A 57671-nucleotide genomic window follows, 5' to 3' on the forward strand; every position below is an offset into this window, starting at 1 on the left:
ACAACCCGAACGCGCAGGGCAGCTGCGCGTGCGGCGACAGCTTCCACTGATCGCCAGCTGATCCGACACGCGAGCGGGGAGCGACCGAACGGTCGCTCCCCGCTCGCGTTCTCGTGCGGATCGAGGCCAGAACCGTGTCGCGTGTGCGCGAGCGGTACCGGGCTGCGAGTAAGCTAGGAGTGTTCCAATCAAGCTGGGAGCCAGCATTGAGTCGCCTTCGTGTGGCTCGCCGTCGGACTCGACGGGCTGACCTCCCGAAGCTCAGGTCTTTTGCGAGAGGTAACAGTGCGTTCGAATCGCCGTATACGTTGGGCGGCCGTCCCGGTGGCCGTCGGTCTGGTCATCGCACTGGCTGGCTGCACGCAGCAGCAGATGAACGGATGGCTCCCCGGCACGGAGGAGACGAAGGACGTCACGAACCACACGAGCCGCATCGTCGGCCTGTGGACCACCAGCTGGGTCGTGCTCCTCGCCGTCGGTCTCATCGTCTGGGGCCTCGTCATCTGGGCGGCTATCGTCTACCGCCGCCGGAAGGGCCAGACCGGCCTGCCCGTGCAGATGCGGTACAACATGCCGCTCGAGATCTTCTACACGATCGTGCCGCTGATCCTCGTGCTCGGCTTCTTCGCCTTCACCGCGAAGGACCAGGCCGCGATCGAGAAGCCCTTCGCCGACCCCGACGCCACCGTGCACGTCTACGGCAAGCGCTGGGCGTGGGACTTCAACTACATCAACAAGGACAACCCCGAAGAGAGCGTCTACTACCAGGGCATCCAGGCCCAGGAAGAAGAGAACGCCAACGGGGCGATCGACGAGTCGCAGCTGCCGACCCTCTACCTGCCGCAGGGCAAGAAGGTCGCGATCGAGCTCTCCTCGCGTGACGTCGACCACTCCTTCTGGGTCATCGACTTCCTCTACAAGAAGGACATGCTCCCGGGCAAGACCAACTGGGAGTACTTCATCCCGGAGAAGCTCGGCACGTACCAGGGCAAGTGTGCGGAGCTCTGCGGTGAGTACCACTCGCTGATGCTCTTCCAGGTGAAGGTCGTCACGCCGGCCGAGTACGAGAAGTACCTCGGCACCCTGAAGGACCAGGGCAAGGTCGGCCTGCTCGGTGACGAGTACAACACCAACACCAACGAACCGAACAACAAGGCGCCGGTCGAGGCGTCCAGCGAGAACAAGTAGGGGCTCGTCAGATGACAACGTCACTCGTCGGCCAACCGACCCAGACCTCGTCGCCGGACTTCCAGGCGTCGAAGGTGGGCCGGAAGGGCAACATCGTCGTCCGGTGGATCACCTCCACCGACCACAAGACCATCGGGTACATGTACCTGATCGCGTCGTTCATCTTCTTCCTGCTCGCAGGTGTGATGGCGCTCGTGATCCGTGCCCAGCTCTTCGAACCCGGCCTGCACGTGGTCGCGACGAAGGAGCAGTACAACCAGCTGTTCACGATGCACGGCACGATCATGCTGCTGATGTTCGCGACGCCGCTGTTCTCCGGCTTCGCGAACGCGATCATGCCGCTCCAGATCGGTGCGCCGGACGTCGCCTTCCCGCGACTCAACGGCTTCGCGTTCTGGCTCTACCTGTTCGGCTCGCTCATCGCGGTCGGCGGCTTCCTCACCCCGCAGGGCGCGGCCTCGTTCGGGTGGTTCGCCTACGCGCCACTGAGTGACACGACGTTCACACCAGGGCTCGGCGGCACACTCTGGGTCTTCGGTCTCGGCATGACCGGCTTCTCGACGATCCTCGGTGCGGTGAACTTCATCACCACGATCATCACGATGCGTGCCCCGGGTCTGACCATGTTCCGCATGTCGATCTTCACGTGGAACACCCTCGTGACGGCGCTCCTCGTCCTGATGGCCTTCCCGGTCCTCGCGACGGCGCTCTTCGGCCTCGGGCTCGACCGCGTGTTCGACGCGCAGATCTTCAACCCGGCCAACGGCGGGGCCCTGCTCTGGCAGCACCTGTTCTGGTTCTTCGGGCACCCCGAGGTCTACATCATCGCGCTGCCGTTCTTCGGCATCGTCTCCGAGGTCTTCCCGGTCTTCAGCCGCAAGCCGATCTTCGGGTACAAGACCCTCGTGTACGCGACGATCTCGATCGCGGCCCTGTCGATCACGGTGTGGGCACACCACATGTACGTCACCGGTGGCGTCCTGCTTCCGTGGTTCTCGCTCATGACGATGCTCATCGCGGTCCCGACCGGCGTGAAGATCTTCAACTGGGTCGGCACGATGTGGCGCGGTTCGGTCACGTTCGAGACCCCGCTGCTCTGGGCCCTCGGCTTCCTCATCACGTTCACCTTCGGTGGTCTCACCGGCGTGATCCTGGCGTCGCCGCCGCTCGACTTCCACGTGTCCGACTCGTACTTCGTCGTGGCCCACTTCCACTACGTGGTCTTCGGCACCGTCGTGTTCGCGATGTTCTCCGGGTTCTACTTCTGGTGGCCGAAGTGGACCGGCAAGATGCTCAACGAGCGTCTGGGCAAGATCCACTTCTGGCTCCTGTTCATCGGGTTCCACACCACGTTCCTCATCCAGCACTGGCTGGGCGTCATCGGCATGCCGCGTCGCTACGCGACCTACCTGCCGAACGACGGCTTCACCTGGATGAACCAGCTGTCGACGATCGGCTCGATGATCCTCGCGATCTCGTTCCTGCCGTTCATCTTCAACGTCTACGTGACCGCCCGGAACGCACCGAAGGTCGCCGTGAACGACCCGTGGGGCTACGGCCGCTCGCTCGAGTGGGCGACCTCCTGCCCGCCGCCGCGCCACAACTTCACGTCGATCCCGCGGATCCGTTCGGAGTCCCCGGCCTTCGACCTGAACCACCCCGAGGCCGGTGTGCCGATCGGTGTCGGTCCCGCGAAGGACGCCCCCGATGCCCCGACCTACGACGCCGCGAAGGGCGAGGTGAAGTAAGGCCATGCGCGCCAACACCAACTTGTTCTGGATCCTCTTCGGGTTCTTCATCGTGGCGGACGCCGCGTACACCATCTGGGCGCTGATCTACTACGGCCAGCCCGAGTGGGTGGGCACGGTAGCCATCGGCCTGACCGGCCTGATGTCCGCGTTCATCGCCTTCTACCTCGGCAAGGTGATGTCGTCCCAGGGCGGCGTCCTCCCCGAGGACCGCCCCGACGCCAACATCGAGGACGGCGACGCCGAGCTCGGGCACTTCAGTCCGTGGTCGTGGTGGCCCATCCTGCTGGCCGCCGCGGTCGGCGTCTGCTTCCTCGGCGTCGCCGCCGGCCTGTGGATCGTCCCGATCGGACTCGTCCTCGTGGCGATCACCCTGGTCGGCTGGGTCTACGAGTACTACCGCGGCAACTTCGGGCACTGACCCGGCGCTGCAGCGCACCTGACACTTCGGGCGGCACCACAACGGTGCCGCCCGAAGTGCGTCCGGGGAACGATCTCCCGGTTCGGATCCGGAACAAACGGGCCCGCCCGCGACTTGACTGGAGCGGACCTCCCACCACAGCGAAAGGAGTCACCTCAGGTGACCGACAAGCGCACCCTCATCATCTTCGGCGCGACGGGCGACCTCGCCTCCCGCCTGCTCCTGCCGGGCCTCGGCACGTTCCTGCAGAGCGGCCGTGCCGTCCCCGTGCAGCTGATCGGCACGGGCCGCAGCGAGCGCAGTCCCGAGAAGTGGAAGGACATCGTCACGCAGTCCTTCGCGTCGCAGGACGTCAAGGGGCCAGAGGTCGACACGACCATCGAGTCGACGCAGTTCATCCAGGGCGACCCGACCGACCCGAAGCACCTCGAGGCGCTCCTGGCCGCGGCCGACTCCGAGCCGATCCTGTACTTCGCGCTCCCGCCGCAGATCGCCTCCGACATCTGCGAGGCGCTCCAGCAGGTCGAGCTCCCCGAGGGCACCACGTTGGCGTTCGAGAAGCCCTTCGGCACCGACGTCGCCAGCGCCCAGGCCCTCAACGAGACGGTGCTCAAGCTCGTCCCCGAGGACCGCGTGCACCGCACCGACCACTTCCTCGGCCGCACCACGGTGCTCAACATCATCGGTCTGCGCTTCGCGAACCGCCTGTTCGAGCCGATCTGGAACGCCGAGAACATCGAGAAGGTCGACATCTTCTACGACGAGACCCTCGGTCTCGAGAACCGCGCCCAGTACTACGACGAGGCCGGCGCGATGGTCGACATGATCCAGTCGCACCTGCTGCAGATCCTCGGCCTGGTCACGATGGACGCCCCGGCCGCGATCGACGCGGTCGAGTTCCGCTCGTCGCTCGCCCGGGTCCTGCGTTCCACCCGCCTCAAGGGCGACGACGCGAAGATCGCCTCGCGCCGTGCGGTCTACACCGCCGGCGCCATCGACGGCAAGGAGCTGCCGTCGTACCAGGAAGAGGACGGCGTCGATCCGTCGCGCCAGACGGAGACCCTCGCCGAGATCTCGGTCGAGGTCGACACCGCCCGCTGGGCCGGCGTCCCCTTCACCCTGCGCTCCGGCAAGGCCCTCGGTGCCAGCCGCAAGGAGGTGCTGATCACCTTCAAGCCGGTCACGCGCCTGCCCTCCGGTCTGACCGGTCGCCCGAAGACCGACACGCTCCGCATCGTCCTGAACCCGGACGAGATCGAGCTGTCGGTGTCGGCCAACGGCGGCGGCAACCCGTTCGAGATGGGGCAGGTCACCCTGTCGTCCTCGTTCAGCGACGGTGAGCTCACCCCGTACGGCGAGGTCCTGAACGGCATCTTCCACGACGACCCGCTGCTCTCGATCCGCGGCGACGTGGCCGAGCGCTGCTGGGAGATCGTGGAGCCGGTCGTCGCCGCGTGGAAGGCCGACGAGGTCCCGCTCGAGGAGTACCGCGCCGGCTCGCGCGGCCCGGCGGACTGGGAGTCGTCGTCCTGACGGACGCGCCCTGACGTCGTGAACGCGACGCCCTGACGGACGGGAGGCCCGGTGCCAGCTGGCACCGGGCCTCCCGTCCGTCGTGGTGTCGGCTTCGGGGCATCGCACGACGCCGTCGTGTCGTTGCGACGCCGCCAGATCCGGCGGCGTCTCGACGGCTTCGAGGTGTCTCGCGAAGACGACGGCGTCTGCACGGGGTGGAGCCAGGCGTCAGGCGGGGGAGCCGGCGCGGCCGCCCTCACCGGTCCACGACCTGGTGCCGCCGTCGTGCAGGGGCAGCCGTGTGCGGTGCCCGATCCGCCGACCGTGTGCGCGCTCGATCGCGTCGGCCGCGGACACGAGCGTCAGGTGCGACAGCACCTGCGGGGTGTTGCCGATGTGGTGGCCGGTGGCGACGTCGATCTCCTCGGACAGCATGCCGACGTCGTTCGCGTACCCGACGAGCACGTCCATCAGATGCTCGGCGTCTGCGACGCGGCCCGAGGCGGCGTACTGCTCCACCAGCCAGAACGAGCACGCGAGGAACGGGTGCTCGGCACCGGAGAGTCCGTCGAAGCCCGCGGTGGTGCGGTAGCGGAGCACGAGGCCGTCGTCCCCGACCCGGAGGTCCTCCTCGATCGCGCGCACCGTTCCCGTCATCCGGGGGTCGTCCGCACGGCAGAACCCGACCTGTGGCAGGACGAGCAGGCTCGCGTCGACCTCGTCGGTGTCGTAGTGCTGGCGGAAGGATCCGCGGCCGGCGTTCCAGCCGTGTTCCTCGATCTCGGCGCGGACGGTGTCGCGGAGTGTGCGCCAGCGTTCGACCGGCCCCTCGAGGCCGAACTCCTCGACGGCGGCGACCCCGCGGTCGAAGGCCGCCCAGATCATCACCCGGGAGTGCGTGAAGCTGCGCCGTGGGCCGCGCATCTCCCAGATGCCGTTGTCCGGCTCCTGCCAGTGCTCCTCGACGTAGCCGAGCAGGGCACGCTGCAGTGCCCAGGAGTCGGCGTTCTCCTCGACCCCGAGCTCGCGCGCGTCGTGCAGTGCCGCGAGCACCTCGCCGAAGACGTCGCCCTGGTACTGGGTGGAGGCACCGTTGCCGATCCGCACCGGGGTGGACCCGAGGTAGCCCGGGAGCTCGGGCAGCTCCCGTTCGGGCAGCTCGCGTTCCCCGGCGATTCCGTACATGATCTGGACGTCCGCGGGGTCGCCGGCGATCGCACGGAGCAGCCAGCCGCGCCAGTGCGTGGCCTCGTCCCGGTAGCCGTGGGCGATGAGCGAGGCGAGCGCGAGGGAGGCGTCGCGGAGCCAGACGTAGCGGTAGTCCCAGTTGCGTTCGCCGCCGGGGTCCTCGGGCAAGCCCGTGGTCGCGGCGGCGACGACGCCACCGGTCTCGCCGTGGGTCATCGCGCGGAGGAACACCAGCGACCGTCGTGCGGCGTCGGCGTACCGGCCGCTGGTCTGCGCTGGGGCGGTCCACGCCGTCCACCACTGCACCGTGTGGGCGAGGGCCGCGTCGACGTCGAGCGGCTCCGGCGGCTCGCGGTGCGACGGGTACCAGGTGAGCACCGTGTCGAGCACGTCGCCGTCGTGGATCGTCGTGACGGCGGTGTGTCGGTGGTCGTCGGCGCGGAACTGCGGGCCCCGGACGATCACCGATCCCGGACCGGCTGTCGCGAGCAGCGCCGGTTCGTCGTCGTCCCCGATCTGCCGGATCCACGGCAGTGCGCGCGCGTAGTCGAACCGGATCCGGAGCGTCTGCCGGAGCTCGACGGTGCCGCGGAGCCCACGCACCCGCCGCACGATCGAGGGGCGGTGCGCTCCGACGGGCATGAACTCGGTGACCTCGACCACGCCGTCACGGGTCGTCCAGACGGTCGAGAGCACCAGGGTGTCGCCGTCGTACTTCCGCTCGGCGGTCGCGTCGCCGTCGACGGGCCGCAGGCTCCAGTGTCCGTGGTCCTCGGTGCCGAGCAGCGAGGCGAACGTGGACGAGCTGTCGAAGCGCGGCAGGCACGCCCAGTCGATCGTCCCGTCACGGCCGACCAGGGCCGCCGTGCCGGTGTCGCCGATCAGGGCGTGGTCCTCGATGCGGTTCGGCGGTGTGTGCGGTGCGGCTGTGGGCGGTGCGGCCGGCTCGGTGCTCATGGACCGATCGAACACCCGCGGCCCGGGCGTCGCGCTCGGTGGAGCCTGTCCCGGACCGTGCCCGGGATGAGGGGTCGCTCAGGCCGGGTCGGAGGCGTCGGACTCGATGATGCCGACCCGCGCGAGCTCGCTCCACAGCCCGGCACCGTCCGGGGCGTAGACCCAGGGGGCCGAGGAGTCACGCGAGCGCTCCTGCGCCCGCGAGCGGCCACCGGCCAGGACGGCCTCGCTCGTGGACAGCTGCCGGATGGCGACGCCCGCGACGTTGTCCGGGTGTTCACGCGAGAAGTCTCCGTAGAGGGTCTCGTCGTGCTGGCCGTCGTCGCCGACGAGCAGCCAGCGGATGTCCGGGAAGTCCTTCGCGAGCCGCCGGAGGTTCTCCTGCTTGTGCAGCTGCCCGCTGCGGAAGAACCGGTCGTGCGTGGGCCCCCAGTCGGTGAGCAGCAGGGTGCCGGACGGGTACATGTTGCGCGACAGGAAGCGCTGCAGCGTCGGGGCGACGTTCCACGCGCCGGTCGACAGGTACACGGTGGGCGAACCGGGGTGCTGCGCGAGGATCCGTTCGTACAGCACGGACATGCCGGGCACGGGGCGACGGGCGTGCTCGGTCAGGACGAACGAGTTCCAGGCTGCCAGCATCGGGCGGGGGAGCGAGGTCACCATCACGGTGTCGTCGATGTCGGACAGCAGCCCGAAGCGGGTGTCCGGGTGCACGACGAAGACGTCCGCCTCGACGTCACGCCCGCCACCAGCTGACAGCCGTACGGTGCGCCAGCCCGGCTCGAGGTCGATCGGGACGATGGTGTCGACGACGCCTCCGCGGTCGGTCTCGACCACGTGGGAGACGCCTCCGGCGGTGACGGTGACCTCGGCGTGGTCGACGGCGACGCTCGTGAAGCTCTTCCAGCCGCGGACGCCGGCGTACGAGACGTCGGAGGCGAGACCGCGGCGCGTCAGCAGGACCCGGCAGAGGATGCGCACCCAACCGGGTGCGCCGTAGCCGGTGTAGGGGACCACCGTGGGGACGAGGCCGCGACGACGTGCGCGCTGCTCGCGGAACTCCTGGACGGCGTCCTCGATGCGGGCCGCGCGGTGCAGGAGCGGCTCGGCCAACGACGGCTCGTGGGGCGTCGGGTCGGGCATGGCGCCATCATCCCATGTGCGGCTGTCGAAACCACGCGCCGAGCGGGAACTGGTGAGTCGCAGCCACGTTCCAGGCGGCTTCTGCGAAAGTTGTCCCCGTCACACCAACGAACCGCGCTGGAGCGCAAGAGGAGAACACGTGCTCGTCACCGAGGTAACGAACGCTCTGCCGGGGGGATCATCACTGCTCAGGAACGAGCCGGTCCAAGCCCGCAGTTCGGCGCGCCTCGCCGGCCTCCTCGACGCCGCTGCCGCGGTGATCGACGAGATCGGGTTCGAGCGGCTCACGACCGCCATGGTCGCCGAGCGGGCGGGGGCGTCCATCGGCACCGTCTACCGGTACTTCCCGGATCGCATCGCCGTCGTCGAGGCGCTGGCCATCCGCTGCACCCAGCGGCTCGCGTCCCGCTTCGTGGAGGCGCTCGACGCCAGCGCCGCGGAGACCTGGCAGGACGCCAACGACGCGCTCATCGACGTGACCGCCGAGATGTACCGCACGGAGCCGGGCTTCCGGGCCATCCGGTTCGGCGACCCCGCCGACACCGGCACCGGTGACGCCGAGGACCGGATGGGCGCACTCGGTGCCACCGTCGGTCAGATCATGCGCGACCGCTTCGGTCTGCCGGACGACGAGCACATCGCACGCGCCTGGGTCGTGCTCGCCGAGTCCGGCCACGCGGTGCTGGCGCGGGCGCACCGCGACCGCGAGCACCCCGACACGGAGCTGATCGAGGAGTACCGCCGGATGAACCGCGCCCACCTGGAATCGGTGATCGCCGCGTCCTGACCACCGCGCCACGCCGCGCGACCGATCCGATCCCGCCCGCGTCTCCGAACAGGAGGCGCGGGCGGCGTCGTCCCGCCCCGTCGCGTCGTGCGCGGCGCACCTCCACCGCCGTCCGCCCCCAATGGATGGGTCATGCATCGTCACAACGAACCGATGTCGGTCCTCCCGGGTACTCTCATCCGAAGTCGGGCTACCTCCGAACAGAAGGGCACCCCATGATCGAGTTCCGCTCGGTGCGCAAGACCTACCCGGACGGCACGACTGCGGTCGAGCACTTCGATCTGGTCATCCCGTCCCGCACCACCACCGTCTTCGTCGGATCCAGCGGTTGTGGCAAGACCACGCTGCTCCGCATGATCAACCGCATGGTCGACCCCACCTCGGGGACGGTCGAGATCGACGGATCGGACGTCGCCGGGATCAACCCGGTCGAGCTCCGTCGTCACATCGGCTACGTCATGCAGAACTCCGGACTCCTGCCGCACCGCAAGGTCGTCGACAACATCGCGACGGTCCCGCTGCTGACCGGCGTCTCCAAGGCCGACGCGCGCACGCGCGCCCTCGAACTGATGGACACCGTCGGGCTCGACCGCGCGTTCGCCGACCGCTACCCGTCCCAGCTCTCCGGCGGCCAGCAGCAGCGCGTCGGTGTCGCCCGCGGGCTCGCCGTCGACCCGAACATCCTCCTCATGGACGAGCCGTTCGGTGCCGTCGACCCCCTGGTGCGCAACGACCTGCAGGACGAGCTCATCCGCCTGCAGCGCGAACTCGGCAAGACCGTCGTCTTCGTGACGCACGACATCGACGAGGCGTTCAAGCTCGGCGACCAGGTCGTCATCCTCAAGAAGGGCGGCGAGATCGCCCAGCAGGGGACGCCCGCCGAGATCCTCGCCGCACCGGCCGACGACTTCGTCGCCACCTTCATCGGCGCGGGCCGCGGTCGACGCGCGCTCCGGGTCGAGCAGACCCCGACCGGCCCGATCGTCGTCGACGGTGAAGGTCGTGCCGCCGGCGTGCTGACGGGCCCCGTCGGGGTCGTCGACGCCGCCGAGGCCGTGCCGCAGTCCGACTCCCGAGCAGCAGAGGCCGGAGCGTCGCACGACGCACCGGGTGCTCCGGCGCAGGGTGGGGGCACCCGGTGAAGTGGGTGCTGGCGAACCTCGACACGATCTGGGACAACACGCTCTCCCACCTCGCGATCGCGATCCCGCCGATCATCATCGCGTTCCTGCTGTCGATCCCGATCGGCTGGCTCGTGGTCCGGTTGCAGCAACCCGGGGGATCGCGCCTCGCATCCGGGGTCGGCGGCAGCATCGTGACCCTCGCCGGTCTGCTGTACGCGATCCCGTCGCTCGCCCTGTTCGTCGCGCTGCCGGGGATCATCGGCACCGACCTGCAGAGCCCGGTCAACGTCGTCATCGGCCTGACCCTGTACGGCCTCGCACTGATGGTCCGGTCCACGGTGGACGGCCTGACCTCGGTCGACGCGGAGACCAAGTCCGCCTCGACCGCGATGGGCTACTCGTCGGCGCAGCGGTTCTTCCGGGTGGAGCTCCCGCTCGCCGGTCCGGTGCTGCTCGCCGGGCTCCGGGTGGTCGCGGTGTCCACGATCTCGCTCACCACGGTCGGCGCGGTCCTCGGCATCCCGAGTCTCGGCCTGCTGTTCACCGACGGCCTGGGGCGCGGGATCTACGAGGAGATCCTCTCCGGCATCGTCATGGTGCTCGTGCTCGCGTTCGCCCTCGACGGGCTCCTCGTGCTGCTCGGGCGCCTGGTGATGCCGTGGACCCGGACGGACTCGGTGTCGCGCCGACAGGCCCGCCGCGTCCTGCAAGCAGCGGAGGTCTCCTCGTGATCATCGGTCAGGCCTTCGCGTGGGTGCTCGACCCCACGAACTACGGCGGGTACAACGGCATCCCCCAGCGCCTCTGGGAGCACGTCTGGATCACGCTGCTCGCGGTCCTCATCGCCGCGGTCATCGCCGTTCCGGTCGGCTACGCGATCGGCCACACCCGTCGTGCCCGTGGCTTCTCGATCGCGGTGTCCGGCGGGGTGCGGGCACTCCCGACGCTCGGCGTGCTCTCGCTGTTCGGTCTGCTGCTCGGCATCGGGCTGCAGGCTCCCTTGCTCGCCCTCGTCATCCTGGCGATCCCCTCCGTGCTCGCCGGTGCGTACTCCGGCATCGAGTCCGTCGACCCGGTCGTCGTCGACGCCGCGAAGGCGCAGGGCATGACCGGGTGGCAGATCCTCTGGAAGGTCGAGATCCCGCTCGGGCTCCCGCTGCTGATCGGTGGGATCCGCGCCGCCGTGCTGCAGGTCGTCGCGACGGCCACGCTCGCCGCGTACGTCGGGGCCGGGGGCCTCGGCGGGTACTTCTTCCTCGGGCTGAAGACCCAGGACTACGCCGAGATGCTCGGCGCCTCCATCCTCGTGATCGCGCTCGCGATCGCGTTCGAGATCGTGTTCGCCGTGCTGCAGCGGGCGGCGGTGCCGAAGGGCACCGCGGACCCGTCGGCCCGACAGCGTCAGGGGTCGCGTGAGCGAGCCCGCAATCCACTCCCGGAAGGAAATCCCTCGTGATCACAGCACCCAAGATCCGCGCCGGCGTCGCCGCCGCGATGGCGGTGGGCGTCGTCGCCGCCCTCGCCGGCTGCGCGTCGAGCGACCCGCTCGACAGCGGTTCCAGCGGCTCGTCCGACTCGAAGACCATCGTCGTCGGCTCGCAGCAGTACTACTCGAACGAGATCATCGCCGAGCTCTACGCCCAGGTCCTCGAGAAGGACGGCTTCGACGTGAAGCGCAACTTCAACATCGGACAGCGCGAGGTCTACATCCCGCAGCTCGAGAAGGGCGCCATCGACGTCATGCCGGAGTACAGCGGCAACCTGCTGCAGTACTTCGACAAGGAGTCCGATGCGAAGACCGCCGACCAGATCGACGACGGGCTCGACGAGGCCCTGCCGAAGGGCCTCCGCGTCCTCGACGAGGCCGCCGCGACCGACCAGGACAGCTACACCGTCACGAAGAAGTTCTCCGAGGACAACGACGTCACGAGCCTGGCCGACCTGAAGAACGTCGACGAGAAGCTCACCGTCGGGGCGAACTCCGAGAACCAGACCCGTCCGTACGGGCCGGAGGGACTCAAGTCGGTCTACGGCGTCGACGTCGACTTCAAGGCGATCGAGGACGGCGGCGGTGCCCTGACCGTCAAGGCGCTCAAGGACGGCACCGTCCAGCTGGCCGACATCTACACGGCCGACCCGAGCATCAAGGCGAACGGCTTCGTCACGCTGGAGGACCCGGAGAACCTGATCCTCCCGCAGAACGTCGTCCCCGTGGTGTCGGACAAGGTCGACGAGAAGGCCGCAGACGCGATCGACTCGGTCAACGAGAAGCTCTCGACCGAGGCCCTGATCGCGCTCAACACCAAGAGCACGGCCGACAAGGAGAAGGCGTCCACCATCGCCGAGGACTGGCTCAAGGCCGAGGGCCTGCTGTAAGCACAGCACCACATCTGCACCACGAACAAAGCGACAGGCGTCGGGTATCTACCCGGCGCCTGTCGTCGTTCGCGCAAGGGGCAACGCGAACATCCGTGCCGCACGGTTGTGCCGTGCAGACGCTTTGCACGTTTGTGCACAGCGAGGTTCTACAAGTTGTCGAATCGGGGTGCCCCGCGATAGCGTTGGGGTGTCCCAAGGGCTGTGACACCTGATGTATCCGTTCCACAGGAAGCAACTGACGTGCACGAACAGCGCGCGGCCACCCGTCTCGGAATCGCCGCATGAACGACCTCCTCGATCCGCTCCTCCTGTCGCGGTGGCAGTTCGGTCTGACGACCATCTACCACTTCCTCTTCGTCCCGCTGACGATCGGCATGGCAGCCGTCGTGGCCGTGTTCCAGACCGCCTGGTACCGGACCGGCCGCGCGCACTACCTGCAGCTGACGCGGTTCTTCGGACGGATCTTCCTGATCAACTTCGCCATGGGTGTCGTGACGGGCATCGTGCAGGAGTTCCAGTTCGGCATGAACTGGTCGAACTACTCGCGCTTCGTCGGTGACGTCTTCGGTGCACCGCTCGCGCTCGAGGGCATCCTGGCGTTCTTCTTCGAGGCGGCGTTCATCGGCATCTGGATCTTCGGCTGGGACCGCCTGCCGAAGGGGCTCCACCTGGCGAGCATCTGGTGCGTGAGCGCGGGCACGATCATGTCGGCCTACTTCATCATCGCGGCGAACGCCTTCATGCAGCACCCGGTCGGCTTCGCGATGAACGAGGCCAAGGGCCGTGCGGAGCTCACCGACATCTGGGCGGTGCTCGGCAACAAGGTGGCGCTGGCGGCGTTCCCGCACACGCTCTTCGCGTGCTTCATGGTCGCCGCTGCGGTCATCATCGCGGTGGCGGCGTACCACCTGGCCCGCAACCAGAACCTCGAGACGATGATGCCGGCGCTGAAGTTCGGCATGTGGACCATGGTCGCTGCCGGCGCCCTGACCGTCCTGACCGGCGACCAGCTCGGTCTGACCATGGTCGACACCCAGCCGATGAAGATGGCGGCTGCCGAGGCGCTGTACAACACGGCGACCGGCAAGGACGCCTCGTTCTCGATCTTCACGCTCGGCACACCGGACGGCGTCCACGAGCTGTTCTCGATCCGGGTGCCGTACCTGCTGTCGTTCCTGTCGACACACACGTTCAACGGCACGGTCGAGGGCATCAACGACCTGCAGGCGCAGTACACCGAGGTGTACGGCCCGGGGGACTACAAGCCGATCATCTGGGTCACCTACTGGTCGTTCCGATGGATGATCGCCCTCGGTGTCGGCGCGGTGCTGGTCTCGCTGGCCGGCCTGTGGCTGACCCGCAAGGGACGGTTCCCGACGCAGCGCTGGATCTGGCGCATCGCCACCTGGACCGTGCCGCTGCCGATGGCCGCGATGATCGTCGGCTGGATCTTCACCGAGATGGGGCGCCAGCCGTGGCTCGTGTTCGGGCTGCTCCAGACGAAGGACGGCGTGTCCCCGAACGTGACCGGGCTCGAGGTCCTGATCTCGCTGCTGGTCTTCACCCTGATCTACGGCTCACTGGCCGTCGTCGAGTTCAAGCTCATCAAGAAGGTCGCGCAAGAGGGGCCCGCCGACCCGGCCGAGGTCGACGAGGAGACCGGCGAGGTCAAGCACGAAGTGACGGTCTACTAGAAATGGACGCTGCCTGATGGATCTCCCTGTTCTCTGGTTCGCGATCGTCGGCGTCTTCTTCGTCGGCTACTTCGTCCTCGACGGGTTCGACTTCGGTGTCGGCATGTCCCTGCCGTTCCTCGGCAAGGACGACACCGACCGTCGCGTCCTGATCAACACCATCGGCCCGGTCTGGGACCTCAACGAGACCTGGGTCATCGTGGCCGGGGCGTGCCTGTTCGCGGCGTTCCCCGAGTGGTACGCCACGATGTTCTCCGGCTTCTACCTGGCGCTGCTGCTCATCCTCGCCGCGCTCATCGCCCGCGGGGTGTCGTTCGAGTACCGGCACCAGAACAAGCACCTCGAGTGGAAGCGCCGCTTCGACCTGATGATCATCGTCGGCAGTGCCGTGCCGTCGTTCCTGTGGGGCGTCGCCTTCGGCAACGTCGTCCGCGGCATCCCGATGGACGCCGGGCACAACTACACGGGCACGATCTTCGACCTGCTCAACCCGTTCGCGCTGCTGACCGGTGTCGCGACGCTGCTGGTGTTCTTCACCCACGGGGTCGTCTTCGTCGCGCTGAAGACCGAGGGCGAGATCCGTGAGCGCGCCAAGCGCCTGGCGACCCGGGCCGGCGTCCTCACGATCGTGGTCGGCGCCGCGTTCCTGGTGTCGATGGCGTTCGTCCGTGCCACCCCGGCGTCACTGGTGCTCTCCGTGGTCGCCGCCCTGGCGCTCGTGCTGGCGGTGCTCTGCAACGCCTGGGGCAAGGAGGGGCGTGCGTTCACCCTCATGGCGATCACCATCGCGGCGATCGTGCTCGCGATGTTCACGGCGATCTTCCCCGACGTGATGCCCGCGTCGAACGACGTCGCGAACAGCCTGAACGTGTACAACGCCTCGTCCGGGTCCTACACCCTGACGGTGATGAGCTGGGTCGCGCTGATCTTCGTGCCCCTGGTCTTCGCGTACCAGGCGTGGACCTACTGGGTGTTCCGCAAGCGCGTCTCCCGCGCTCAGATCACCGCGGCCGCGCACTAGGCGGACGCCGATGAAGCCCCTCGACCCCCGACTCCTGCGGCTGTCCCGGACGGCGCGCGGCTTCATCGTCGCCGCCGCCGGCACCGGGGTCCTCCGCACGGTCGCGACCATCGCGATCGCGTGGGGGATCGCCGCGGCGGTCACCCTCGGGGTCGACGCCGTCGGTGACGGCGCGGTCCCGGCGGCGTTCGGGCAGGCGCTCGCACTGCTCGGCGGGGCGTTCGCACTCCGCGCCCTGGCCGCATGGGCCACCGACGACCTGGCGGCCCGTGCGGCGGCGAGGGTGAAGAGCGAGATGCGCACGACGGTGCTCGCCCGCGCCGCGGAGCGCGGTCCGTCGTGGCTCGCCGGGCGCTCGAGCGCGGGGTTCGCCACGACGCTCGGCCCCGGACTCGACGCGCTCGACGCCTACTTCGGCCGGTACCTGCCGCAGCTCGCGCTCACGGCGATCGCGACGCCCGTGCTCCTGGTCGCGATCGGCCTGGCCGACCTGACCAGCGGGCTGATCATCCTGTTCGCCCTGCCGGTGATCCCGGTCTTCATGATCCTGATCGGTCTGGCGACGCAGGCGCTGCAGCGGAAGCAGTCGGACGCGCTCTCCCGGCTCGGCGGCGCCTTCACCGAGGCGGTCGAGGGGCTCGCCACGCTCAAGGTCTTCGGCCGGGCCCGTCGCCAGGTCGGTCGCATCGGCGCGGTCACCGACGAGTACCGTCGTGGCACGATCGGGGTGCTCCGGTTGTCCTTCGTCAGCGGGTTCGCGCTCGAGCTCGCGGCGAGCCTGTCCGTCGCGCTCGTCGCCGTCTCGATCGGCATCCGGCTGGTCGACGGCTCGCTCGGTCTGGGGGCCGCGATGTTCGTGCTCGTCCTCGCACCGGAGGCCTTCGCCCCGATCCGCCAGGTCGGAGCCGACTTCCACGCCGCCCAGGACGGCGTCGAGGCCTCGGCCGCGGTACTCGACGTCCTGGCCGACGACGAGATCGCATCCCCGTCCGCGACCGGCAGCAGCAGCGGCAGTGGGACCGACAACGGGACCCACGCAGACCCCGCCGCGGCCGCACCCGCACCCGCCACCGCCCTCGACGTCCGCGGGCTCATCGTCCGCCGCCCGGAGGCCGAGATCGGTCCGTTCGACCTGCACGCCGAGGCCGGCGCCGTCGTCGTGCTCGCCGGACCGAGCGGGTCCGGCAAGTCGAGCATCATCGCCGCACTCCGCGGCGTCCTGCCGCACGACGGCACCGTGGCGGTGCCCGGCGCCCCGGGTGCGACCGTCGCCGAGCGCACCACCTGGGCCGACCAGCGTCCCCGTCTCGTGCGCGGGACCATCGCCGAGAACGTCGCGCTCAGCGCGACCCCCGACGACGCCGACGTGCGTGCCGCGCTGCGGGACGCGGGGCTGGGACTCGACCCGGGCCTCCCGGTCGGCGCCGGCGGCAGCGGCCTGTCCGGCGGCCAGGCGCAGCGCGTCGCGGTCGCACGCGCGCTGTACCGGGCGCGGCGCGCCGGCACGCCCCTGGTCCTGCTCGACGAGCCGACGTCCGCGCTGGACGCCGAGGCCGAGGCGTGCGTCATCGGGGCCGTGCGCGGCATCGCGGCCGACGGCGCGGTCGTCGTCGTCGCCAGCCACCGGCCGGCGGTCGTCGCCGCTGCCGACGTCCGCGTGGACGTCGGCGCCGACGGATCCGTGACGGTCCGCAGGGGGGTGCGCGCATGAGCCGGGAGGCCCGTGGGCAGTCCGTCCTGCGGCTCGCCATGCCGCACGGGCCGGGTTGGGCGAAGGCGGTGGCCGCCGGGTCCCTCAGCGCCGTCTGCGCCGTCGCGCTCCTCGCCGCGAGCGGCTACCTCATCACCCGTGCCGCCGAGCACCCGCCGATCCTCTACCTGACGCTCGTGATGGTCGGGGTGCGGGCCTTCGCCCTCGGGCGGGCCGTGCTGCGGTACGTCGACCGGCTCGCCGGGCACGACGCCTCGTTCCGGCAGCTCGCCGTCGTGCGGACCGAGATGTACCGGCGGCTCGCGTCCGTCGCGCCCGCCGGCCTCGGTCGGACCGGTCGAGGCGACCTGATGACGCGCCTCGTCACCGACACCGACCGGCTGCAGGACCTGCCGATCCGCGTGGTCGGGCCGCTCGTGTCCGCCGGCGTCGTCGCCCTGCTGTCGGTCGTCGCGGTGGCGCTCGTGTCGGTGCCAGCGGCGGTCGTGCTGGTCCTCGCGCTGGCGGTCGCGGCCCTGGTCGGCACCATCGTCACCCGCGCGATCGCCGACCGCTCGGACCGCGAGACCGCCGCCGACCGGGGCCGCGTCGCCGACCTCGTGCTCGACACGGTCCGCACGCTCGACGTCTTCGCCGCGTACGGCACCCTCGACGAGCGGCTCGCGCACATCGCCCGGCTCGACGCCGGCGTGACCCGGGCCGTCCGGCGCCGTGGCACGGTCGAGTCGCTCGTCGGGGCACTCGTGGGCCTGGTCGGCGGCGGTGCCGTCATCGGGATCCTCGCCGTCGGGGCCCCGGCCGTGGTCTCCGGCGCACTGGACGGCCCGCTCTGGGCGCTGACGGTCTTCGTGCCGCTGGCGCTGTTCGAGGTCGTCGGGACCGTCCCGCTCGCCGTCCTGACACTCCGACGCGTGCGTGCTGCTGCCGAACGCGTCGAGCAGGTCGTACCGGCCGAGGTGCCAGCGGGCATCGTCCCCGAGCCCGACGACGACGCCGATGCGGCGTCGCTCGCGGTCGAGGGCCCGGTCACGCTCGCCGTGCAGGACCTCACGGTCCGCTGGCCCGGGGCGGCCGAGCCCGCGGTCGACGGGGTCTCGTTCACGCTCGCCCCCGGCGAGGTCGTCGTGCTCGAGGGGCCGAGCGGCGCGGGCAAGTCGACCCTGGTCGACGCGCTCGTGCGGTTCGTGGAGCACGAGGGCTCCTACACGCTCGACGGCGTCGAGGCGAAGGCGATGCACCCGGACGCGGTCCGGGCCCGGGTCGGGCTGATCGAGCAGGACCCGTTCGTGTTCGACCAGTCGGTGCGGCAGAACCTGCTCTTCGCCCGCGACACCGCGACCGACGAGGAACTGCTCGCCGTGCTCGACCGGGTCGGGCTGGGTGACTGGGTCGTCCGGCGCGGCGGGCTCGACGCCTCGGTGGGGGAGCGCGGCGTGCTCGTGTCCGGCGGGCAGGCGCACCGCCTCGCGCTGGCCCGGGCGCTGCTGCACGCGTTCCCGGTGCTGGTGCTCGACGAACCGACCGCCGACGTCGACCCCGACCTCGGCGACACCGTGCTCCGCGACCTCGTCACCACGGCCCGCGCAGCGGGCCGGACGGTCGCGATCGTGTCGCACGTGCCGGTGGCGCCGGACCTGGTCGACCGCACCCTGCGGATGCGGGACGGACGCCTGCTCGTGCCGTGAGCCGACGGGCGGACGCGGGACGGGCCTCCCGGCTTGTATCGTTGACGACCGTGACCACCGAGCAGCACGCCGAGGACCCGAACGCCTACGACTTCCGTCGTATCCAGGAGAAGTGGCAGCCCCGCTGGGAAGAGCTCGGGCTCTTCACCACCGACCTCGACGACACGCGTCCGCGCAAGTACATCCTCGAGATGTTCCCGTACCCGTCCGGCGACCTGCACATGGGGCACGCCGAGAACTGGGCGCTCGGGGACTTCGTCGCGCGCTACTGGCGCCAGCAGGGCTTCAACGTGCTGCACCCGATCGGCTGGGACTCCTTCGGACTGCCGGCCGAGAACGCTGCCATCAAGCGCGGGGTGGACCCGAAGGACTGGACGTACGCGAACATCGAGCAGCAGAAGGCGTCCTTCAAGCGCTACGCGCCGTCGTTCGACTGGACCACCGAGATCCACACCTCGGATCCCGAGTACTACAAGTGGAACCAGTGGCTGTTCCTGAAGATGTACGAGAAGGGCCTGGCGTACCGCAAGGACAGCTGGGTCAACTGGGACCCGGTGGACCAGACCGTGCTCGCGAACGAGCAGGTCCTGCCCGACGGCACCTCGGACCGCTCCGGCGCCGTCGTCGTGAAGAAGAAGCTCACGCAGTGGTACTTCAAGATCACCGAGTACGCCGACCGGCTGCTCGACGACCTGAACCAGCTCGAGGGGCGGTGGCCGGCGAAGGTCATCGCGCAGCAGCGCAACTGGATCGGCCGCTCGGTCGGCGCCGACGTCGACTTCGTGATCGAGGGCCGCGACGAGCCCGTCACGGTGTTCACCACGCGCCCGGACACGATCCACGGGGCGACGTTCCTGGTGGTGGCACCGGACTCCGACCTGGCGGCATCGCTGGTTTCGTCGGCTCCGGACGACGTCCGTGCTGCGTTCGATTCGTACCTGGTCGCCACCCAGAAGACCTCCGAGATCGACCGGCAGAACGCCGACCGGCCGAAGACCGGTGTGCCGCTCGGCCGCTCCGCGATCCACCCGCTGACGGGGGAGCGCCTGCCCATCTGGGCCGCCGACTACGTCCTCGCCGACTACGGCCACGGCGCCGTGATGGCCGTGCCGGCGCACGACCAGCGCGACCTCGACTTCGCGCGGGCGTTCGACCTGCCCGTCAAGGTCGTCGTCGACACGAACGCCGCCGTCACCGGGTCGATCCCGGTGATCCCCGAGGGCGCCACGATCGAGGACTTCGACGTGCCGACCCTCGACCCGGTCGCCACGGGCGAGGCGCTGACCGGCCAGGGCCGGATGATCAACTCCGGGCCGCTCGACGGCATGTCGAAGCAGCACGCCATCACCGCGGCGATCGCGCTGCTCGAGGAGCGCGGGACCGGCCGTGCCGCCAAGACCTACCGCCTGCGCGACTGGCTCATCTCGCGCCAGCGCTTCTGGGGCACCCCGATCCCGATCATCCACGGCGCCGACGGCACCGAGCACCCGGTGCCCGAGGACCAGCTGCCGATCGTGCTGCCGGACACCGAGGGCCTCGACCTCAAGCCGAAGGGCACGTCGCCGCTCGGTGGCGCGACCGACTGGGTGAACGTCCCGAACCCCGTCGACGGCACCCCGGCGCTCCGCGACACCGACACGATGGACACCTTCGTCGACTCGTCGTGGTACTTCCTGCGGTTCCTGTCGGCGAACGACGACACCCAGGCCTTCGACCCCGCAGCCGCCCGCCGTTGGGCCCCGGTCGACCAGTACATCGGCGGCATCGAGCACGCGATCCTGCACCTGCTCTACGCCCGCTTCGTCACCAAGGTCCTGTTCGACCTCGGCTACCTCGACTTCACCGAGCCGTTCTCGGCGCTGCTCAACCAGGGCATGGTGCTGTCCGGCGGCTCGAAGATGTCGAAGTCGAAGGGCGGCGTCTCGCTCGGTGACGAGCTCGACGCGAACGGCGTCGACGCCATCCGCCTGGTGATGGGGTTCGCCGGCCCGCCGGAGGACGACATCAACTGGGAGGACGTCTCACCGTCCGCCTCGGCTCGGTTCCTGGCGCGCGCGTACCGCCTGTCGCTCGACGTCACGTCGTCGCGCGACGCCATGTGGGCCGACGGCGACCGGGCACTCCGCCAGGTCACGCACCGGTTCCTCGCCGACGCCCCAGGGATGATGGAGTCGTTCAAGTTCAACGTCGTGATCGCGCGACTGATGGACCTGGTCAACGTCACCCGCAAGGCGATCGACAGCGGCCCCGGCGCCGGTGACCCCGCCGTCCGTGAGGCCGTCGAGACCATCGCGCTCGGCCTGAGCGTCTTCGCGCCGTACACCGGCGAGGAGATGTGGGAGAAGCTGGGCTACGACGCGACCGTCGCCACGTACGGCTGGCGGAAGGCCGACCCGACGCTGCTCGTGCAGGAGACCCTGACGGCCGTGGTGCAGGTCAACGGCAAGGTGCGTGACTCGTTCGAGGTGTCGAAGTCGATCGAGGCGGACGAGCTCGAACAGCTCGCTCGCTCCTCGGCGAACGTGCAGCGGTACATCGGTGACCGCGAGATCGTGAAGGTGATCGTCCGGGCCCCGAAGCTCGTGAACATCGCCATCAAGGGGTAGCGCCCGCCGTCCCTGTCGTCGTCCCTCCACAGCAGGGGCGTGCGCGGCGCCCGTCCACGGGTGTGCCCTCCGGAGCCCGGCCGATCGGCCGGGCTCCGTAGCGTTCGGGGCATGTCATCGCCGTCGTCTCCCGGGCCGTGGTGTTCCCGCCTGGTGCTGTCACCGCGGGCCGCCGTGGTCCTGGCGGCGGTCGTGGTGGTGGTCGCCGTCGTCGTGGTCCTCGTCGGGGCACTGGCACCGCGTGGGGACGAAGGGACCCTGGGATCCGGCGGGGCTGTCGTGCGTGGGGCGCCGACAGCCGAGGCGGGTGGGGTGTCGGGCGCTCCGTCGTCGCCGCCCTCAGGGGGCGCTGCCGGTGCCGATGCGGGTCCTGCCGCGTCGTCCGCCCCCGATGCCGGTCGTGTCCTCGTGCACGTGCTCGGGGCCGTGCGGCGCGACGGTGTGGTCGAGCTGCCGGCGACGAGTCGCGTCGGGGACGCGATCGACCGAGCCGGTGGGGCGACCGACGATGCCGACCTCGATCGGATGAACCTGGCCCGAGTGCTGACGGACGGTGAACGTCTGTACGTGCCGCGGGTCGGGCAACAGGAGGTGCCCGACCCGCTCGGGCCGGTGACCGGCGGTGACACCACGGGGTCGCCGGCGAACGGTGCTGGTGCCGGGGGTGCCGCGAGCGGGGCCGATGCTGCCGTCGTCGACCTGAACACCGCCGACCTGACGGCGCTCGAGACCCTGCCCGGTATCGGCCCGGGGCTGGCCGGACGGATCATCGCCTGGCGTGACGAGCACGGCCGCTTCACCTCGATCGAGGACCTGCTCGACGTCAGCGGCATCGGAGACCTCCGGTTCGCCGAACTCCGCGATCGCGTGCGGGTCTGAGAGCCGCGCGTGCAGCTCGCTCCGAGTGCGATCGACCTGCGGGTCGCGGTGCCGGTGGCCGCCGCCTGGATCCTGACCGCCCTGCTCGTCGGAGCGCCGGACGTGGCACTCGTGGTCGGTGGGGTCGCGGCGCTCCTGACCAGCGTGAGCGGCACCGTGCTCCGGTGGCGACAGGGCGCCGGGGTCGTGCCGGTCGTCGCCGGGCTGGTGCTCGTCGCCGGGGCGCTGACCACGCTGCTCGCGGTGTCGGCCACCGTGGGGGAGTCCCGACGGGCTCCGGAGCCGCTGCGCGCCCTCGTCGACGGCCCGGGTGCCGGGCGGGTCGACATCGAGGCGGTGTTGTCCCGCGACCTCGTGCCGGGGGACAGCTCCGTCCCCGCGACGCTCGTGCGTGCCGACGGACTCGACGGTCTCCGTGCGCCCGTCCGGCTCGTCCCCGACCTGCACGGTGACGCGCCCGACGACGTGCTGGCGGCAGGGGCTCGGGTCACCGGGACCGCCGCCGTGCAGCCGGACGAACCCGGATCGGCGACCGCGTTCGTGGCGTTCCTGCGGGGAACGCCGTCGTCGGAGCCTCCCGACGGGCTGCTCGCCGCCACCGACACCGCGCGACAGGCGTTCGTCCGGGCCACGGCCGACCTGCCGCAGCCCGGCGCGGCACTGCTGCGGGGGTTGGCGATCGGCGACCGCTCCGGCCTCGACCCGGGGACCGAGGCGGCGATGGAGACCGCGGCGCTGACACACCTGACGGCGGTCTCCGGGGCGAACTGCGCGGTGGTGGTGGGGCTGGTGGTCGTCCTCGGCCGCGCCTGCGGTCTGCCGCGGGGGCTCCGGGCCGCGGTGGCCGTCGTGGTGCTCCTGGTGTTCGTCGTCCTGGTGCGGCCCGACCCCTCGATCGTCCGCGCGGCGGTGATGGCGATCGTGGTGCTCGTCGTGCACCTCGCCGGTCGACCGGTCCGTGGCGTCCCGCTCATCGCCCTCGCGGCGATCGGCATGCTCGTGGTGGACCCCTGGTTCTCGCGGTCGTTCGCGTTCGCCCTCTCCGTGCTCGCCACCAGCGGGATCGTGGTGCTCGGCCCACCGCTCACCGAGTTGCTGGCCCGCCGACTGTGGACGCCGGTGGCCGCTGCGCTGGCGATCCCCGTCGCGGCACAGGTGGCGTGCTGGCCCGTGACGATCCCGTTGTCGGCGGCGCTCCCGACCTACGCGGTGCCGGCGAACCTGCTCGCGGAACCGTTCGCACCGGTCGTCACCGTGATCGGGCTCGCGGCGTGCGTCCTCGCGCCGCTGTGGCCAGCGGGCGCGCAGGTGCTCGCTGCCGTCGCGTGGGTACCCGCCGCTGCCGTCGGGGGCATCGCCCACGCGGCGGCGGCCCTGCCGTACGCCTCGGCATCTTGGCCGGCCGGGGCGCCGGGTGTCGCGGCCGCCGCGCTGGTGTGCGGCTGCATCGCGACGGCGGTGCTGGTCCGGGGGCGGATCGGCTCCCGGTTGCTGCTCGCCGCCGGGGTGAGCGTCGTGGTCGGCGTCGCGGCGGTGACCGTGCCGGTGCTCGTGGTCCGGGGGTCGGTCCCGGGCGACTGGTCGATCGCGGCGTGCGACGTCGGCCAGGGGGACGCCGTGCTGCTCCGGGGCGGCGACGCCGTGGCGCTCGTGGACACCGGCGACGACGAGGGACGACTCCGCGCGTGCCTGGACCTGCTCGGGATCACCCGGATCGACGTGCTCGTCCTCACGCACTTCGACCGCGACCACGTCGGGGCGGCGGGGGCGGTGTCCGGCATGGTCGAGACCGCCCTGGTCGGTCCCGTCGGCCGGGCATCGGACGGCCGGGTCGTCGACGACCTGCGGGGTGCCGGTGTCGACGTCCGTGCGGCGGACGACCGGGTCTCCGGCAGCCTCGGGCCGCTCGGGTGGCGCGTGGTGTGGCCCCGGGCCGGCGACCGCGACTCCGGCAACGACGCGAGCATCGTGCTGGTCACGGGGCCAGCGGACGGGGAGCCCTGCGCCACGTGCCTGACCGGGGTCTTCCTCGGTGACCTGGGGGAGTCGTCGCAGCGCCGGCTGCGGATCTCCGGCGCGCTGCCGGCGGGGCCGATCGACGTCGTGAAGGTGGCGCACCACGGCTCGGCGGACCAGGACCCCGAGCTCTACCGGGGGCTCACCGCGCGAGTCGGGCTCATCGGGGTCGGCGCGGACAACACCTACGGGCACCCGACCGCGTCCGCGCTCGGCATGCTCGAGGCCGCGGGCACGGTTCCGCTCCGCACCGACGAACGCGGCACGGTGGTGCTCGCCCGCTCCGGTACCGATGCGGTGCGGGTGTGGACGGAGCACCCGCCGTCGGCGGCCGCCCGTAGGATCGTCGGTGCACCACTCGACCCGGCACCGTCCGGGCCGGCACCACCGGAAGGACCAAATGGCCGCCAAGAAGCCCGCGCGCGCCGCAGCGAAGATCGACCAGGTGCCCTGGTCGGGGATCCGTCCGGCGCCCGTCGTGCTCATCACCGGGCCCGAAGCGTTCCTCGCCGACCGCGCCCGCGGTGTGCTGAAGGACCTGCTGCAGGGCGAGGACCCCGCGCTCGAGGTGCACGACCTCGAAGCCGACCAGTACGCCCCCGGCCTGCTCTCCACCCTCGCCAGCCCGTCGCTGTTCGGCGAACCGCGGCTCGTGCAGGTCACGAACGTCGAGAAGTGCACCGACGCCTTCATCACGGAGACGATCTCGTACCTGCAGGCACCTGCCGACGACGTCACCCTGGTGCTCCGGCACGGCGGCGGCGTGCGCGGCAAGAAGCTGCTCGACACGATCCGCAGCGGTGTCGGCGGCGGGGTCGAGGTGCTGTGCGACGAGCTCAAGCGCGAGACCGACCGCATCGACTTCGTGAACGCCGAGTTCCGCGCCGCACGACGCCGCATCGCGCCGTCGGCCGTGCGCACGCTGGTCACGGCCTTCGCCGACGACCTCGCCGAGCTCGCAGCCGCGTGCCGGCAGCTCCTGGCGGACGAGGCCGACGAGATCACCGACAAGGTCGTCGACAAGTACTACGGCGGGCGGGTCGAGACGAACGCGTTCAAGGTCGCCGACATCGCCCTCGCGGGCCGGTCCGCACCGGCGATCGTGGAGCTCCGGCACGCCCTGGCCACCGGCGAGGCACCCGTGCCGATCGTCGCCGCGTTCGCGAGCAAGATCCGCACGATGGCGAAGGTCAGTGCCTTCCGGGGCCCGAGCGGTCAGGCGGCCTCGGCTCTCGGCATGGCGCCCTGGCAGGTGCAGCGCGCGCAGCGTGACGTCGCCGGGTGGAGCGAGTCCGGGTTGGCCAACGCGATCATCAGCATCGCCGAGGCGGACACCGCGGTGAAGGGTGGCTCGCGCGACGCGCACTACGCGCTCGAGGTCATGGTCCGCACCATCGCCCGACGCGGCGAGCCCCGCTGAGGCGAGTCGGGCCTCCCGGCCGTCCCGCGCCTGTCGGCCGGCACTTCGTGAGCAGAAACGGTCGGGTGCGCCCTCGCGACCCGACCGTTCCTGCTCACGAAACGAACCCAACGCGCGAACCCAACGCGCGCACGCACCCCCGCGCACACCACCACGCGCGCAGCGCCCCGCGCACGACGAAGGCCCCGCACCAACGGTGCGGGGCCTTCGGACCAGAAGGGTCAGGACGTCAGAGCGACGAGACCTTCTTCGCGATGGCCGACTTGCGGTTCGCGGCCTGGTTCTTGTGGATGACACCCTTGCTCACGGCCTTGTCGAGCTTCTTCGACGCGAGGGCCAGGGCGGCAACGGCCTTGTCCTTGTCACCGGCGGCGACGGCGTCGTTGGCACGACGGATGTGCGTCTTGAGCTCCGACTTGTAGGCCTTGTTGCGCTCGGTTGCCTTGAGGTTGGTCTTGATGCGCTTGATCTGCGACTTGATGTTCGCCATGAATTGCTCCTGCTCGTCTCGTACGGGTGGGCGCGACCGCAGGGTAGAGGGGCCCTTGGTCGCATCGCGTTCCACCCGTGGGCGGGGAACGCGGAAGCCAGCCACCAACACTACCAGGCAAGCGGGCTGCCACCAAAGCACGAAACACCGCCGGATCGGCGGAAGCCCGCGGTCGACCGCGGCGAAACCCCGCGGCAACACGCACCGGATACCGTGACGGACATGCCATCCCTCGCACCGCGCATCGACACCGTGCCCGCCTCCGGCATCCGGAGGGTCTTCGAGCAAGCGGCGCTGCTGCACGCGAGCGGCACCGACGTCACGATGCTCGTGATCGGCGAGCCGGACGTCCCGGTGGCGCCGCACATCGGCGAGGCGGCACGTCGTGCCTGGACCGAGGACCGCACCGGGTACACCCCGAACGGCGGCATCGGGCCCCTCCGGGAGGCCGTCCGCGACAAGCTCCGCCGCGAGAACCGGATCGAGGCCGACCTCGAGCAGATCTGGATGACGATCGGCGCGACACAGGCGCTGTTCCAGGCGATGACGCTGACGCTGAGCCCGGGCGACGAGGTGCTCGTGCCGGACCCCGGCTACACGACCTTCACGATGAACGCCCACATCATCGGCGCCACCCCGGTGCCGTACCGGCTGGAGCCGCAGCACGGGTTCGAGCCCGACCTGGAAGCCCTCGAGGCGAGCGTCACCGAACGCACCCGGGTGCTGATCGTCAACTCGCCGTCGAACCCGCTCGGCTCGGTCTTCGGCGAGGAGACCCTGCGCGCCCTCCTGGCCTTCGCGAAGCGGCACGACCTCTGGGTGATCAGCGACGAGGTCTACGAGTACTTCACCTACGGCACCCGGCACGTGAGCCTGGCGGCGCTCGACGAGGACGACCGCGTGTTCTCGGCGTTCTCACTGAGCAAGACGTACGCCATGACCGGCGTCCGGGTCGGCTACCTCGTCACCCCGAAGGGGCTCGGCGCGACGATGCGGACCACGCAGGAGGCGATGATCAGCTGCGTCGCGGAACCCGACCAGTACGCGGCCCTCGCGGCGATCGTGGGGGACCACTCCGCGGTGCGTGACGCCCGGGAGCACTACCGCGCGAACCTCGAGGTCGCGAGGGAGGCGCTCGACGCCGCCGGCATCCGGTACCTCGACCCACGAGGGGCGTTCTACCTGTGGATCGACATGTCGCACGCCTCCGACGGGGACATCGCCGAGTGGGCGCTCGGGTTCCTGCAGCGCGAGCGGGTCGCCGTCGCGCCGGGCAGCGCCTTCGGACGCACCGGCGAGGGGTGGATCCGCGTCTGCCTCGCAGCCACCCCGGACGACCTCCGGCGCGGCCTCGGCGCCCTGCCGGCTCCGGCGCACGCGACCGTCTGACGCGCGATCGGCACGGCCAGGAGGCCCGGTGCTGGTCCGCAAGACAGCGCACGGTGCGCAGTCCTCCACCTGGTGCGAGGATGCTCGCCCCGTGCCGCGCTGCATCCGGGCACCGGGCGGTCAACTGCGCACGGACCCGCCGACCTCGCACCGTGCGGGGTCGACGCGAGCCGTGCCGCCAGGGCGGGTGAAGCGTGGGAGACTGTTGCGACCGTCCGACCCACCTGAGGAACCGTGAGCCCACAAGCATCCGCTCCGCTGGAGCCCGCAGCGACCCCGGCCGACGCGATCCGCAACTTCTGCATCATCGCGCACATCGACCACGGCAAGTCGACGCTGGCCGACCGCATGCTGTCGATCACCGGCATCGTCGAGGACCGCGCGATGCGTGCGCAGTACCTCGACCGCATGGACATCGAGCGCGAGCGCGGCATCACGATCAAGTCGCAGGCCGTGCGCATGCCGTGGGAACTCGACGGCGAGACCTTCGCGCTGAACATGATCGACACTCCCGGGCACGTCGACTTCTCGTACGAGGTCTCGCGTTCCCTGGCCGCGTGCGAGGGAGCGATCCTGCTCGTCGACGCCGCCCAGGGCATCGAGGCGCAGACGCTCGCGAACCTGTACCTGGCGCTCGAGAACGACCTCGAGATCATCCCGGTCCTCAACAAGATCGACCTCCCGGCGGCGGATCCGGACAAGTACGCCGCCGAGCTCGCACAGCTGATCGGCGGCAAGCCCGAGGACGTCCTCCGGGTCTCCGGCAAGACCGGCGTCGGCGTGCCCGAGCTCCTCGACCTGGTCGTCCGTCGTGTGCCCGCACCCGTCGGCGACGCCGAGGCAGCGCCCCGCGCGATGATCTTCGACTCGGTCTACGACAGCTACCGCGGCGTCGTCACCTACGTCCGCATGATCGACGGCACCATCTCGCCCCGCGAGAAGGTGCAGATGATGTCGACCAAGTCGACGCACGAGATCCTCGAGATCGGTGTCTCGAGCCCGGAGCCCAAGCCCACGAGGGGTCTGTCGGTCGGTGAGGTCGGTTACCTGATCACCGGCGTGAAGGACGTCCGCCAGTCCAAGGTCGGCGACACCGTCACGAGCGCGCAGAAGCCAGCGACCCAGGCGCTGCCCGGCTACACCGACCCGAAGCCGATGGTGTTCTCGGGCCTCTACCCGATCGACGGCAGCGACTACCCGGTGCTCCGCGAAGCGCTCGACAAGCTCAAGCTCTCCGACGCCGCGCTGGTCTACGAGCCGGAGACCTCGGTCGCGCTCGGCTTCGGGTTCCGCTGCGGGTTCCTCGGGCTGCTGCACCTCGAGATCATCACCGAGCGGCTGTCCCGCGAGTTCGGCCTCGACCTCATCACCACGGCCCCGAGCGTGATCTACGAGGTCACGACCGAGGACAACTCCGTGACTGAGGTCACGAACCCCTCGGAGTTCCCGACCGGGCGCATCGTCGAGGTCCGCGAGCCGATGGTCCGCGCCGCGATCCTGGCCCCGAAGGACTACGTCGGCGCGATCATGGAGCTCTGCCAGCAGCGCCGCGGCTCCCTGCTCGGCATGGAGTACCTCGGCGAGGACCGCGTCGAGATCCGCTACGAGATGCCCCTCGGCGAGATCGTCTTCGACTTCTTCGACCAGCTGAAGAGCAAGACCCAGGGCTACGCGTCGCTCGACTACGAGCCCACCGGCGACCAGGCCGCCGACCTCGTGAAGGTCGACATCCTGCTGCAGGGCGACCAGGTCGACGCCTTCAGCGCGATCGTGCACCGCGACAAGGCGTACGCCTACGGCACGCTCATGACCGAGCGCCTGCGCAAGCTCATCCCGCGTCAGCAGTTCGAGGTGCCGATCCAAGCCGCCATCGGTGCCCGCATCATCGCTCGCGAGAGCATCCGCGCGATGCGCAAGGACGTCCTGGCGAAGTGCTACGGCGGTGACATCACCCGCAAGCGCAAGCTCCTCGAGAAGCAGAAGGAGGGCAAGAAGCGCATGAAGACCATCGGACGGGTCGAGGTCCCGCAGGAAGCCTTCATCGCGGCGCTCTCCGGCGACGTCGAAGAGAAGAAGAAGTAGCGCCGGGCGCTCAGCGCGACGCCCGGCGCGTTTCGCGCTGAGCGACAGCCCACGCGCTGTGGCCGCCGTGACGTGTCGGTGAGCGCGAAAGCCCGGTGCGCGGTCAGCCGGTGCGGCGGGCGCGAGCCCGCAGGGCGGCCAGGCAGAGGGCCGGGAGGCTCGCCGCGGCCAGTCCCGCCAGTGCGGTCCGCAGGATGGCCCAGTGCGCGGCCGCGTCGAAGTCGGTCTGCTCGCCCGAAGCCACGCCGGAGACCACGGCGCCCACCACCATCGCGAGGGTCACGACCGCGAGGGCGAGCGGCAGCCGACGGCCACGGTTCCGACGAACCGCGGACACCAGGGCTGCGCCGAACAGCAGCACCCCGGCGCCGGCGCAGCTCGCCCCGACGGCGGCGATGACGTTCGCGGTGTCGAAGCCGTTCCACGCCTCCGGGGCGAGCGCGACGGCGGCGTACCGAGCGGGTGACGCCGCGGCCGAGGTCGTCACGTCCACCAGCACCCGGGCGGTCGCCGCCACGCCGAACGCGACGAGCGTGAGCACGGCGAGGGCGGCGGTCCGGCGGTCGACGGACCGCGGGCGGGCGGGGGTGGGGGAGAGCACCTGCTGACGATAGCCGCGGGGCGGACGGTTGTCGGGCCTCCAGTTCGGGGTGCACGGCCGCCGGGCCGACCCACCGGAGGTGAGCGCGGATCGGTTCGATCCCGAGCGGCCCGCCCAAGTAGCATGGCGGCATGAGCATCCGCGGGAGCTACCGGACCGCCCTGACGTACGGCGCGGTGGGGGCGACCCAGGCGTCGGACCTCATGACCTACCCGCCGGACGGCTTCACGCCGACCGAGTCACGGGCGCGGATCGGGCACGGCGACCAGCGGTTCGAGACCGCCGTGGTGCAGGCGCTGACGTGGCAGATCCAGGAACGCAGCGGCGTCCGCGTACGCGTCGAGGAGCAGCCCGACGACGACGAGGTCCGGTACAACCCCGTGACCTTCGACGACGACGGGGTGCCGATCGCGCCGGCCTCCATCGGGACACCCCGGGTCGAGAAGTTCGCACCCGACGGCACCCCGCTGGTCACCGCGGGGACGAGCGCGACGCTGACGATCCACGCGTTCGGGCAGACCGTGCAAGCACCGGTCCGCGTCGTGTCGATCATCGACGAGCACGACCGCAAGGGGTTCGCCTACGGCACGCTCGAGGGGCACCCGCTCTCCGGCGAGGAGTCGTTCGTCGTCGAGCGCACCGCGGACGGCTCGGTGTGGCTGCAGATCCGGCAGTTCTCGCAGCCGGCGAGCCGGAAGTGGCGCTTCGTTGCGCCGTTCGTGCGTCGGCAGCAGAAGGTGATGGCGGAGAAGTACCTGGCGGCGCTGCGGGGCGACTAGTCGTCAGCGGTCGCGCCCACTCGCTCGTCAGCGGAGCGGCGGGAGAGCGGCGATCGCATCCTCGATGAGGGCGGCGTCCTGCTGGCAGTCCCGCGCGACCGTGACCGCGTTCGTGTGCCGGAGCGCGTCGACGTCGTAGACGCCCGTCGCCACCGCCAAGAAGGGGATGCCGGCCGCGTCGGCTGCCTCGCCGTCCCGCGGGGTGTCACCGACGATCACCGCGCGGGTGCCGGCGAGCTCGGCCGCGGCACGCCGGGTGACCCCGGCACGGTCCACCTCGGTGTCGCCGAAGTACGAGTGCTCCCAGTCGAAGACGTCGGCGTCGAACCCGGCACCGGTGAGCTTGACGCGGGCCCGGTACTCGGAGTTGCCGGTGAGCAGGCCGTTCCGCCAGCCGAGTCCGGCGAACCGGGTCAGGAGCGCCTTGGCTCCGGGGACGGGGCTCCGGTGGTCGCCGGAGGCGTGCCGTTCGGCGGTCAGGTCGTGCAGGTGCCGGCTGACCGTGGGGATGAGGGTGTCCTCGAAGGCGTGGGCGCGCACGTGCTCGGCGATGAGCCCGGCGTCGGTCCGGCCGTGCTGGTGCCCGACCCGCAGGGTGAGGTCGCGGCCCACCGCCCGCTCGAGGGCGAGGTGGTACAGGTTGCCCGGGGACGACGCGTTCATCACGAGGGTGCCGTCGATGTCCCACAGGACCGTGGTGGCGACAGGATGGTGCTCCATGGCTCCATCATGACGGAGAATGGAGTCCATGCCGAGTGCTCTCCCGATCGCCGATCCAGCACCAGCGGACGGACTGATCACCCCGTGGGCGGCAGCGGGCCCCGGTGGCGCGCCCGTCGCCGGTGACGTGCCCTTCGGCGTCTACGTGCACGTGCCGTTCTGCCGGGTGCGCTGCGGGTACTGCGACTTCAACACCTACACGGCGTCCGAGCTCCGTGGCGTCCGTCGCGACGACTACGCCGGTCACGCCGTGCGCGAGATCGAGTGGGCCGCGTCCGTGCTCGACCGCTCCGGCGTCCCGCGCCGGCCGGTGTCGACGGTCTTCTTCGGCGGCGGCACCCCGACCATGCTGCCGGCGTCCGACCTGGCGATGATCCTGCGGGCCATCGACGACACGTGGGGGATCCTGCCCGGGGCCGAGGTCACGACCGAGGCGAACCCCGACTCCGTCGACGCCGCGTCGCTCGAGACCCTGCGCGAGGGCGGGTTCAACCGGATCAGCTACGGCATGCAGTCGGCCGTGCCGCACGTGCTCGCCACGCTCGACCGCACCCACGACCCGCTCCGGGTCCCCGTCGTCGTCGACCTGGCGAAGCAGCAGGGCCTCGACGTCTCGCTCGACCTCATCTACTCGACGCCGGGGGAATCGCTCGCCGACTGGCGCACCTCGCTCGACGCCGCGATCGCCTGCGAGCCCGACCACGTGTCGGCGTACTCGCTCATCGTCGAGGACGGCACCGCGATGGGCCGCATGGTCGCCCGCGGTGAGCTCCCCGCCCCCGACGACGACCTGGCAGCGGACATGTACGAGCTCGCCGACCAGGTACTCGGAGACGCCGGGTACTCCTGGTACGAGGTGTCGAACTGGGCCCGGGTCGACGCGGACGGCGGCACCGCGCAGCACGCGAGCCGGCACAACCTGTCCTACTGGAAGGGCCACGACTGGTGGGGCGTCGGGCCCGGCGCCCACTCCGCCGTCGCCGGCACCCGGTGGTGGAACGTCAAGCATCCGGCCGCCTACGCGAACCGGGTGCTGTCGGGGGATTCGCCGGCCGCCGGCCGCGAGACCATCGACGACGAGACGCGGTACGTCGAGCGGCTGCTGCTCGCGGCGCGGGTCCGCGGGGAGCTCGCGACGAGCGAGATCCGCCAGGAGGCCCGGGGCCGGGTCGCCGGCCTCATCGCACGCGGACTCGTGGACGGGTCGGCCGCGGTGCGGGGACGGATCGACCTGACCCTGCAGGGTCGCCTGCTCGCCGACGCGGTGGTGCGGGAGCTGCTCGACTGAGCGGCGTCGGGCTCGTCACCGCTTACTGCTTGATGAACTCGATCGTGAGCGGGTAGCGGTAGAACTGGCCCTGGTTGGCGGCGATCGCGGCCATGATGCCGAAGATCAGCGACACGACGGCTGCGGCGAAGATGATCAGGAACCCGACGCCGAACACCGACGTCAGCGACCCCACGACGTAGGCGATGGCCATCGTGATGTGGAAGTTCAGCGCGACCCGGGTGTGCTCGCGGACGAAGCCGCCGCGGTCGCGGAGGACCAGGTAGGCCACCAGCGGCGCGATGAAGTTGAAGAAGATGCCACCGATGTGGGTCAGCGTGGCCCACAGTCGCTGGTCCTCGGGGCTCATCGGCTGGGGCGGGGTGTAGCCGGCGGGGTACTGCGGTCCGCCGGGGTACTGGGGCCCGCCGGGCTGCTGCGGGCCACCGGGGCCGTGGCCGTAGGGGCCGCCGGGCTGCTGGGGCCCGCCGGGCTGCTGGGGCCCGCCGGGCTGCTGGTCGGAGGGGCCACCGGGCTGCTGTCCGTAGGTCATGGCGGAAGCGTATCGGCCGACCGCCCGGAAGTCCCGGGCCGTCAGCGGTCGGGCGTAGGATCAGCAGTCGACACGTCCGAGTGCCAGGTCGATCGGGAAGGAGGCGCTCGTGGTCAGTGAACGCAGCCTCGAGGTCCTCAAGGCAATCGTGCGCGACTACGTGGCGTCGCGCGAACCCGTCGGGTCGAAGACCATCGTCGAGCGGCACGCCTTCGGGGTCAGCGCCGCCACGATCCGCAACGACATGGCCCTGCTCGAGGACGAGCAGCTCATCGCCGCCCCGCACACCTCCTCGGGCCGGGTGCCGACGGACAAGGGCTACCGCGTCTTCGTCGACCACCTCGCCGGTGCCCGTCCGCTCTCCAGCGCCCAGCGGCACGCCATCGAGACCTTCCTCGGCGCCCCGAACGACCTCGACGAGGTCCTCGGGCGCACCGTCCGGCTACTCAGTCAGCTCACCAACCAGGTCGCCCTGGTGCAGTACCCGTCGTTGGTGCGCGCCCGGGTGCAGCACGTCGAGCTCGTCCGGCTCGGTGACTCCCGGCTGATGGTGGTGCTCATCACCGACACCGCCCGGGTCGAGCAGCGCGTGGTCGAGACCGACGTCCCGCTCGACGAAGGATCCCTCGGCGAACTCCGCACCGTGGTGAACGGTGCGACGGTCGGACTCCTGCTGCAGGACGTCCCGACCGCGCTCCGCGCGGTGCCGCAGCAGCTCCGCCCCGACGCCCAGACGCTCGGTGGGGTCGTCGTCGCCACGCTCATCGAGCAGGTCGCTGCGAACCGGCAGGACCGCCTGCTGATGGCCGGAGCAGCCAACCTGGCGAAGAGCGAACAGGACTTCTCCGGCGGCCTCTTCCCCGTGCTCGAGGCGATCGAGGAACAAGTCACCCTGCTCCGGTTGTTCGGGGAGATGCAGGTGGACGACATCGCGGTGGCGGCCAGCATCGGCGTCGAGAACGCCGAGTACGGGCTCGACGCCACGAGCATCGTCGCCGGCGGCTACCTGGCCGGTGGCGAGGTGGCCCGTCTGGGCGTCCTCGGACCGACCCGCATGGACTACGGCACGAACATGGCGGCCGTCCGGGCCGTCGCCCGGTACCTGTCCAAACTCCTGGGCGAACATTGACCAACCGACCGAACCCAACCGACTGAGGGATACGTGGCAGACCACTACGACGTCCTCGGCGTCCAGCGAGACGCCTCCGATGCCGACATCAAGAAGGCCTACCGCCGCCTGGCGCGTGAGCTTCACCCGGACGTGAACCCGGCACCCGACGCCGCCGAGCGCTTCAAGGACGTGACGCACGCGTACGACGTGCTGAGCGACCCCGAGCAGCGACGCCGGTACGACGCCGGTCCGCAGGCCGACAGCCCCTTCGGCGGTGGTGCCGGCGGCTTCAGCGACATCTTCGACGCCTTCTTCGGTGGTGGCGGGGGCGGCGGACGCGGGTCCGGCCCGCGCAGCCGTGCCGAGCGCGGCCAGGACGCCCTGCTCCGCATCGAGGTCGACCTCGACGAGGTCGTCTTCGGCACCCACAAGGACGTCGAGGTCGACACGGCCGTGCTCTGCGAGACCTGCCACGGCTCCTGCTGCGCCCCGGGCACCAGCCCCCGCACCTGCGACATCTGCGGTGGGTCCGGCCACATCCAGCGCCAGGTCCGTTCGCTCCTCGGCAACGTCGTGACGAGCGCACCGTGCGGCACCTGCCGCGGGTACGGCACGGTCATCCCGAGCCCCTGCCCGACCTGCCAGGGCCAGGGCCGCGTGCGTGCCCGTCGCACCGTGCCCGTCGACGTCCCCGCCGGTGTCGACTCCGGTCTGCGCCTGCAGATGCCCGGCCAGGGCGAGGTGGGTCCGGCTGGCGGCCCGTCGGGCGACCTGTACCTCGAGATCCGCGTGCGCCACGACGACGTCTTCAGCCGTGACGGCGACGACCTGCTCGCGACGCTCGAGGTCGGCATGACCGACGCGATCCTCGGGACCACCACGACGATCGACGGCCTCGACGGTCCGGTCGAGCTCGAGATCCGGCCCGGTGTGCAGAGCGCCGACGTCCTCGTCATCAAGGACCGCGGCATCACGAAGCTGCGCGGGAACGGCCGCGGTGACCTGCGGGTCGGCGTGCAGGTCGTCACCCCGACCAAGCTGTCGCACAAGGAACGCCAACTGGTCGAGCAGCTCGCGAATGCGCACAAGACGACCGCTCCGCAGCTCGCCCGCTTCCAGCAGGGCATGTTCGGCAAGCTCCGCGACCGGTTCTTCAACCACTGATGGCGTCGCTCTACCTCGTCGACTCGCTCGACGGCGTGACCGTCGGCGACCCGGTGTCGCTCGACGGGGCAGAGGGGCGGCACGCGGTCTCGGTCGCGCGCGTCCGGGTCGGCGAGGTCCTGCGGATCGCGGACGGTCGCGGCACCGTGGTGTCCGGAGCGGTCACCGCGATCGCGAAGGACGCGCTCGAGCTCGCGGTCGAGGCGGTCGAGCACCAGGACGCCCCGCGCCCCTCGTTGACCCTCGTGCAGGCGCTGGCCAAGGGCGGGCGCGACGAGATGGCGGTGCAGGCGGCGACCGAGATCGGCGTCGACCGGGTCGTGCCCTGGGCGGCAGCGCGCAGTGTCTCCCGGTGGGACGGCGCGAAGGTCGAGAAGGGCCGTGCCCGGTGGACCGCGATCGCGCACGAGGCCGCGAAGCAGGCGATCCGGCCGCGGGTGCCCACCGTCGCGCCGCTGGTGACCACGGCGCAGCTCGTGTCGGCGCTCGGGGCGGGCACGGCGGTCGTCCTGCTCGACCCGACGGCGACCGTGCGGCTCGCCACCTGGGAGCCCCCGGCGGACGCCGACGACATCGCCCTGGTCGTCGGTCCCGAAGGCGGCATCGACGGCGCGGAGCTCGACCGCCTCGAGGCCGCGGGCGCCGTGCGGGTCCGACTCGGCGACAGCGTGCTCCGGACGTCCACGGCCGGCCCGGCCGCACTCGCTGTCCTGCAGGCGCGACTGGGTCGCTGGTGAGCCGGACCCCGCCGTCGGGCGCGTCCTACGATGGAGTCATGAGCACCAGCACGCCCAGCGTCTTCTCCCGGATCATCGCGCGCGAGATCCCGGCGACCATCGTCGCCGAGGACGATCGTGTGATCGCGATCGAGGACATCGCGCCGAAGGCCCCCGTCCACGTGCTCGTCGTCCCCAAGACGGAGCAGTACGCGAACGTCGCGGAGCTCGCCGCGGGTGACCCCGACCTCCTGGCCCACGTGGTCGCCACCGCGCAGCGCATCGCCGACGAGCGCGCCGGCGGTCAGTTCCGTCTCGTCTTCAACACCGGCGAAGCCGCCGGTCAGACCGTGTTCCACGTGCACGCGCACGTACTCGCAGGTGAACTGCAGGAAGGCACCCTTGCCGGATAACGAACCAGCACAGCCCACCGCCGCCGACGACCAGCCCGTCTCCGTCTCGCTCCAGGTCGACGGCATCGCCATGGTGCAGTTGCTCGGACCCCAGGACCGACTCCTCAAGACCGTCGAGCGCCAGTACCCGGGCGTCCGGGTCGTCGTCCGCGGCAACGAGGTCACCCTGACCGGCCCGGAGCGTGACGTCGCACGCGCGAAGGCGCTCGTCGACGAACTCGTCGGCATGGTCAGGCGCGGCCAGGAGATCGGCCAGGCCGACATTCCCATGTCGGCGCGCATCCTCGACGACGACCGCAAGCCGTCGGACACCTTCGGCACCCCGATCGTGTCGAGCCGCGGCAAGTCCGTGCGCCCGAAGACCGACGGGCAGCGCGCCTACGTCGACGCCATCGACGAGAACACCATCACGTTCGGCATCGGTCCGGCCGGTACCGGCAAGACGTACCTGGCGATGGCGAAGGCCGTCCAGGCACTCCAGCGGCGCGAGGTCAACCGGATCATCCTCACCCGCCCCGCGGTCGAGGCCGGCGAGCGGCTCGGGTTCCTGCCGGGCACGCTCACCGACAAGATCGACCCGTACCTGCGTCCGCTCTACGACGCCCTCAACGAGATGATGGACCCGGAGTTGGTCCCGAAGCTCCTGGCCGCCGGCACGGTCGAGGTCGCCCCGCTGGCGTACATGCGTGGCCGTACCCTGAACGACTCGTTCGTCGTGCTCGACGAGGCGCAGAACACCACGCCCGAGCAGATGAAGATGTTCCTCACCCGTCTCGGGTTCGGATCGAAGATGGTCATCACGGGCGACATCACCCAGGTCGACCTGCCGGGCAACGTCTCCGGGCTCCGACTCGTCACCCGCATCCTCGACGAGGTGGAGGACATCCACTTCGCCCGCCTCGGCAGCGAGGACGTGGTCCGCCACACCCTGGTCGGCCGGATCGTCGACGCCTACACGGTCTACGACGAGGAGCGCCTCGCCGAGCAGGCCGGGCAGCGTCCCGGCGGCCGCGGCACCGCTCCGGTCGGCAACCCCGACGGCGTCAACCGTGCCGAGCGACGCGGACGTCCGCCGCAGGACCGCGCACGGCCCCCGTACCCCCAGAACGACGCCCGAGGAGGCAACCGGTGAGCATCGAGCTCAACAACGAGTCCGGGGTCGAGGTGGACGAGGCCGCGATCCAGCGACTCGCCGCATTCGCCCTCGACGCGATGCACGTCCACGCCGACGCGGAACTCGCGATCGTCCTGGTGGACGAGGGCGCGATGGAGCAGCTGCACGTGCGGTGGATGGACGAGCCCGGTCCCACCGACGTCCTGAGCTTCCCGATGGACGAACTCCGACCGGGGACCGAAGACGACCCGACCCCGGCCGGACTGCTCGGCGACATCGTGCTCTGCCCGCAGGTGGCCGAAGAGCAGGCGAAGACCGCCGGGCACTCGAGCACCGACGAGATGCTGCTGCTCACCTGCCACGGCATCCTGCACCTGCTCGGCTTCGACCACGCCGAGCCCGACGAGAAGGCCGAGATGTTCGGCATCCAGGGCGAGATCCTCAACGCGTTCGCCGCCCAGCGCCGAGGGCGGTAGTCGATGGTCGTCGTCGCCGGGCTGCTCGCGGTGGCGCTGGGGCTCGTCGTCCTCGGCGGGCTCCTCGCCGCGAGCGACGCCGCGCTCTCGGTGGTGTCCCGTGGCGACCTCGAGGAGATCGCCAGGGGCAACAAGCGCCGCCGTTCCATCGAGGCGATCGCGGACGACGTCGGAGCACACGTCAACGCGCTCAACTTCTTCCGTGTGCTGGCCGAGACGGCCGCCGCGGTGCTCGTCACGATCGCCCTGGTGCGCGCATTCGACAGCTGGTGGTTGGCGCTCGTCCTCTCCGCGGCCATCATGACCGCGGTGTCGTTCGTGCTGGTCGGGTCGAGCCCGCGCAGCGTCGGGCGCGCCCACGCCGAGCGGCTGATCGGTGCGACCGGCGGCATCGTCCGCGGGGTGCGCATCGTGCTCGGTCCGCTGGCCGGGCTGCTCGTCCGGATCGGCGACCGGGTCACCCCGGGCCGGGGCAGGAGCGCCTCCACGGTGTCGAGTGAGGAGCAGCTGCTCTCCCTGGTCGACGAGGCCACCGAGAGCAACGTGCTCGAGGACGAGGACCGTGAGCTCATCCACTCGGTGTTCGAGTTCAGCGACACCCTGGTGCGCGAGGTCATGGTGCCCCGCACGGACATGCGCACCGTCGACGGCGCGGACACCCTGGCAGCGGCGATGGAGCAGTTCCTGGTCTCCGGGGTGTCCCGCATGCCGGTCATCGGCAAGGACAGCGACGACGTGCGCGGCGTGCTGTACCTCCGAGACGTCGCGCGGTCGCTGTACGAGCGACCCGGGTCCGGCAGCGAACGGGTCAGCCGACTGCTCCGGCCCGCCGAGTTCGTGCCGGAGTCGAAGCACGCGGACGACACCCTGCGGCACATGCAGGTCGCCAAGAACCACCTGGTCCTGGTGGTGGACGAGTACGGCGGGGTCGCCGGGCTCGTGACGATGGAGGACCTCATCGAAGAGCTCGTCGGGGACATCTCCGACGAGTACGACCGCGCGGTCGTCGACCGCACCGAGGTCGAACCGGGCGTCTGGCGGATCTCCGCGCGCCTGCCGATCGACGAGCTCGGCGACCTGTTCGGCATCGAACTCGACGACGACGACGTCGACACCGCCGGCGGCCTGTTGACCAAGGAACTCGGACACCTGGCCGTGTCCGGTGAGACCGTCACCGTGTCCGGGGTCGTCCTGACCGCCGACCGCGTCGAGGGCAAGCGCCGCCACCTCATCACCGTGCTCGCTGAACGCACCAACGCCCTCGCCGACGTCGAGGACGCCTTCGACGACGCCGAAACCACCACGACGGGAACCACGCACGCATGACCGACCCCGACACCACCCAGGCCGGCCCGGACAAGCCCTACCGCGCGGGCTTCGTCTCGTTCGTCGGCCGTCCGAACGTCGGCAAGTCGACGCTCACCAACGCCCTGGTGGGCGAGAAGGTCGCCATCACGTCGTCGAAGCCGCAGACCACCCGACGCGCCATCCGCGGGATCGTGCACCGACCCGACGGCCAGGTCATCATCGTCGACACCCCGGGCGTGCACCGTCCGCGCACGCTGCTCGGTGAGCGGCTCAACGACCTCGTGCAGTCCACCCTGGGGGACGTCGACGTCATCGGCTTCTGCGTGCCGGCGAACGAGCCCGTCGGCCCCGGAGACCGGTTCATCAACGACACGCTCGACCAGTACCCGCGGGCGAAGAAGATCGCGATCGTCACCAAGATCGACAGCACCTCCAAGGACCGCGTCGGCGAGCAGTTGCTGGCCGTCTCGAAGCTCCGTGACTGGGACGCCGTGGTGCCGACCTCGGGCACCCGGGGCATGCAGCTCGAAGACCTGCTCGGCGTCGTCACCGGCCTGCTGCCCGAGTCGCCGCAGCTGTACGACTCGAGCGCGGTGACCGAGGAGACCGACGAGGAGCGCATCGGCGAACTCATCCGCGAGGCTGCGCTCGAGGGTGTGCGTGACGAGCTGCCGCACTCGCTCGCCGTGGTCATCGAGGACATCGTCGAACCCGACGAGGACGACGACGCCGACGGTCCCCTGCGGATCTTCGCGAACCTGTTCGTCGAGCGCGACAGCCAGAAGGCGATCGTCATCGGCCACAAGGGCGAGCGCCTGAAGGACGTCGGGTCGCGGGCACGGGTCGAGATCGAGTCGCTGCTCGGCGGCCGGCACGTCTACCTGAACATCCGCGTGAAGGTGGCCAAGGAATGGCAGCGTGACCCGAAGCAGCTCGGACGCCTCGGCTTCTGACCGCACGGCGCCGGCGGCTCGGGTCATCCGGGCGAAGGACGCGCCCGTGAGCGGCTCGCCGTACCGTGGACGGGTGTTCCGTCCCATGCTCCGCGCGCAGGTCGTCATCGACCTGGTGATCGCCGTCCTGCTCGGCGGGCTGGTCCTGGTCGCCAGCGGGCGTGGACTCGACGGTCCCCTGTCGGTCATCACCGTCGTCGGGATGACCGCCGCCCTCGCGCTCCGGCGTCTGTCGCCCGGACTCGCCCTGGCCGTGGCGTGGGTGTTCGCGGTGTTCGAGATGGTCACGGGGCAGGTCCCGGACCTGTCGAACGCGTTCATCGCCGGGGTGATGTACACGACGAGTGCCTACGGCAGCCGTCGGGTACGGCTGGCCGGGCTCGTGTCGGCGATCGTCGGCTCGGTCACCGCGGCGGCGTACATGGGCTTCGACGACTACCAGAACCGCCTCACCTACGAGACCGCCGCGGCGCCCGTGCAGGAGTCGCTGCAGGTCACGTTCTCGTTCTTCGCCGTGGTGCTGCTCCTGCTGCTGCTGCCGTGGCTCGCCGGGCTCGTGGTCCGCACCCGGCGGTCGGCGAGCATGAGCCGCGAGGCGCAGCTGCTCGCCGAGCGTGACGCCGCCCGGGCCGACCGGGCCGTGGCCGTCGAGCAGGAGCGCGTGCGGATCGCCCGCGACATGCACGACATCGTCGCTCACTCGCTCGCGGTCGTCATCGCGCAGTCCGACGGTGCCCGGTACGCCCTGAAGGCCGATCCCGCGGTCGCCGACCAGGCCCTCAGCACGATCTCGGCCACCGCCCGCCGTGCACTCGGCGACGTGCGCGAACTCCTCGGCGCGCTCCGGCACGAGCAGGGGACCGTGCCGACGCCCGAGATCGACGACATCGACCGGCTCATCGACGAGATGCGCCAGCTCGGACTCGACGTCCGTGTCGAGCGCGAGGGCGACCCCGCGGGCCTCCCGACCACCACCCAGCTCGCCGTCTACCGGATCGTGCAGGAGAGCCTGACGAACGCGTACAAGCACGGTGAGCCCGGTAGCCCGGTGCACGCCGCTCTGACCTACCGGCCGGACACGGTCGAGATCGCCGTCGTGAACCGACGTGCGGACGACGGTGTCCGCGGACCGGGTACGGGCCACGGCCTGGTCGGCATGCGGGAACGTGCCGTGATGACCGGCGGCACCATGACCGCCGGAGCCCGGGGTGACGACTTCGCGGTCGCCGTCCGGATGCCAGCAGTCCCGGCCAGCGGGCAGATGCCCCGCGGCCGCATCACCCCGACCGAGCAGGAGCACACCGCCCGATGACCACGATCCCGCACGCCGAGCAGTCGATCCGCGTCGCCCTCGTCGACGACCAGGCGCTCTTCCGCACCGGCATCCGGATGCTCATCGACTCCCAGCCCGACCTGCGCTTCGTCGGCGAGGCGGGCGACGGTGCCGAGGGTGTCGAGCTCGTCCGGCGCACCCGTCCGGACGTCGTGCTGATGGACGTCCGCATGCCGGTGATGGACGGCATCACGGCGACGGGCCACATCGTCGAGCAGTCCGGTACCGACGGCGCGAAGGTCCTCGTGTTGACCACGTTCGACTTCGACGAGGCCGCCGCCAAGGCCATCCGCGCCGGGGCGAGCGGCTTCGTGCTCAAGGACGCCGACCCCGAGTTCCTGCTCGCGGCCGTCCGCACCGTGCACGCCGGCACCGCGGTGTTCGCCGCGTCGGCCACCCGCGAGCTCCTGCGGCGCTACGACGACTCGGTCGGGCGCGCCGCCGCCGTGCCCGCGGCCTTCGCCGACCTCACCCCCCGCGAGCGGGAGATCTTCGACCTGGCCGCCCGCGGGTTCAGCAACAGCGAGATCGCCCAGCACGAGTACGTGAGCGAGGCGACCGTGAAGACACACATCTCGCGGGTCCTGACGAAGCTCGAGCTCCGGGACCGCGTGCGCCTCGTCGTGTTCGCCCACGAACACGGCCTCGTCACGAAGGCCGACTGACGCCGGGTCATCCGCGGGGATGACCCCTCCACAGGCAACCGAGCCGAGCGGACGATCCACAGGAGCCGACGGGCCGACGCGGCGGATGTCCTCCGACCGTCATCGTGGATGCATGACCACCAGCCACGCTCCGATCATCCGCCTCGACCACGTGTCCAAGCACTACGGCGACGCCGCCCGACGTGTGACGGCGCTCGACGACGTCAGCGTCGACATCGGTGCGGGGGAGTTCACCGCCGTGATGGGGCCGTCCGGGTCCGGCAAGTCGACCCTCATGCACGTCGCCGCCGGCCTCGACGCCGTGTCCGCCGGCCGGATCCAGATCGACGGCGTCGACATCACAGCCCTGGGGGACAAGGACCTCACCGAGCTGCGTCGTCGCCGACTGGGGTTCGTCTTCCAGTCGTTCAACCTCGTCCCGACGCTCGACGTCAGCGAGAACATCCGCCTGCCGTTCCTGCTCGGTGGGCACAAGCCCTCGCGAGAGGAAACCGCATGGATCGACCGGCTGGTCGAGATGCTCGGGCTCGGCAACCGTCTGACCCACCGCCCGCACCAGCTCTCCGGCGGACAGCAGCAGCGGGTCGCGATCGCGCGGGCGCTCGCATCGCGGCCGGCGGTGGTCGTCGCCGACGAGCCGACCGGCGCACTCGACTCCCGCACCGGTCGTGACGTGCTCGCGATCCTGCGCGGTGCCGTGCAGGAGTGGGGTCAGAGCGTCGTCATGGTCACGCACGACCCGGTGGCGGCTGCGAACGCCGACCGGATCCTGTTCCTGGCAGACGGCCGGATCGTCGCCGACCGTCCGGCGATGGACGCCGGCGCGATCTCCACGACGATGCTCGGGATGGAGGCAGCAGCGTGAACGGCGTCCGCTCCTTCGCCCCCACCGTCCTCGTCGCGGCGCTCGGCACCACGTTCGGCTCCGCCCTCGTCATCGCTCCGGGGATCGTGACCGAAGCACTCCGGGCCGCCGGGCTCGCCGACCTCGGGCCGATCAAGGCGATCCTGTCCGTGGTCGGGTGGCTCTTCCTCGGCATCGCCCTCTACGTCGGGGCGATCGTCACCGCGAACACCTGCGCGACGCTGATCGCCGGCCAGACCCGCATCATCGCACTGCAGCGGCTCGTCGGCGCGACCGGTGCGACCCTCCGTACGCGGATCACCCGCACCGGCCTGGTCGTCGGCGTGCTCGGCGGGGTCATCGGCGCGGTCGTGGGGACCGCGCTCTCGGCCGTGTTCGTCGTCGTCCTCCAGGGCAACCGGGTCCTGCCCGAGGCCGAGTACACGTACGTCCCGTGGGAGCTCGTGCTGCCCGTCGTGGCCGTCGTGCTCGCCACCTGGGGTGCCTTCGCCGCCGGGTCGCGCCGGGTGCTCACCGTCACGCCGCTCGAGGCGCTGTCGTCCTCCGTGGAACCGAGTCACGACGACGTCCGGTCGGGTACCGCCCGCAAGGTCTGGGCGATCGTGCTCATGGCCGGCGGCGCGGCGCTGATGCTCGTCGGGCTCGCCGCCAGCTCGCTGTCACCGATCGCGGTGCTGCCGGCGGCGCTCGGCGGGTTCGTCTCCTTCGCGGGTGTCGCCGTGGGGGCGACGATCGTGATGCCGCCCGTCCTGCAGCTGATCGGACGCATCGGCTCGCACGACCCCGTCGTCCTGCTCGCCGGACGCAATGCGATGCGTGCCCCCGGCAGGTCCTCGCGGGCGACCATCGGGCTCGTCATCGGCGTGACCCTGCTCGTCACCTTCGCGGTGGCGCTGGGGATCATGCAGCACGTGCTCGAGACCCAGATGCGCGAGCTGAGCGAGGGGAGCGCCACCCCGCAGATGATCGAGGCGCAGCGTGACCTCTTCGTGCAGATCAACGCCGTCGTCAGCGTGATCGTCGGGTTCTCCGCCGTGATCGCCGCGGTCGGGGTCGTGAACGCGCTCGCGCTCGGGGTGCTGCAGCGACGGCGGGAGCTCGGACTCCTGCGGGTGCTCGGCCTGACCGGGGCGCAGGTCCGCCGGATGATCGTCACCGAGGCCGTGCAGATGGTCGTCGCGGCCGTCGTCTCGGGGCTCGTGCTCGGCACCCTGTACGGATGGGTCGGCGGACAGACGCTGCTCGGTTCCCTCGGTACTCCGGTGACACCGGTGCTGCCGCCGTTGACCATCGGCATCGTGGTGATCGGCGCGCTGGTCCTGGCGGTCGTCGCCACCATCGCCCCGGTGCGGCGCGCGATGCGCGTCCCGCCGACCGAGGCGCTCGCGGTCGACTGAACCGACGCCCTGGTCGCACCACACGACGACACGGGAGGCCCGGTGCCAGCTGGCACCGGGCCTCCCGTGTCGTCGTGTCGTCGCGCTCACCCGCGCCGCTCACGTCCGCCGAGTGGTCACGAACCGTCGGCGGAGCGTGGCCCGGGCGACAGAACGTGACCACTCGGTGACCGACCCACGGCACGTCGTGACCACTCGGTGCTCCAGTCGGCAGCGGCCGACGAGCCCTGCGTCACACGCTTGCGCCAGGCTGGCACGCCGGTGCTACCGTGGGTGTCGATGTACTCGGCACTGCTCCTCCTTCGCTGCCGCGACGAGGCCTGACACTCCGGCCCACCTCGTCGCGGAGTCCGTCGTGGCCGCACTCACCAGAGCCCACGAACGTCGGCTCACGAACACGCGACGAAAGCGAAGAACCATGCAGAACACGCAGCAGCCCTCCGGGATGCCGATCCACAAGTACGTCCCCTTCCACGAGCAGATCACCGTCGACCTGCCGGACCGCACCTGGCCCACGAAGCGCATCGACAAGGCGCCCCGCTGGTGCGCCGTCGACCTGCGTGACGGCAACCAGGCCCTCATCGACCCGATGGACGCCGAGCGCAAGCGTGCGATGTTCGACCTCCTCGTCCGGATGGGCTACAAGGAGATCGAGGTCGGGTTCCCGAGTGCCTCGCAGACCGACTTCGACTTCGTCCGGTCACTCATCGACGAGGGCGCGATCCCGGACGACGTCACGATCCAGGTGCTGACCCAGGCGCGCGAGCACCTCATCCAGCGCACGTACGAGGCGATCGACGGCGCGAAGCAGGCCATCGTCCACCTGTACAACTCGACGAGCATCGTGCAGCGCGAGGTCGTCTTCCGCACCGACGTGCAGGGCGTGGTCGACATCGCGGTCGCCGGCGCGAAGCTCTGCAAGGCGGCCGAGGCCACGCTGCAGCACGACACGACGATCTACTACGAGTACTCGCCGGAGTCCTACACGGGCACCGAGCTCGAGGTCGCGCTCGAGATCTGCAACGCCGTGCTCGAGGTCTTCGAGCCGACGCCGGACCGCAAGGTGATCATCAACCTGCCCGCGACCGTCGAGATGGCCACGCCGAACGTCTACGCCGACTCGATCGAGTGGATGTCGCGCAACCTCGCGCACCGCCAGGACGTCATCCTGTCGCTGCACCCGCACAACGACCGCGGCACCGCGGTCGCGGCAGCCGAGCTCGGCTACATGGCCGGTGCCGACCGCATCGAGGGCTGCCTGTTCGGCAACGGTGAGCGCACCGGCAACGTCGACCTCGTCGCCCTGGGCATGAACCTGTTCACGCAGGGCATCGACCCGGAGATCTCGTTCGCCGACATCGACCAGGTCAAGCGGACCGTCGAGTACTGCAACCAGCTGCCCGTGCCGGAGCGTCAGCCGTGGGCGGGCGACCTCGTGTACACGGCCTTCAGTGGCTCGCACCAGGACGCCATCAACAAGGGCTTCGAGGCGATGAAGGCCAAGGCCGCCGCCGCGGGCAAGGACATCGACGAGATCGAGTGGGCCGTGCCGTACCTGCCCGTCGACCCGAAGGACATCGGCCGGTCGTACGAGGCCGTGATCCGCGTCAACTCGCAGTCCGGCAAGGGCGGCGTCGCCTACCTGCTCAAGACCGACCACGCCCTCGACCTGCCCCGCAAGCTGCAGATCGAGTTCTCCGGTGTCGTGCAGCGGCACACCGACACCGAGGGCGGCGAGTTCTCGTCGCAGCGGATCTGGGACGTGTTCCAGGACGAGTACCTGCCGGCTTCCGTCGACGACGAGAAGTGGGGACGGTACGAGCTCACCAAGACAGCGACGTCGAGCGACTTCGAGGGCACGACCTCGCTGTCCGTGGCGCTCCGCGTCGACGAGGGCGCGGTCACGGCCGAGGCCGTCGGCACCGGTCCCATCGACGCGTTCCTCAAGGTGCTCGCCGAGCAGGGCGTCCAGGTCACCCTGTACGACTACTCGGAGCACACGATGAGCGCCTCCGGTGACGCCAAGGCGGCGTCCTACGTCGAGCTCGACGTCGACGGCGTGCGCCTCTGGGGCGTCGGCATCGACGCCGACATCTCGACGGCCTCGCTCAAGGCGATCGTGTCCGCGGTGAACCGCGCGGTGCGTGCGGGTGCCGCGGCCGGTGCAGGCGCGCCGGAGCTCGTCTCGGCCTGAGTTCGCGACCAGGCCGGGAGGCGCGGTGCGGGTCCGTCCCGCACCGCGCCTCCCGTCTGTGCGCCCGTTCACTGCCTGACGCAAGACGCCGTCGTGTCGTCGAGACGCCACCGAAAGTCGCGGCGTCTCGACGAGCGCGCGGCGTCCGGTGAAGACGACGGCGTCTCGTCGCTGCGATCGCCCCGCACCGCACGCGGGTGTCGGCGGGGCGGGGGATACTGGGGACATGCCGCTGTACCGGGACGAGTGCGTCGTGTTGCGCACCCACAAGCTCGGGGAAGCCGACCGCATCGTCACGATGCTGTCCCGGCAGCACGGCAAGATCCGTGCGGTGGCCAAGGGCGTGCGGCGCACCGCGTCGAAGTTCGGCAGCCGGCTCGAACCGTTCATGGTCGTCGACGCCCAGTTCTACGAGGGCCGGTCGCTCGACATCGTCACCCAGGCGGAGTCCCTCGGCGCGTACGGGGCCCAGATCGTCGCCGACTACGGCGCGTACACCGCGGCCAGCGCCATGGTCGAGACCGCCGACCGTCTGAGCGAGGCCGACGCCGGGCTGCAGCAGTACCTGTTGCTCGTCGGGGCGCTCCGCTCGTTGTCGCGCGGTGAGCACCAGTCCAGCGCGACCCTCGACTCGTACCTGCTCCGCGCGATGAGCATCGCGGGGTGGGCACCCTCGTTCAGCGACTGTGCCGTGACAGGGGAGCCCGGCCCGCACTCGGCGTTCGTGGTGCAGCTCGGAGGTGTCGTCGCCGACCGTGCGGCGCCCCCGGGGACCCCACGGCTCGACCCGGCGACGCTCGGGGTGCTCGGCTCCCTGCTCGCCGGTGACTGGGCGACCGTGGACGCCACCGACGAGCGGACGCGTTCGCGGGCCTCCGGCGTGGTCGCGGCCTACGCCCAGTGGCACCTGGAACGATCGCTCCGGTCCCTGCCGCACGTCGACCGCTCCGAGCACCCGCTGCCGGTACCGCAGACCCACGGCGGACCCGAGGCGACAGCACGTGCGGTGGCCTCGACCCCGGCACCCGCCGTGCCCGAGCCCGACCCTGATCCCGCTGTCGAAGGAGCCCCCACCGCATGAGCCCCCGCCGCCCCGACGACGTCGAACCGTTCCGCCCGATCGACTGGACCGGCGAGACGCCCCCGGCGATCCCGGCCCGGTTCGTGCCGGAGCACGTGGCCATCGTCATGGACGGCAACGGCCGGTGGGCGAACGGCCGCGGGCTGACGCGCATCGAGGGGCACAAGGCTGGCGAGGCCTCGCTGCTCGACGTCGTCGCCGGCGCGATCCAGATCGGCGTCGGGCACGTGTCGGCGTACGCGTTCTCGACCGAGAACTGGAAGCGCTCCCCGGAGGAGGTCCGGTTCCTGATGGGCTTCAACCGCGACGTCATCCGCCGTCGCCGTGACCAGCTGCACCAGTGGGGCGTCAAGGTGCGGTGGGCCGGTCGGCGTCCGCGGCTGTGGCGGAGCGTCATCGACGAGCTCGAGACCGCCGAGCGGATGACCGCGGGCAACGACGTCCTCACGCTGACGATGTGCGTGAACTACGGCGGCCGGAACGAGATCGTCGACGCCGTGCGGGGCATGGCCGAGGACGTCGCAGCCGGTCGCCTGAAGCCGAGCCAAGTCACCGAGAAGGCCCTGGCGAAGCGGCTGTACGTGCCGGAGATGCCCGACGTCGACCTGTTCCTCCGCAGTTCGGGGGAGCAGCGCACGAGCAACTTCCTGCTGTGGCAGTCCGCCTACGCCGAGATGGTGTTCCTCGACCGGCTCTGGCCGGACTTCCGCCGCACCGACCTGTGGGGTGCGATCGAGGAGTACGCCAGCCGCGACCGCCGATACGGTGGCGCGGTCGACACCCCGACGGCATAGCCCAAGCCCAAGCCCAAGCCCGAGCCCGAGCCCGAGCCAAGCCCCAGCCCCGACCCCAACCGCGACCCTCACCGCGGCAGCGGGCCCTCGAGCAGGTGGGCGGCCGAGCGCACCGCGTCGAGCGCCGCACGGACGCTCGGGACCCGCTCGGCCCCTCGGGCGACGACGACCTCGACGCGTCGGGCCAGGTCGTCGTCGACGGGATCGATCGCGACCCCGGCGGGGATGACCGTCGTCGCGAGTGCCAACCGCGGGAGCAGCGCCACCCCGAGCCCGGCGGCGACGAGCCCCACCACCGCCGCCGCGTTGTCGGTCTCGAGCACGATGTCCGGGGTGAACCCGGCCGTCGCGCACGAGGCGAGCAGGTGCCCCCGGCAGCGCGGGCAGCCGCCGATCCAGCGCGCGTCGCGGTGTGATGCGAGGTCGACGACGGCGGCCGGCCCCGCGCGGCGGACCGGCCCCGCGCCTCCCGGCAGGGCCGCCCCGGTCGGCGTCACCAGTGCGAGCGGATCCCGGCCGAGCGCCCGCGTGACGAGCCCGGGGTCCGGGGTGGTCCCGACCTCGTCGCCGACGTAGGTGAAGGTGAGGGCGACGTCGACCTCACCACCGCGCAGGAGTTCGAGTGCCTCGGGCGGTTCGACCTCGACGTACGAGGTCGTCACGCCGGGCGCCGTCGCGGCGAGCCGGGCGAGCACCGCGGGCACGAGGGCGGAGGACGCGCTCGGGAACCCGGCCAGTCGCACCCGGCCGCGGGTGAGACCACCGACGGCGTCCAGGTCCTCGCGTGCTGCGGTCAGTGCGGCCTGCACGTGCAGAGCATGGTCGGCGAGCACCTGCCCCGCGTGCGTGAGGGTCGCGCCCCGCCCGCCGCGCAGGACCAGCGCGTGCCCGAGACGCTGCTCGGCCCGGGCCACCAACTGGCTGACGGCCGGCTGGCTCGACCCGAGGGCGGCGGCGGCGCGGGTGATCGACCCGCCGTCGGCCACGGCGCGCAGCACCCGGAGCAACTGGGGATCGATCTCGTCCATCACCCGATGTTATCGGTGGCACAACGAACCAGCTCTGGTGTGATGGGACGAGAACCGGGACGCTGTCCGCATGGACTCCTTCCCCGCCGGCCGCGGCTACCTCGCGGCGTGCACCGCAGGCCTGCCGACCCGCGCCACCCTCGCCGCGCAGCGCGCCGACCTCGACGCGTGGTCCCGCGCCGAGACGTCGCCGGCCGGGTACGGAGCGCTGGTCGAGCAGGGGCGTGCCCTCTTCGCCGCGCTGGTCGGCGTCCCGGCGGAGCGGGTCGCGACCGGCTCGCAGACCTCGGTGATGGCCGCGGTCGTCGCCGACGCCCTGCTGGACGGGGCCGAGGTGGTCGTCCCGGACGGTGACTTCAGCTCGGTCGTCTTCCCGTTCCTCGCCCAGGCACACCGCGGTGTCCGGGTCCGGAGCGTCCCGCTCGACCGGCTCGCCGCCTCCGTCGGGCCCGACACCGCCCTCGTCGCCTGGTCCGCGGTGCAGTCCGCCACCGGCGTGGTCACCGACCCCGACCCGGTCGTGGCCGCCGCCCGACGTGTCGGCGCCCTCACCCTCTGCGACCTCACGCAGGCGGCCGGCGTCCTGCCCGTCGACGCGGCACCGTTCGACGTGACGCTCACCCACGCCTACAAGTGGCTGTGCGCGCCGCGCGGCGTCGCCTTCATGACGCTGTCCGACACGGCCCTCGGTCGGCTCCGCCCGGTGCAGGCCGGTTGGTACGCGGGCGCGGACGTGTGGTCCTCCTGCTACGGCCCTGCCATGCACCTGGCCGACGACGCGCGTCGCTTCGACGTCTCGCCGGCCTGGCAGGCGTGGCCCGGTGCCGTGGCCGCGCTCGAGCACGCGGTCGCGCTCGACCAGCAGGCGGTCTGGAGGCACGCCACCGGTCTCGCGGATCGGCTGTGCGACGCCCTCGGGTCGCCTCGGCAGGGCGACGGGCAGGCGATCGTGACGTTCGGGGACGCCGACGGGTCGGCCCTCCGGGCCCTCACCGCTGCTGGCCTCACCGCCTCCGGGCGAGCGGGGCGACTGCGGATCGCGTTCCACCTGTGGAACGACGAGACGGACGTGACGGACGTGGCGGCCGCGTTGCGCGGGGTGGGGCCGGGCACGTCGGGAACGTGAGCGCGGAGGCCGGACGCGGGGCGGGCCTCCCGGCCCACGATCGCCGGTAGTCTTGCCCGGACCGTTTCCGCACCGAGCACCCAGCTCGGCGACCTCTGGAGCACCCTTTGGCACAGCCCTCCCGTCTCGACAGCGTCATCGCCCTGGCCAAGCGCCGCGGCTTCGTCTTCCAGTCGGGTGAGATCTACGGAGGCTCCCGCTCCGCATGGGACTACGGGCCCCTCGGCGTCGAGCTCAAGGAGAACATCAAGCGCCAGTGGTGGCAGCGGTTCGTGCGCGGCCGCGGGGACATGGTCGGCCTCGACTCCGCCGTGATCCTGCCCCGCAAGGTGTGGGAGGCCTCCGGGCACGTCGCGACCTTCACCGACCCGCTCGTGGAGTGCCTGCACTGCCACCACCGGTTCCGCGAGGACCACCTGCTCGAGGCGTTCGAGGCGAAGAAGGGCCGCGCCCCCGAGGGCGGCATGGCCGAGGTCGCCTGCCCGAACTGCGGTACCCGCGGCGAGTGGACCGAGCCCCGCGAGTTCTCCGGGATGCTCAAGACCTACCTCGGCCCGGTCGAGTCGGAAGAGGGCCTGAACTTCCTGCGCCCCGAGACCGCCCAGGGCATCTTCGTCGACTTCGCGCAGGTCGTGACGACGAGCCGGATGAAGCCCCCGTTCGGCATCGGCCAGGTCGGCAAGGCGTTCCGCAACGAGATCACGCCCGGCAACTTCATCTTCCGCACGCGCGAGTTCGAGCAGATGGAGATCGAGTACTTCGTGCCGCCGGCCTCGGCCCAGGAGCACTACGAGCAGTGGATCGCCGACTCGGTCGCGTTCTACACCGACCTCGGCATCGACCCGGAGAACCTCCGCCGCTTCGACGTGCCGGACGGCGAGCGGGCGCACTACTCCGACGCCACCGCCGACATCGAGTACCGCTTCGGCTTCACCGGCTCGGAGTGGGGCGAGCTGATGGGCGTCGCGAACCGCACCGACTTCGACCTGAACAACCACATCGAGGCGTCCGGCCAGGACCTCCGGTTCTTCGACCAGGCCGCCAACGAGAAGTACGTTCCGTACGTGATCGAGCCGTCGTTCGGGCTGACCCGTGCGCTCATGGCGTTCCTGCTCGACTCGTACCACGAGGACGAGGCGCCGAACGCGAAGGGCGGCGTCGACAAGCGCACCGTCCTGCGTCTCGACCCGCGCCTGGCCCCGGTGAAGGCCGCCGTCCTGCCGCTGTCGCGCAACGAGCAGCTCTCGCCCGTCGCCCGCGGCCTGGCCGACGACCTGCGGAAGAACTGGAACGTGGACTTCGACGACGCCGGTGCCATCGGCCGTCGCTACCGTCGCCACGACGAGATCGGTACGCCGTTCTGCATCACGGTCGACTTCGACACGCTCGAGGACAAGGCCGTCACGGTGCGCGAGCGCGACACCATGGGCCAGGAGCGGGTCTCGCTCGACCAGCTGCAGGGGTACCTGGCGCAGCGCTTGCTCGGCGCGTAGGGGGTTTCGGTTCCGCAAGACACCGGTGTTCGTGCGTTGCACACCCGCAGCCGGGTGTTCGACCTGCGAACACCGGTGTTCAGCTACCAGCGACGGGAATGCGCGCCGCACAAGCGCGTTGGGGTCAGCATGAACGACTCCGTGAAGGTCGATGTCTGGTCGGACATCGCCTGCCCCTGGTGCTACATCGGCAAGCGCAAGTTCGAGGCCGGCGTGGCCGCGTTCGGTGCCTCGAGTGAGGGCCGACCCGTCGAGGTCGAGTACCACTCCTTCGAGCTGAGCCCCGACACCCCCGTCGACTTCGAGGGCACCGAGGCCGAGTTCCTCTCCAGCCACAAGGGCATGCCCGTCGACCAGGCGCAGCAGATGCTCGACCAGGTCACGGCCATCGCCGCGGGCGTGGGCCTCGAGTACGACTTCGAGGCCATGCACCACACCAACACGGTGAAGGCCCACCAGGTCATCCACCTCGCCAAGCAGCACGGCAAGCAGCTCGAGATGGTCGAGCGCCTGTTCACCGCCTACTTCGAGCGCGGCGAGCACGTCGGCCAGGAGTCCTCGCTGGCCGACCTCGCGGCGGAGATCGGCATCGACCGCGACGAGGTCCTCAGCACCCTGCGCGACGATGCCCAGCTCGCCGCGGTCCGCGCCGACCAGGCCCAGGCGCAGGCCTACGGCATCAACGGCGTGCCGTTCTTCGTCATCGACGGCAAGTACGGCGTCTCCGGCGCGCAGGACCCGTCGGCGTTCGAGCAGGTGCTCCGCCAGGTGGTCGCGCTCCGCGAGACCACACCGGAGGAGGTCGCCTCGGCGGCCGAGCGCGCCGCGGACGACGCGAGCGCGGACGTGGCGGTGACCCGATGACGGGCGCGACGGTCACCGTCGGGGGTGGGGCGGGCCTCCCGTCCGCCCCGTCGGTCCCGGATGCGATCTCCGGTCTGGAGGCGCGCCCCGGCCTGCTCACGCTGGTCACGCCCGGCGGTGCGCCGGTCTGCGACGGTGATTCGTGCCTGATCGACGCCGGATCGTTCGCCGGTGCCGAGGGCGACTGGACCGAGGTGCCGGACTGACGCTTCCTTCGGTCGCGCGTCGCGCGCTGGTGGTCCCGCGCCCCCGTGCGGTCGTTGCGCCCCGACTCTGCGGGGCGCGACGGCTGTGCGGGGGCGCGATCCGTCGGTCGCCAGACCGATCAGTCGCGCTGCGGTTCCTCGTCGGTGATGTCGGCGACGGTCGCGCCGTAGGCGGCGACGAGCGCGTCCGCGTCGACGAAGGCGCTCGCGCCGTGCCGGCCCGCACCCAGGGCGACCCGGCGGCCGACGATGCGCTCGTCGGCGTACACCGGCAGGTCTCCCGTGGCACCGATCGGCGTGATGGTGCCGCGCTCGTACCCCGATGCCTCGAGCGCGGTGGCGGCGTCCGGCATCGAGAGCTTGTTGACGCCGACGACCGTGCGGAGCTTCTTCCACGCGATGCTGCGGCCGCCGGGCACCAGGGCGAGCAGGAACCCGCCGTCGTGGCGCTTCACCACCAGGGTCTTGACGATGTCGCCTGGGTCGATGCCGAGCAGGTCGGCGGCCTCGTGCAGGGAATTCGCGGCCGGGCGCTCGACGACCTGGACCGGCAGGCCACGGGCCTGGGCGTCGGCGTCGAACCGGGTGCTGGCGTCGGTCGTCATGTGGAGAACGCTACCGGCGCGCACCGACGTGGGAAGATGGGACAGGTATGACGATCACACAAGCACCCGCCTCGCGAGTCGGCGGCCCCCTGCGCATCGGCCCGATCGAGGTCGACGTGCCGGTCGTGCTCGCGCCGATGGCCGGGATCACGAACATGGCGTACCGCCGGCTGTGCCGCGAGTACGGCGCCGGGCTCTACGTGTGCGAGATGATCACCTCGCGTGCGCTGGTCGAACGGACCCCCGTGTCGATGCAGCTCATCCAGCACCACGAGTCGGAAGACCCGCGGTCGATCCAGCTGTACGGCGTCGAGCCGAACACCGTGGCCGAAGCGGCGTCGATCCTGGTGGGCGAGGACCGTGCGGACCACATCGACCTGAACTTCGGGTGCCCGGTCCCCAAGGTCACCCGCAAGGGCGGTGGGGCGGCCCTGCCCTGGAAGCTCGACCTGTTCCGCGAACTCGTCACCAAGACCGTCCGTGCCGCGGGCAACGTGCCGGTCACCGTGAAGATGCGCAAGGGCATCGACGAGGACCACCTGACCTACCTCGACGCCGCCCGCATCGCGCGGGATGCCGGGGTCGCCGCGGTGTCGCTGCACGCGCGCACGGCGAACGAGCACTACTCCGGGCACGCCGACTGGTCGGCGATCGCCACGCTGAAGGAGACCGTCACCGACATCCCGATCCTCGGCAACGGGGACATCTGGTCGGCGGCCGACGCGCTCCGGATGATCGACGAGACCGGCGCCGACGGCGTGGTCGTCGGGCGCGGATGCCTCGGTCGTCCCTGGCTCTTCGGCGACCTGGCCGCGGCGTTCCGCGGCGAGGGGCTGCGCTACATGCCGACCCTGGGCGAGGTCGCCGACGGGTTCCGCCGGCACGCCGAACTGCTCGTCGAGTTCTTCGGCTCCGAAGAGCACGCCTGCCGCGACATCCGGAAGCACGTGGCCTGGTACTTCAAGGGGTACCCGATCGGCAGCGACGTGCGGTCCGGCCTGGCGATGGCGTCGAGCCTGCAGGAGATCGACGACTTCCTCGGCCAGCTCGACCACGACGCGCCGTACCCCGGTGCGGGTGCCGAGGGGCCGCGCGGTCGTGCCGGGCACGCGAAGCGCACCGCGCTGCCCGACCGCTGGCTCGAGAGCCGCGACGTCGACTCCGAGTTCCGCAAGGTCCTGGCCGCCGCCGAGCTGCACCACAGCGGCGGATGAGCGCCACCGCCTCGTACGGCCCGGCCGATGCCGAGCGCTGGCTCCCCGAGGAGCACGGCAACCGCCGGTCGGACTTCGCCCGCGACCGCGCCCGGCTGCTGCACTCCAGTGCGCTCCGACGCCTGGCCGCCAAGACCCAGGTGCTCAGCCCGACCGCGGGGCTCGACTTCGCCCGCAACCGGCTGACGCACTCGCTCGAGGTCGCGCAGGTCGGCCGTGAGCTCGCCGACTCACTCGGGCTCGACCCCGACGTGGTGGACACCGCGTGCCTGGCGCACGACATCGGGCACCCGCCGTTCGGGCACAACGGCGAGACCGCCGTGAACGCCTGGGCCACCGGCATCGGCGGGTTCGAGGGCAACGCGCAGACGCTCCGGTTGCTGACGCGGCTCGAGCCGAAGGTCTACGGGCTCCGCCCCGGTGCCGGTGGTGCCGACGTCGAGCGGCCGTTCGGGCTGAACCTGACCCGCGCGTCGTTGGATGCCAGCTGCAAGTACCCGTGGCCCGCCGCGCAGGGTGTTTCCGAGGCATCGTCGGGGCGCACCAAGTTCGGCTTCTACGACGACGACCACGACGCGTTCGAGTGGCTCCGCGCCGGGGCCCCGCGTCGCCAGCGGTGCATCGAGGCGCAGGTCATGGACCTCGCCGACGACATCGCGTACTCGGTGCACGACTTCGAAGACGCCGTCGTCGCCGGGTTCATCGACGTCGCCGCCCTGGGCGACCGCGTCGGCGAGAACGACATCGTCAGCGCCATGCACGCCTGGGTGGGGGACGACCTGAGCCGCGACGAGCTGCTCGAGGCGTTCGACCGGCTCCGGGCACTGCCCCTCTGGATGACCGCGTACGACGGGTCACGCCGCGACGCCGCGCGCCTGAAGAACCTGACGTCGCAGCTGATCGGGCGCTTCGCGCGCACCGCGACGGCTGCCACCCGTGAGTCCTACGCCTCCGGATCGCTCGTGCGGTTCGCCGCCTCGGTCGTCACCCCACCAGAGATCATCGGCGAGATCGCGGTGCTCAAGGGCATCGTCGCGGCCTTCGTGATGACCCACGGCGACCGTCAGCCCGTGTACGAGGACCAGCGCCGCGTGCTCACCGAACTGCTCGACGCGCTGGCGGCGACCGGTGCGTCCGACCTCGAGCCGGGTTTCGCCGCCGACTGGCACGCCGCGGACGACGACGCCGGCCGGCTCCGTGCCGTCGTCGACCAGGTCGCCAGCCTGACCGATCAAGGTGCGCTCGCGTGGCACCGCCGTCTGGTGGTGGGCGACCGTGAACCGGTCCACATCGCCGTCTGACCGGTCCGCCGACGTCGGTTCCACGAACTAGGATCGAGGGGTGGCTGGCAGGATCGCGCGGAACGACATCGACGAGGTCCGCTTGCGTGTCAACATCGCCGACGTCGTGGGCGACTACGTCACGCTGAAGCACGCGGGCGTCGGGTCGATGAAGGGCCTCTGCCCCTTCCACGACGAACGCTCCCCGTCGTTCCACGTCCGGCCCCAGGTCGGCCGGTACCACTGCTTCGGCTGCGGCGAGGACGGCGACGTCTTCAGCTTCATCATGGCGCAGGACCACACCACCTTCGCCGAGGCCGTCGAGCGCATGGCCGCGAAGATCGGCTTCACCCTGCACTACGAAGAGGGCGACGGGCCGCGCACCGACTACAACACCCGTGCCCGGCTGATCGCGGCGAACGAGGCCGCGCTCGAGTACTTCACGTCGCAGCTCACCACGGCCGCTGCCGACCCCGCCCGCCGGTTCCTGGGGGAGCGCGGGTTCGACCCCTCGGCCGCGCAGCACTTCGGCGTCGGGTTCGCCCCGAAGTCCTACGACATGCTCAAGGACCACCTGCGTGGGCGCGGCTTCACCATGGAAGAACTCGTGTCCGCCGGTCTCGTCAGCCAGGGCGACCGTTCGCCGTACGACCGGTTCCGCGGGCGCCTGATGTGGCCCATCCGCGACGTCACCGGGGCGACGATCGGGTTCGGCGCGCGCCGGCTGCTCGAGGACGACAAGGGCCCCAAGTACCTCAACACGCCCGAGACCCCGATCTACCACAAGAGCCAGGTGCTCTACGGGCTCGACCTCGCACGCCGCGACATCTCGAAGCAGAAGCAGGTCGTCATCGTCGAGGGCTACACCGACGTGATGGCCTGTCACGTCGCGGGGGTCACGACCGCGG

At 70.9% G+C, this 57671-nt stretch carries 50 protein-coding genes and 1 pseudogene (1 of these 51 running past the window's edge); 43 read left to right on the plus strand and 8 right to left on the minus strand.

All coding sequences use genetic code 11. The features are described from left to right. Positions 1-285 precede the first annotated feature (285 nt). The 4 genes from ctaC to KK087_RS05035 all read left to right on the plus strand — a co-directional run bounded on the left by ctaC (position 286) and on the right by KK087_RS05035 (position 4890). Complete coding sequence (ctaC, locus tag KK087_RS05020; RefSeq protein ID WP_307858364.1) at positions 286-1188, plus strand: aa3-type cytochrome oxidase subunit II; 903 nt, start codon at positions 286-288, stop codon at positions 1186-1188. 11 nt (positions 1189-1199) lie between these two features. After that, positions 1200-2936 (plus strand): aa3-type cytochrome oxidase subunit I, encoded by a 1737-nt coding sequence (ctaD, locus tag KK087_RS05025; protein ID WP_250893043.1) that lies wholly within the window; start codon positions 1200-1202, stop codon positions 2934-2936. Between the two features lie 4 nt (positions 2937-2940). Next, a complete protein-coding gene (locus KK087_RS05030) occupies positions 2941-3357 on the plus strand; it encodes a cytochrome c oxidase subunit 4 (protein ID WP_214529786.1) in 417 nt (138 codons plus the stop codon). 159 nt (positions 3358-3516) lie between these two features. Continuing rightward, the gene (locus KK087_RS05035) at positions 3517-4890 is read left to right on the plus strand and encodes a glucose-6-phosphate dehydrogenase (RefSeq protein WP_214564413.1); all 1374 of its coding nucleotides are present in this window, start codon (positions 3517-3519) and stop codon (positions 4888-4890) included. Between the two features lie 210 nt (positions 4891-5100). Here the strand turns inward: KK087_RS05035 and KK087_RS05040 are convergent, their stop codons facing one another. Both KK087_RS05040 and KK087_RS05045 read right to left on the minus strand, forming a co-directional pair. Then, the gene (locus KK087_RS05040) at positions 5101-7017 is read right to left on the minus strand and encodes a glycoside hydrolase family 15 protein (RefSeq protein ID WP_214564414.1); all 1917 of its coding nucleotides are present in this window, start codon (positions 7015-7017) and stop codon (positions 5101-5103) included. A gap of 78 nt (positions 7018-7095) precedes the next feature. Continuing rightward, positions 7096-8160, minus strand: a complete 1065-nt coding sequence (locus tag KK087_RS05045; RefSeq protein ID WP_214529789.1) for an App1 family protein phosphatidate phosphatase — start codon at positions 8158-8160, stop codon at positions 7096-7098. A gap of 256 nt (positions 8161-8416) precedes the next feature. Between KK087_RS05045 and KK087_RS17270 the strand changes: the two genes are divergently transcribed. From KK087_RS17270 to holA, 13 genes and pseudogenes are all read left to right on the plus strand, one after another. Continuing rightward, a complete protein-coding gene (locus KK087_RS17270; protein ID WP_439647686.1) occupies positions 8417-8947 on the plus strand; it encodes a TetR/AcrR family transcriptional regulator in 531 nt (176 codons plus the stop codon). A 215-nt stretch (positions 8948-9162) separates the two neighbouring features. Then, positions 9163-10089 (plus strand): ABC transporter ATP-binding protein, encoded by a 927-nt coding sequence (locus KK087_RS05055; RefSeq protein WP_214529791.1) that lies wholly within the window; start codon positions 9163-9165, stop codon positions 10087-10089. Continuing rightward, positions 10086-10802 carry an ABC transporter permease gene (locus KK087_RS05060; protein ID WP_214564416.1) on the plus strand — a complete coding sequence of 239 codons (717 nt, stop codon included), beginning with the start codon at positions 10086-10088 and terminating at the stop codon, positions 10800-10802. The genes KK087_RS05055 and KK087_RS05060 overlap by 4 nt, the downstream gene beginning before the upstream one ends. Then, a complete protein-coding gene (locus KK087_RS05065) occupies positions 10799-11527 on the plus strand; it encodes an ABC transporter permease (RefSeq protein WP_214529793.1) in 729 nt (242 codons plus the stop codon). Before KK087_RS05060 ends, KK087_RS05065 begins: the two co-directional genes overlap by 4 nt. Then, a complete protein-coding gene (locus KK087_RS05070) occupies positions 11524-12447 on the plus strand; it encodes an ABC transporter substrate-binding protein (protein ID WP_214564417.1) in 924 nt (307 codons plus the stop codon). The genes KK087_RS05065 and KK087_RS05070 overlap by 4 nt, the downstream gene beginning before the upstream one ends. A gap of 284 nt (positions 12448-12731) precedes the next feature. Next, on the plus strand, positions 12732-14144 hold the full coding sequence (locus tag KK087_RS05075; protein WP_214529795.1) for a cytochrome ubiquinol oxidase subunit I: 1413 nt from the start codon (positions 12732-12734) through the stop codon (positions 14142-14144). Between the two features lie 16 nt (positions 14145-14160). Further along, a complete protein-coding gene (gene cydB, locus KK087_RS05080; RefSeq protein WP_214564418.1) occupies positions 14161-15165 on the plus strand; it encodes a cytochrome d ubiquinol oxidase subunit II in 1005 nt (334 codons plus the stop codon). 10 nt (positions 15166-15175) lie between these two features. Continuing rightward, positions 15176-16876 carry a thiol reductant ABC exporter subunit CydD gene (cydD, locus tag KK087_RS05085; protein WP_214564419.1) on the plus strand — a complete coding sequence of 567 codons (1701 nt, stop codon included), beginning with the start codon at positions 15176-15178 and terminating at the stop codon, positions 16874-16876. After that, complete coding sequence (gene cydC / locus KK087_RS05090) at positions 16873-18561, plus strand: thiol reductant ABC exporter subunit CydC (RefSeq protein ID WP_214564420.1); 1689 nt, start codon at positions 16873-16875, stop codon at positions 18559-18561. Before cydD ends, cydC begins: the two co-directional genes overlap by 4 nt. Positions 18562-18611: 50 nt before the next feature. Further along, complete coding sequence (gene leuS, locus KK087_RS05095) at positions 18612-21167, plus strand: leucine--tRNA ligase (RefSeq protein WP_214564421.1); 2556 nt, start codon at positions 18612-18614, stop codon at positions 21165-21167. Positions 21168-21278: 111 nt separating this feature from the next. Further along, positions 21279-22046: a ComEA family DNA-binding protein gene (locus KK087_RS05100; RefSeq protein ID WP_214564422.1), complete on the plus strand. Its 768-nt coding sequence runs from the start codon at positions 21279-21281 to the stop codon at positions 22044-22046. 720 nt (positions 22047-22766) lie between these two features. Beyond that, positions 22767-23762 (plus strand): annotated as a pseudogene (locus KK087_RS18015) (ComEC/Rec2 family competence protein); the annotation flags it as partial. Positions 23763-24462: 700 nt separating this feature from the next. Next, positions 24463-25482, plus strand: a complete 1020-nt coding sequence (gene holA / locus KK087_RS05110) for a DNA polymerase III subunit delta (RefSeq protein WP_214529871.1) — start codon at positions 24463-24465, stop codon at positions 25480-25482. Between the two features lie 229 nt (positions 25483-25711). Here the strand turns inward: holA and rpsT are convergent, their stop codons facing one another. After that, the gene (gene rpsT / locus KK087_RS05115; protein WP_017886662.1) at positions 25712-25972 is read right to left on the minus strand and encodes a 30S ribosomal protein S20; all 261 of its coding nucleotides are present in this window, start codon (positions 25970-25972) and stop codon (positions 25712-25714) included. Positions 25973-26194: 222 nt separating this feature from the next. Between rpsT and KK087_RS05120 the strand changes: the two genes are divergently transcribed. Beyond that, positions 26195-27361, plus strand: a complete 1167-nt coding sequence (locus tag KK087_RS05120) for a pyridoxal phosphate-dependent aminotransferase (protein ID WP_214529801.1) — start codon at positions 26195-26197, stop codon at positions 27359-27361. Between the two features lie 234 nt (positions 27362-27595). Next, positions 27596-29443: a translation elongation factor 4 gene (gene lepA, locus KK087_RS05125; protein WP_214564423.1), complete on the plus strand. Its 1848-nt coding sequence runs from the start codon at positions 27596-27598 to the stop codon at positions 29441-29443. Positions 29444-29546: 103 nt separating this feature from the next. Here the strand turns inward: lepA and KK087_RS05130 are convergent, their stop codons facing one another. Next, positions 29547-30044 carry a hypothetical protein gene (locus tag KK087_RS05130; protein ID WP_214564424.1) on the minus strand — a complete coding sequence of 166 codons (498 nt, stop codon included), beginning with the start codon at positions 30042-30044 and terminating at the stop codon, positions 29547-29549. Positions 30045-30175: 131 nt separating this feature from the next. Between KK087_RS05130 and KK087_RS05135 the strand changes: the two genes are divergently transcribed. Continuing rightward, a complete protein-coding gene (locus KK087_RS05135; RefSeq protein WP_214529804.1) occupies positions 30176-30823 on the plus strand; it encodes a DUF1990 domain-containing protein in 648 nt (215 codons plus the stop codon). Positions 30824-30850: 27 nt separating this feature from the next. On the opposite strand, the gene KK087_RS05140 is transcribed toward KK087_RS05135, so the two are convergent. Further along, a complete protein-coding gene (locus KK087_RS05140; RefSeq protein ID WP_214544550.1) occupies positions 30851-31543 on the minus strand; it encodes an HAD family hydrolase in 693 nt (230 codons plus the stop codon). A 28-nt stretch (positions 31544-31571) separates the two neighbouring features. Between KK087_RS05140 and hemW the strand changes: the two genes are divergently transcribed. After that, positions 31572-32831: a radical SAM family heme chaperone HemW gene (hemW, locus tag KK087_RS05145; RefSeq protein ID WP_214564425.1), complete on the plus strand. Its 1260-nt coding sequence runs from the start codon at positions 31572-31574 to the stop codon at positions 32829-32831. A 22-nt stretch (positions 32832-32853) separates the two neighbouring features. Here hemW and KK087_RS17825 read toward each other — a convergent pair whose 3' ends face one another. Continuing rightward, the gene (locus KK087_RS17825) at positions 32854-33363 is read right to left on the minus strand and encodes a DUF4870 domain-containing protein (RefSeq protein WP_307859992.1); all 510 of its coding nucleotides are present in this window, start codon (positions 33361-33363) and stop codon (positions 32854-32856) included. A gap of 109 nt (positions 33364-33472) precedes the next feature. Here KK087_RS17825 and hrcA point away from each other — a divergent pair, with 109 nt between their 5' ends. The 15 genes from hrcA to KK087_RS05225 all read left to right on the plus strand — a co-directional run bounded on the left by hrcA (position 33473) and on the right by KK087_RS05225 (position 48947). Continuing rightward, entirely contained in the window at positions 33473-34492 is a 1020-nt protein-coding gene (gene hrcA, locus KK087_RS05155) for a heat-inducible transcriptional repressor HrcA (protein ID WP_214564426.1), read from the plus strand. 33 nt (positions 34493-34525) lie between these two features. After that, positions 34526-35638, plus strand: coding sequence for a molecular chaperone DnaJ (gene dnaJ / locus KK087_RS05160; RefSeq protein ID WP_214564427.1), 1113 nt, complete (start codon positions 34526-34528; stop codon positions 35636-35638). After that, a complete protein-coding gene (locus KK087_RS05165; RefSeq protein WP_214529808.1) occupies positions 35638-36375 on the plus strand; it encodes a 16S rRNA (uracil(1498)-N(3))-methyltransferase in 738 nt (245 codons plus the stop codon). The genes dnaJ and KK087_RS05165 overlap by 1 nt, the downstream gene beginning before the upstream one ends. A 38-nt stretch (positions 36376-36413) precedes the next feature. Next, the gene (locus tag KK087_RS05170) at positions 36414-36767 is read left to right on the plus strand and encodes a histidine triad nucleotide-binding protein (protein WP_214529809.1); all 354 of its coding nucleotides are present in this window, start codon (positions 36414-36416) and stop codon (positions 36765-36767) included. Beyond that, on the plus strand, positions 36757-37899 hold the full coding sequence (locus KK087_RS05175) for a PhoH family protein (protein WP_214564428.1): 1143 nt from the start codon (positions 36757-36759) through the stop codon (positions 37897-37899). Before KK087_RS05170 ends, KK087_RS05175 begins: the two co-directional genes overlap by 11 nt. Next, on the plus strand, positions 37896-38357 hold the full coding sequence (gene ybeY / locus KK087_RS05180; RefSeq protein ID WP_214529811.1) for an rRNA maturation RNase YbeY: 462 nt from the start codon (positions 37896-37898) through the stop codon (positions 38355-38357). Before KK087_RS05175 ends, ybeY begins: the two co-directional genes overlap by 4 nt. 3 nt (positions 38358-38360) lie before the next feature. Beyond that, positions 38361-39683 carry a hemolysin family protein gene (locus KK087_RS05185; RefSeq protein WP_214564429.1) on the plus strand — a complete coding sequence of 441 codons (1323 nt, stop codon included), beginning with the start codon at positions 38361-38363 and terminating at the stop codon, positions 39681-39683. Next, positions 39680-40618: a GTPase Era gene (era, locus tag KK087_RS05190; RefSeq protein WP_214529813.1), complete on the plus strand. Its 939-nt coding sequence runs from the start codon at positions 39680-39682 to the stop codon at positions 40616-40618. Before KK087_RS05185 ends, era begins: the two co-directional genes overlap by 4 nt. Before the next feature lie 73 nt (positions 40619-40691). Beyond that, entirely contained in the window at positions 40692-41930 is a 1239-nt protein-coding gene (locus tag KK087_RS17830) for a sensor histidine kinase (protein WP_214564430.1), read from the plus strand. After that, positions 41927-42616, plus strand: a complete 690-nt coding sequence (locus KK087_RS05200) for a response regulator (RefSeq protein WP_214529815.1) — start codon at positions 41927-41929, stop codon at positions 42614-42616. Before KK087_RS17830 ends, KK087_RS05200 begins: the two co-directional genes overlap by 4 nt. Positions 42617-42728: 112 nt before the next feature. Next, entirely contained in the window at positions 42729-43481 is a 753-nt protein-coding gene (locus KK087_RS05205) for an ABC transporter ATP-binding protein (protein WP_214544541.1), read from the plus strand. Beyond that, on the plus strand, positions 43478-44878 hold the full coding sequence (locus tag KK087_RS17835) for an ABC transporter permease (RefSeq protein WP_214564431.1): 1401 nt from the start codon (positions 43478-43480) through the stop codon (positions 44876-44878). Before KK087_RS05205 ends, KK087_RS17835 begins: the two co-directional genes overlap by 4 nt. A gap of 418 nt (positions 44879-45296) precedes the next feature. Next, positions 45297-47072 (plus strand): 2-isopropylmalate synthase, encoded by a 1776-nt coding sequence (leuA, locus tag KK087_RS05215; RefSeq protein WP_214529818.1) that lies wholly within the window; start codon positions 45297-45299, stop codon positions 47070-47072. Positions 47073-47298: 226 nt separating this feature from the next. Then, entirely contained in the window at positions 47299-48153 is an 855-nt protein-coding gene (recO, locus tag KK087_RS05220) for a DNA repair protein RecO (protein ID WP_110860438.1), read from the plus strand. Further along, positions 48150-48947, plus strand: coding sequence for an isoprenyl transferase (locus KK087_RS05225; protein WP_071251399.1), 798 nt, complete (start codon positions 48150-48152; stop codon positions 48945-48947). The genes recO and KK087_RS05225 overlap by 4 nt, the downstream gene beginning before the upstream one ends. A 68-nt stretch (positions 48948-49015) precedes the next feature. On the opposite strand, the gene KK087_RS05230 is transcribed toward KK087_RS05225, so the two are convergent. After that, complete coding sequence (locus KK087_RS05230; RefSeq protein WP_214564432.1) at positions 49016-49975, minus strand: LysR family transcriptional regulator; 960 nt, start codon at positions 49973-49975, stop codon at positions 49016-49018. A gap of 70 nt (positions 49976-50045) precedes the next feature. Between KK087_RS05230 and KK087_RS05235 the strand changes: the two genes are divergently transcribed. From KK087_RS05235 to KK087_RS05250, 4 genes are all read left to right on the plus strand, one after another. Beyond that, entirely contained in the window at positions 50046-51101 is a 1056-nt protein-coding gene (locus tag KK087_RS05235; RefSeq protein WP_214564433.1) for an aminotransferase class V-fold PLP-dependent enzyme, read from the plus strand. 107 nt (positions 51102-51208) lie between these two features. Continuing rightward, positions 51209-52594 (plus strand): glycine--tRNA ligase, encoded by a 1386-nt coding sequence (locus KK087_RS05240; RefSeq protein WP_214529823.1) that lies wholly within the window; start codon positions 51209-51211, stop codon positions 52592-52594. Positions 52595-52723: 129 nt separating this feature from the next. Beyond that, positions 52724-53458, plus strand: coding sequence for a DsbA family oxidoreductase (locus KK087_RS05245; RefSeq protein WP_214529824.1), 735 nt, complete (start codon positions 52724-52726; stop codon positions 53456-53458). Further along, a complete protein-coding gene (locus KK087_RS05250; protein WP_123340411.1) occupies positions 53455-53664 on the plus strand; it encodes a hypothetical protein in 210 nt (69 codons plus the stop codon). The genes KK087_RS05245 and KK087_RS05250 overlap by 4 nt, the downstream gene beginning before the upstream one ends. 119 nt (positions 53665-53783) lie before the next feature. On the opposite strand, the gene KK087_RS05255 is transcribed toward KK087_RS05250, so the two are convergent. Continuing rightward, a complete protein-coding gene (locus KK087_RS05255; protein ID WP_214529825.1) occupies positions 53784-54269 on the minus strand; it encodes an aminoacyl-tRNA deacylase in 486 nt (161 codons plus the stop codon). A gap of 47 nt (positions 54270-54316) precedes the next feature. Here KK087_RS05255 and dusB point away from each other — a divergent pair, with 47 nt between their 5' ends. The 3 genes in view from dusB to dnaG are tightly spaced (at most 40 nt apart) and all read left to right on the plus strand, a layout consistent with a single transcriptional unit that may run on beyond the window. After that, the gene (gene dusB, locus KK087_RS05260; RefSeq protein ID WP_214529826.1) at positions 54317-55483 is read left to right on the plus strand and encodes a tRNA dihydrouridine synthase DusB; all 1167 of its coding nucleotides are present in this window, start codon (positions 54317-54319) and stop codon (positions 55481-55483) included. Next, entirely contained in the window at positions 55480-56784 is a 1305-nt protein-coding gene (locus tag KK087_RS05265) for a deoxyguanosinetriphosphate triphosphohydrolase (RefSeq protein ID WP_214529827.1), read from the plus strand. Before dusB ends, KK087_RS05265 begins: the two co-directional genes overlap by 4 nt. A gap of 40 nt (positions 56785-56824) precedes the next feature. Then, a protein-coding gene (gene dnaG, locus KK087_RS05270; RefSeq protein WP_214564434.1) for a DNA primase crosses the window boundary here: on the plus strand, positions 56825-57671 show its 5' portion. Its footprint extends 1073 nt past the window's final position; only the first 847 of its 1920 coding nucleotides appear in the window; the start codon lies at positions 56825-56827; its stop codon lies off the right edge, out of view.

Origin of the sequence: Curtobacterium aurantiacum (assembly GCF_018598555.1) — a bacterium.
Classification (GTDB): Bacteria; Actinomycetota; Actinomycetes; order Actinomycetales; family Microbacteriaceae; genus Curtobacterium; species Curtobacterium aurantiacum.

What these genes read in the sequence shown, in the direction of transcription:
- KK087_RS05225 (WP_071251399.1), top strand. Translation starts at nt 48,150, where the DNA reads ATGAGCCCCCGCCGCCCCGACGACGTCGAACCGTTCCGCCCGATCGAC.
- holA (WP_214529871.1), top strand. Translation starts at nt 24,463, where the DNA reads ATGGCCGCCAAGAAGCCCGCGCGCGCCGCAGCGAAGATCGACCAGGTG.
- KK087_RS05120 (WP_214529801.1), top strand. Translation starts at nt 26,195, where the DNA reads ATGCCATCCCTCGCACCGCGCATCGACACCGTGCCCGCCTCCGGCATC.
- KK087_RS05255 (WP_214529825.1), bottom strand. Translation starts at nt 54,269, where the DNA reads ATGACGACCGACGCCAGCACCCGGTTCGACGCCGACGCCCAGGCCCGT.
- KK087_RS05055 (WP_214529791.1), top strand. Translation starts at nt 9,163, where the DNA reads ATGATCGAGTTCCGCTCGGTGCGCAAGACCTACCCGGACGGCACGACT.
- hemW (WP_214564425.1), top strand. Translation starts at nt 31,572, where the DNA reads ATGCCGAGTGCTCTCCCGATCGCCGATCCAGCACCAGCGGACGGACTG.
- KK087_RS05265 (WP_214529827.1), top strand. Translation starts at nt 55,480, where the DNA reads ATGAGCGCCACCGCCTCGTACGGCCCGGCCGATGCCGAGCGCTGGCTC.
- cydC (WP_214564420.1), top strand. Translation starts at nt 16,873, where the DNA reads ATGAGCCGGGAGGCCCGTGGGCAGTCCGTCCTGCGGCTCGCCATGCCG.
- KK087_RS05205 (WP_214544541.1), top strand. Translation starts at nt 42,729, where the DNA reads ATGACCACCAGCCACGCTCCGATCATCCGCCTCGACCACGTGTCCAAG.
- KK087_RS05040 (WP_214564414.1), bottom strand. Translation starts at nt 7,017, where the DNA reads ATGAGCACCGAGCCGGCCGCACCGCCCACAGCCGCACCGCACACACCG.
- KK087_RS05030 (WP_214529786.1), top strand. Translation starts at nt 2,941, where the DNA reads ATGCGCGCCAACACCAACTTGTTCTGGATCCTCTTCGGGTTCTTCATC.
- KK087_RS05245 (WP_214529824.1), top strand. Translation starts at nt 52,724, where the DNA reads ATGAACGACTCCGTGAAGGTCGATGTCTGGTCGGACATCGCCTGCCCC.
- KK087_RS05075 (WP_214529795.1), top strand. Translation starts at nt 12,732, where the DNA reads ATGAACGACCTCCTCGATCCGCTCCTCCTGTCGCGGTGGCAGTTCGGT.
- KK087_RS05235 (WP_214564433.1), top strand. Translation starts at nt 50,046, where the DNA reads ATGGACTCCTTCCCCGCCGGCCGCGGCTACCTCGCGGCGTGCACCGCA.
- KK087_RS05100 (WP_214564422.1), top strand. Translation starts at nt 21,279, where the DNA reads ATGTCATCGCCGTCGTCTCCCGGGCCGTGGTGTTCCCGCCTGGTGCTG.
- KK087_RS05230 (WP_214564432.1), bottom strand. Translation starts at nt 49,975, where the DNA reads ATGGACGAGATCGATCCCCAGTTGCTCCGGGTGCTGCGCGCCGTGGCC.
- era (WP_214529813.1), top strand. Translation starts at nt 39,680, where the DNA reads ATGACCGACCCCGACACCACCCAGGCCGGCCCGGACAAGCCCTACCGC.
- KK087_RS17825 (WP_307859992.1), bottom strand. Translation starts at nt 33,363, where the DNA reads ATGACCTACGGACAGCAGCCCGGTGGCCCCTCCGACCAGCAGCCCGGC.
- cydB (WP_214564418.1), top strand. Translation starts at nt 14,161, where the DNA reads ATGGATCTCCCTGTTCTCTGGTTCGCGATCGTCGGCGTCTTCTTCGTC.
- KK087_RS05170 (WP_214529809.1), top strand. Translation starts at nt 36,414, where the DNA reads ATGAGCACCAGCACGCCCAGCGTCTTCTCCCGGATCATCGCGCGCGAG.
- KK087_RS05185 (WP_214564429.1), top strand. Translation starts at nt 38,361, where the DNA reads ATGGTCGTCGTCGCCGGGCTGCTCGCGGTGGCGCTGGGGCTCGTCGTC.
- rpsT (WP_017886662.1), bottom strand. Translation starts at nt 25,972, where the DNA reads ATGGCGAACATCAAGTCGCAGATCAAGCGCATCAAGACCAACCTCAAG.
- KK087_RS05200 (WP_214529815.1), top strand. Translation starts at nt 41,927, where the DNA reads ATGACCACGATCCCGCACGCCGAGCAGTCGATCCGCGTCGCCCTCGTC.
- KK087_RS05135 (WP_214529804.1), top strand. Translation starts at nt 30,176, where the DNA reads ATGAGCATCCGCGGGAGCTACCGGACCGCCCTGACGTACGGCGCGGTG.
- KK087_RS05140 (WP_214544550.1), bottom strand. Translation starts at nt 31,543, where the DNA reads ATGGAGCACCATCCTGTCGCCACCACGGTCCTGTGGGACATCGACGGC.
- ctaD (WP_250893043.1), top strand. Translation starts at nt 1,200, where the DNA reads ATGACAACGTCACTCGTCGGCCAACCGACCCAGACCTCGTCGCCGGAC.
- KK087_RS05250 (WP_123340411.1), top strand. Translation starts at nt 53,455, where the DNA reads ATGACGGGCGCGACGGTCACCGTCGGGGGTGGGGCGGGCCTCCCGTCC.
- leuA (WP_214529818.1), top strand. Translation starts at nt 45,297, where the DNA reads ATGCAGAACACGCAGCAGCCCTCCGGGATGCCGATCCACAAGTACGTC.
- dusB (WP_214529826.1), top strand. Translation starts at nt 54,317, where the DNA reads ATGACGATCACACAAGCACCCGCCTCGCGAGTCGGCGGCCCCCTGCGC.
- cydD (WP_214564419.1), top strand. Translation starts at nt 15,176, where the DNA reads ATGAAGCCCCTCGACCCCCGACTCCTGCGGCTGTCCCGGACGGCGCGC.
- KK087_RS05165 (WP_214529808.1), top strand. Translation starts at nt 35,638, where the DNA reads ATGGCGTCGCTCTACCTCGTCGACTCGCTCGACGGCGTGACCGTCGGC.
- KK087_RS05045 (WP_214529789.1), bottom strand. Translation starts at nt 8,160, where the DNA reads ATGCCCGACCCGACGCCCCACGAGCCGTCGTTGGCCGAGCCGCTCCTG.
- recO (WP_110860438.1), top strand. Translation starts at nt 47,299, where the DNA reads ATGCCGCTGTACCGGGACGAGTGCGTCGTGTTGCGCACCCACAAGCTC.